The organism is Streptomyces sp. NPDC029164, from assembly GCF_055563995.1.
In genome coordinates this window covers 1-52871 of the sequence record NZ_JBVHWW010000013.1, presented here as the reverse complement: position 1 = coordinate 52871, position 52871 = coordinate 1, and the positions used below count along the sequence as shown (strand labels likewise).

The window sequence follows — 52871 nt, the reverse complement described above, 5'->3', positions numbered from 1 at the left end:
TCGACAGGAGGAAGGCCTCTCTTGTTTCTCACGGGTTTCCCCTGAGGGGGGGGGGGGGGGGGGGGGGGGGGAGGCTTGTGTTTTCCGGAGGACCCCCCCCCCCCCCCCCCCCCCCGCCGGAGTTCGGGCCGGGCCCGGTCTCGCGGGAGGGCCAGGGGTCCCGGAGGAGGGGGCCCGGAGGAGGGGGCCAGAAGGAGGGGGGTAGGGGAAGGGTCAGCGCACGCTGCGGATCGGGAGGATGGCGAGCGCGCCGATCAGGGAGAGGGCTCCGCCGACCAGGAAGAGCGGGGTGTAGCCGCCCAGCACGGTGACGACGGCCGAGGCGACGAAGGGGGCGATGATCTGCGGTCCCGCGTTCGCGATGTTGAGGACGCCCATGTCGCGGGCGGCGTCCTCGGCCCTCGGGAGCACCAGGGTGACGAGCGCTGTGTCGACGGCCATGAAGCAGCCGAAGGCGAGGCCGTTGAGCGCGCTGAAGACGAGCATGCCGGTCCAGGTCGGGCTGACCACGGGGACCACCATGACCAGCCCGGCGAGCGCGGCCGATACGCCGACGAACACCTTGCGGCGGTCCAGGCGGTCGGACAGCAGCCCGCCGAGCACGGTGGAGAGGGCCATCGCGACCATCGACACCGGGGTGAGGATGGCCATTGCGGCGGGCGGGGTGAGCCCGGCGGGCAGCGTGATGTGGTCGTCGAGGATGTACAGCTGGTACCCGACGACGGCGAAGTAGCCGAGGACCATCAGAGCGCGGCCGATGAAGGCCCAGCGGAAGTCGTGGTTGGCCAAGGCCGAGAGGAAGGCGGCCAATTGGGCGCGCTTGGGCGCGGCCGGCGCCTCGGCGGCGGGCTCGGTGCGCGGGACGTCCCGGCAGAATCCGGTGAGCAGCAGCGCGGATACGGCGACGATCGCGCCGAGGATCAGATAGCCGGTGAGCAGGTGCTCGGCGGTGTTCGACGCGACGAGCACGCCGACCGTGCCACCGATGGGCAGACCGAGCCCCACCAGCGCGGACGCGGTGCCGCGACGGGCGGCGGGGATCCGGTCCGGGACGATCGCGGTGACCGCGGCCTGGTAGATGTTCATGGTCGCCTGGATCAGGCACCAGCCGATGCCGACGAGCAGCGCGGTGTTCACGCTGCCGAGCAGGCCCAGGAAGACGAGCGAGGCCAGGCCGCCGCCCAGGATCCAGGGGTTGCGGCGGCCGCTGCGGTCGGAGAGGGCGCCGGCGATCGGGTTGAAGGCGGTGGCGAAGATCGCGCTGATGCCGCCGATCAGTCCGAGGACGGCGACCTTGTCATCGGGGGCGATCGCGGCGATCTGAGTGGGGAGCAGGACGGAGCCGACACCCATGTAGACGGCCATCAGCGCGGAGTTGGCGACCAGCAGCAGGGGCAGCAGCCCCCGCTGGCGGACGGGTTCCGGCTTCGGGGGTACGGGTGTATCTACGGCTTCGGGCGTGGCCATGACGACTCCTCGGGGGACGGAGCGGGGAGGTGGCGGTGCGTGGGGGGATAGGGCGCCCCGCGAGCGGAGGCCGGGCGGCGGTGTCACCGGGGGTGGGGCGGACGACCGCGGTTTACTTGATGTTGTTACACGTGTCACCAAGTGCGTTGGAGACTGTGTAGCACCCATTTCCGGGCACCGCCAGAGCCTGCGGTGGGTCGTTGCGCAGATCGTGACCGATGGAGGGGCCGTGGTGAGAGGACGTGTAACCATCGCGTTGAGGTCACTGTGCAGGCTGATGTGTCGAAAAACCCTCTTGTACTTGTGGCGGCCGTCACGCATAGGCAATACTCCGTGCCGCACCGCGACGACCTGGTCGCCGGAGCGGCGCGCGGCGCGCGGTTCCTGCGCCGCGAACCGTACGGCTCCCCACTCGGGCGACGTGACGATGCGGCGCGCCGACCAGGCGCGGCGGGCCGGCCGGACCCCGGGCACCCTCCGGGGCCTCCCGCGCCGATCGCGCCGCTGGTCCCGGGCTCGTGAGGCCCGGCGGAGCGCCCCTCCCCGGCCACCGCCGGGAGGCGCCCCGGCACGACCCCCGGCCGTCGACATCCCCAGCCACCGCTGGGTGCGCTCCACCGTGCCGACACCCTGGTCCGCCGCGCGATCCGCAGGACCGGCTAGGGGGGCTCCACTGCGCCGACTCCCTTGCCTGCCGTGCGTTCCGTGGCGCGGGCTGGGAGGTGCCCAACGGTGCCGGCTCTCCCTCCTGTCGTGTGGTCTGCGGGGCGGGCTGAGGGGCGCTGCGCTGTGCCGACTTCCTCGTCCGCCGTGCGTTCCGTGGGGTGGGCTGGGAGGTGCGCCACCGTGCCGGCTTCCTCGTCCGCTGTGCGTTCCGTGGGGCGGGCTGGGAGGTGCCCAACGGTGCCGGCTCTCCCGCCTGTCGTGTGGTCTGCGGGGCGGGCTGGGAGGTGCTGCGCTGTGCCGACTCCCTCGTCTGCCGTGCGTTCCGCCGGACCGGCTGGGAGGGCCGACGGGTCGGCTCCCTCGTGCGCCGCGCGATCTGTGGGACCGGCTGGGAGGTGCTCCACCGTGCCGACTCCCTTGTCTGCCGTGCGTTCTGCGGCCGGCTGGGAGGGGCCCAACGGGCCGGGTCCCTCGTTCGCCGCGCGATCCGCGGGGTAGGGCCGCTCCCTGGGTGCAGACCGGCCGGCTGGGCGCCCCTGGGGTCGCACTCCAGGCGGGGTGCGCTCGTGGTGCATCCCGCACACGGGCTCGCGTTCCCGGACTCCCGCTTTCTGGTCTCCGCTTCCCTGTTTCCCCACCCCCTCCCCTCCCGACCCGTCCCCGAGCCCCCGGCCCCCGCTCCCGGTCCTCCGGTTTCCGCTCCCGGTTCCCCCGTCTGTCCGTCCTCCCGCTCGCTCCCGTCCCCGCTTCCGTGCTGCTCTCCGTGCGCCCCCATCGCCCGGGGAGGCGGCCGTGAAAGGCTCGCCATGTACCCCTCGCCGCCCCTCTTGCCGCCGTCTCGGCCGTCCCGTCCGCCCCGTCCGTCCCCTCCGCCCCGGCACCACCTCCCCGCCGCCCCGCCGCGCCACGCGCTCGCCTTCGGGATCGGCCTGTTGCTGCTCGCGTTCCTGGTTGCGCTGCTGCTCCGGATGGACCAGCAGCCCTTCTTCCAGGAGCTCGATGACCGGTGGGCCGCCTCGGTGAACGATTCCGCCGCCGAGGGATCCGGCGGATCGGACGGGTTCGGCGGGTTCGCCCTCTTCCTCGACCGGCTCGGCGGCCCGTTCGGCCTCGTCCTGCCGCTCGCGCTGATCGGCTGTCTCTGCGTCTACGGGCGCTGGCGCTCGGGGCTGTTCGTCCTCACGACCGCCGTGATCACCAACGTCTTCCTCGTCCTGCCGCTCAAGGCGCTGGCCGACCGCCCGCGCCCGCCGCACCCGTGGGTGCTGGTCAACGACGGCTCGTACCCCTCCGGCCAGGTGTTCACCTCGGTGACGCTCGTGATCGTGGTCGCGGTGGTGGTGTTCCCGCCGCGTGCGCGACGCTGGTGGTGGGTGATCGGGGCCTCGTACGTCCTCGCCATGATGGGGAGCCGTACCTGGCTGCACGCCCAGTGGCTCAGCGACACCTTCGCCGGCGTTCTCCTCGGCGCGGGAGCCTGCCTCGTGCTGTGGCGGGTCTTCGCGCCCTTGCTGAAGGTGGAAGCGGAGCGCATGGCCTCGGACAGCCTGTGGATGTGAGGAGCGGCCCCGAGAGGCGTCTCAATATATTGCGCAGTGTTGACGGGCGTTAAATTCACGCCATAATCTCGCTGTCATCGCGCCTCCGGTGCGCCGCACTCAGGAAGGAACGGCTCATGCCCCACTCCCCAGGTCAGGACCAGACGACGGTGGTGGACCTCGCCGCAGGGCGCCTGCGCGGCGCGATCGAGCGTGGGGTCGCCGTCTTCCGGGCCGTGCCCTACGCCGCCCCTCCCGTCGGCGACCTGCGCTGGCGGCCCGCGCGGCCGCACGCCGGCTGGAGCGGCACGAGGGACGCCACCGTCGACGGCCCGAGCGCACCGCAGATGTACGTGGAAGGCGGCGACCCGGTGCTCGGCGGGCACGGGTCGCCGCCGTTCGACGAGGACTGCCTGACCCTCAACGTCTGGACGCCCGCTGCCGACGGCGCCCGCCGTCCGGTACTCGTCTGGATCCACGGCGGCGGCTTCGTGTCCGGCTCCGGCTCGCTGCCCGGCTACTCCGGCGAGACCTTCGCGCGCGACGGCGACCTCGTCGTCGTGAGCATCAACTACCGCATCGGGCCGCTGGGTTACCTCTACACCGGCGAGCAGGGGGAGGAGGGGGCGGAGGGGGAGGAGGGTGACAGTGGCAACCCCTGGCTTTCCGACCAGCTCGCCGCCCTGCAGTGGGTGAAGGAGAACATCGCCTCCTTCGGCGGCGACCCGGACCTCGTCACCGTCGCCGGCCAGTCCGGCGGGGCGGTCTCCACCGCCGCCCTCGCCGGACATCCCGAGACCCAGGGGCTGATCCGGCGGGTGATCCTGCAGAGCCCGCCCTTCGGCCTGGACCTCCCCGGCCCGGAGGCCTGTCTGGAGCGCACCGCCGCCTACCTGGAGCTGGCCGGCGCCAAGGACCCGGCCGAGCTGCGCACGCTGCCCTGGCAGCAGCTGATCGGGGCGGGCGGCGGACTCTTCGCGCAGACGATGCGGTGGGGGTACTGGCCGACGCCGTTCCTGCCGGTCATCGACGGCACCACCCTCCGGACCCACCCGGCGCAGGCGCTGCTGAACGGAGCGGCCGCCGGCATCGACGTCATGATCGGCTGGACGAGGGAGGAGGCCAACTTCGGGTTCGCCCTCGACGAGGGGTACGCCGCCGCCACCCGTGAGCAGGTCACCGACCGGATCGCGGAGACCTTCGGGAGCGAAGCCGCCGCCGAGGTGTACGCGGCGTACGAGCGCGCCCGGCCCGGGGCCCGCCCGGCCGACGTGCTGATGGACCTCATCACGGACGAGCTCTTCCGGGTCCCCGCCGTCCGGCTGGCCGAGGCCCGGGCCGCGGCGGGCAACCCCGTGTGGGCGTACCAGTTCGACCTGCCCACCCCCGCCTACGAGGGCCGGCTCGGCGCCGCGCACTGCCTCGAACTGCCCTTCGTCTTCGACAACTTCGACCAGTGGGCGCACGCGCCCTTCCTGGCCGGACTCGCTCCCGCCGTCCGCGGCGGTCTCGCTCCCGCCGTCCGCGACGGTCTCGCGTACGCCATGCACCGGGCCTGGATCTCCTTCGTCCGCACCGGTGACCCGAACCATCCGGACCTGCCGCACTGGCAGCCGTACGACACCCGCCGGCGCACGACGATGCGCTTCGATTCCGTCGTCACCGCGCTGGACGACCTGGCGGGAGCCTCCCGGCTCCTGCACGGCCCCGCGCGCACGTCTGGGCACGCCACCGCTCCCTTGATCTAACTCGTGTAACCTGAAAGGAAGGAGCAAGCAGCGCACAAGGAGCATCGAGGGACGTCATGGCGAAAGACACTCACGTCCCCGCGTCGATCACCAGCGCCGACGTGGCCCGCCTCGCCGGGGTGTCGCGTGCCACGGTCTCCTTCGTGCTCAACGACACCCAAGGCCATCGGGTCAGCGCGAGCACCCGGGCTCGGGTGCTCGACGCGGCGCGGCACCTCGGCTACGTACCGCACGCCGCCGCCCGGTCCCTGCGCGCCGGCCGCAGCAACCTCGTCCTGATGCCCGCGTCGATCTCCGCGATCGGCCGCCTCGTCAGCGACTGGGTCGACGACCTGCACAGCGAACTCGACCAGCTCGGCTACACGGCCGTGCTCCACGCGGGCCGCTTCGCCGACCCCGTCGACGCCGCCCGTGCCTGGGCCGAGCTGCGCCCCGCGGCCGTCGTCGCCCTGGACGGCGACCGCTTCACCCCCCAGGCGGCCGAGCTGCTGGGCCGTGCCGGAGTGCGCGGGCTGCTGGCCTTCGCGTCCCACCCCGTCGAGGGCGTGCACACCATCGGTTTCGACCACAGCCACATCGGCGCCGCCGCCGCCGAGCACCTCATCGAGCGCGGCCGGACCAGGATCGGCGTGGTCATGCCCCAGGAGAGGGGCCTCGGCGCCCTCGCGCAGCCGCGCCTCGCGGGCGCCGAGTCGGTTGCGGCCCGGCGCATGGCGACCGTCACCCCGGTGGAACTGGCCTATACACGGGAGTCCGGGAGGGCCCTCGCCCAGCGCTGGCCGAGCCTCGGGCTGGACGCCGTCTTCACGTACAACGACGAGTACGCGGCGCTGCTGCTCCACGCGCTCCAGGCCGAGGGCATCGTCGTACCGGACGAGGTCGCGCTCGTCGGCTGCGACGACCTCGTCCTCTCCGCACTCCAGCAGCCCGCGCTCACCACGATCCGCCTGGACATGCCGTCGGCGGCACGGATCGCGGACGCCGTGCACGAGCTGATCGAGACGGGTACGGCGACGCCCGTGCCGGCGGTGGAAGCCGTCCTGGTCCCCCGCCTGACCTCGTGAGCGAGGACGGAATTCGAGAGCGCACGCCGGGCAGCGTGCCGGACGGCAGGGAGTTGACGTGCCTCCGAGACTGAAACTGACCGCGATCACGCTCGACTGCGCCGACCCCGTGGCGCTGGCCGCGTTCTACCAGCGCGCCACGGGGCTGGAACCCCACCCCGCGTCCGACGCTGACTTCGCCGGACTCACCGGGGAGGGCGGGCTCTTCCTCGGCTTCCAGCGGGTCGAGGGTCACCGGGCGCCGACCTGGCCGGACCACACCGTCCCGCAACAGGCCCACGTCGACTTCGACGTCGACGACCTCGACGAGGCTGAGGCGCTGCTCCTGGAGCTGGGCGCGACCAAGCCGGAGCACCAGCCGGGTGGGCGACGATGGCGCGTCTTCACCGACCCGGCCGGGCACCCCTTCTGCGTGTGTCCTTCCCGGCGCGACCCGGAAGAGACGGCGTAGAGGGTCAGGCCGGCTGTTCGGACGGCGCGGTGGCGCCGGGCGCTCGGCGTACGCGTTCCCGTGCGAGGGCGGGCTGGAAGAGCCACCAGACCAGCAGGCCGGCGCCCGCGCCCGCGGCGGCGCCGGCCACGGTGTCGGTCAGCCAGTGCGCGTGCAGCCAGGTACGGCTCCACATCATGGCCAGGGTGAAGGCCGCGCCCCCGAACCACCAGGCCCGCCGCCGGGCGGCCGGGACCAGGAGCACGCCGACGGTGACGACGAGCAGCGCCGCCGTGGCCGCGTGCCCGGACGGGAAGGAGCCGTGGTCGACGCGGACCAGGGGGTTGGCCGGCCGCGGCCGGTCCACCAGGTGCTTGAGCCCTTGGATGACGAGCATGTTGCCGCCGAGGTAGCCGACGAGCAGGAAACCGGCCGACGCCCAGCGCCCGCGGACGAGCAACACGGTCAGCAGGGTGAGCGGGAGGATGGCGCCGACCGGGCCGCCGAACCAGTTCAGGGCCGTGGCGGCGGCCAGGTACAGGCCCTCGTGGGGGCCGCCCATCCAGACCAGCCAGCGTTCGTCCAGCCCCTGGAAGGGCGGATGCGTGACGTCGGAGCGGACCACGAGGGCCGGTACCACGGCGGCCGCCAGGAGCAGGAGGGCCGCGACGAGGACTCCGCGGTCGCGGCGCGGGGGTGACGCGCTTGCGGTGCGGCGGGCGGCTGCGCGGGGGCCGTCGGGTCTGTCGGGTCTGTCGTTCGGGGTGATGACCGGAGTGCCGGGCATGGCGGTGCCTCTCGCGGCCGCGGGAGTGCCCGCGGCCGTGTGTGCTCTGGAGGGAGGGAGGGAGGGAAGGAGGTGGGGAAAGGGGAGGGGCTTGGGGAACGCGGGGGATGCGGCCGGGCCGCCCCCCCGCGGTGGAACGCGTGGGCGGGACCGGCCGTCAGGCCCCCGCGCCGAGGTGCCGGGCGAGGAAGGCCACGCTCTCCTCGACGATCGGCCTGATGTCCGGAGCCCCGAGGAAGATGTGGTCGGCGCCGTCCACGGGCCGCAGGGTGACCTCGCCCCCGGCACCCCTCAGGGCCTCGGCGAGGACCTCGCTCTGGCTGTACGGGACCAGGCCGTCCCGGGTCCCGTGGACCAGCAGGAACGGCGGCGGGGTCGAGTCCGCGGCGTACGTCACCGGGCTCGCCGCCCGGGCGGCCTCCGGGTTCTCCGCCACGGAGGCGCCCAGCAGGGCCTCGTAGGGATCGGGGAACTCCATCCCGGACGCCATGGCCGGCATCGGGTGCGCGGCCAGGGCGACCAGGTCGGAGACGCCGTACCAGTCGACGACCGCGAGGACCCCGGTGTCGCCGGAGCCGACGCCGTGCGTGCCCTCCAGCGCCGCGGCCTGCGGGCTGTCGGGGCCGACGAGCCCGGCGAGCGCCGCCAGGTGGCCGCCCGCGGACTCGCCCCAGACGCCGATCCGGTCCGGGTCGATGCCGAGGGTGCCGGCGAACGTGCGGACGTAGCGGATCGCGGCCTTCACGTCGTGCAGCTGGGCCGGGAACGGCGCTTCGAGGCTGTGCCGGTAGTCGATGGAGACGATCGCGAGCCCGGCCGCCAGTACCGCCCCGTGCAGGAGGGCGGCGGGCACGGTCGGCGGCGGGTACCGGCGGTCGCCGTCCAGCCAGCCGCCGCCGTGGATCCAGACGACCGCCGGGAACGGCCCCTCGCCCGCGGGCACCTGGACGTCGAGCAGGCGGGGGCGGTAGCCGGGGGTGGTCGCGTACGTGACCCCGTCGAAGCGGCGTACCCCGTCCGCGCCCGTCACGGGCGGCACGGGGGACTGGTACGGCGGGGGCGGCCAGGTCATGTCGGCGATGTCGAACTCGGCGGGTGGGGATTGCGTCATTGCGGCCCTTCCAATGCGGCGGTCCCGGCGGGGGCGGCGTGCAGGCTTCGCGTCGAATGTCCGAAATGCTTGCGCGAGTCACCGAGGGAGGCGTAGCTTGTTACACGTGTAATCACGACTCTAGCGACGCATTTCCGCTGACTACAAGCCCAGGGGCGCCCCGACTTCTGGAGCCGTTGCGCGAGACGCGCCAGTGGACGCGCCGCCTTCCCCCTCCGGGAGCACGTCATGCTCACCACCACCGGCAGTTCCGCCCCTCCCGCGGTCCGGAGCTTCGTCCACTGGGTCGCCGACCCCGTCGCCGCGAGCGTTCCGCAGGTCAGGGCCCGGGTGCGCGCCACGCTCGACGGCTGGCGGGTCCCGTGCGGCGCGGCCGACGTCCTGTTGCTGGCGGTGAGTGAGCTCGTCGGCAACGTCGTCCGGCACGCCGGAGCCGGTCGGATGCGGGTCGGGGTGGCCGTCGGCGGGGGCTGGCTCCGGCTGGAGGTCGCGGACCGGGGTGCGGGGCTGCCGCGGCTGCCCGCTCCGCGTGCCGAGATCGACCCGGACTCCGAAGACGGGCGGGGACTGCTGATCGTGCAGCTGATGACGGCCGAGCTGGGTGGCGAACTCTCCGTGATGGTCCACGAGTTCGGGAAGTCCGTCCGCGTGCGGATACCCGCGGCCTGAGCTGCCGCGCGGATGTCCGCGACGCGGGTCGCGCTCCTCGGATATCGCGAGACATTGACGCACGCCAAATATTCGACATATCTTGCACCCGTCTCCCCGCTGCTCCCTGATTGAGGTGCCGCCCCATGGAGCTCTCCCCTTCCGCGCACGCCGATTCCTTCTGTCGTGACCGGCTGCCACCCCTCGCTCTCTGGCCCGAACTCCACTTCGACCTACCGGAGTTGGACTATCCGGACCGGCTCAACTGCGCACAGCGCCTGCTCGACGACGCCGTCGAACGGCTGGGCCCCGACCGCCCCTGTCTGCTCACCCCGACCGAGCGCTGGACCTACGGCGAACTGCAGCACCGCGCCAACCAGGTCGCCCAGGTCCTCACCGAGGACTTCGGCCTCGTCCCCGGCAACCGCGTCCTGCTGCGCGGCCCCAACAACCCGTGGCTCGTCGCCACGTGGTTCGGGATCCTGAAGGCCGGCGGGGTCGCCGTCACCACCATGCCGATGCTGCGCGCGTCCGAGCTCGCCGAGCTCACCGACATCAGCCGGCCGCTGCTCGCCGTGTGCGACCACCGCTACGCCGACGAGCTCGACCCGGCCCGCCGCCCCGGCGGGCAGGACCTGCCCGACCTGCCCGACCTGCCCGTCCTCACGTACGGCGGTCCCGGACCCACGGACCTGACCGCACTCTGCGCGGCCAAGGACGGCCGGTTCACCACCGTGGTCACCGCCGCGGACGACGTGGCGCTGATCGCCTTCACCTCCGGGACGACCGGCCGCCCGAAGGCGACCCTGCACTTCCACCGGGACGTCCTCGCGAACGCCGACACGTTCTCCCGGCACGTCCTCAAACCCCGCCCGGACGACGTCTTCACCGGCACCCCGCCGCTCGCCTTCACGTTCGGGCTCGGCGGGCTGGTGGTCTTCCCCCTCTCCGTCGGGGCCGCCACCCTGCTGATCGAGCAGGCGCCCCCGCTGCAACTGGCCGAACTCGTCGCGGCCCACGGGGTGACCGTGCTCTTCACCGCGCCCACCGCCTACCGCGCGATCATGGAGGGCGGGGCGGTGGACCGGCTGGCCGGGCTGCGCCGCTGCGTGTCCGCCGGCGAAGCGCTGCCGGCCGCGGTCTGGCACGAGTTCCACGCCGCCACCGGGCTGCGCATCATCGACGGCATCGGCGCCACCGAGATGCTGCACGTCTTCATCTCCGCGGCCGACGAGGACATCCGGCCCGGCGCCACCGGCCGCCCGGTCCCCGGCTACCGCGCCGCCGTCGTCGACGAGCAGGGCGATCCCGTCCCCGACGGGCAGCCCGGCCTGCTGGCGGTCACCGGCCCCACCGGCTGCCGCTACCTCGCGGACCCGCGCCAGGCCTCGTACGTCAGGAACGGCTGGAACATCACCGGCGACACCTACATCCGCGACGCGGAGGGCTACTTCTGGTACGTGGCCCGCAGCGACGACATGATCGTGTCCTCCGGATACAACATCGCGGGCCCCGAGGTGGAGAAGGCCCTGGCCATCCACCCCTACGTGGCGGAATGCGCGGTCGTCGGGGCCCCGGACACGCGGCGCGGCATGGTCGTCAAGGCCTACGTGGTCCTCGGCGCCGGCGTCCCGGCCGCCGAGGAGACCGTCCGCGAGCTCCAGGCCCACGTCAAGCAGACCATCGCCCCGTACAAGTACCCGCGCGCCGTGGAATTCGTCACGGAACTCCCGCGCACCGGCACCGGGAAGCTCCGCCGCGGCGCACTGCGCGAGCGCGCCCTCTCCGACACGGCGAGACCCGGCCCGTCCGCGCCGCCGTCCGCGCCGCCGTCCCCACCACCCACACCGTCGCTCCTGCCGCCCAGCGTCATCGTCGAGCGCCGCGTCGAGTGGACCGACACCGACGCCGCCGGCCACTACCACCACTCCACCGTCGTGCGCTGGGTCGAGGCGGCCGAGGCCGTCCTGCTCCACCGCCTCGGCCTGGCCCACCTGTTCGGCAGCACGCCCCGGGTGCACTTCGAGGCCGACTACCGGGCCCGGCTCTGGTTCGGCGAGGCGGTACGCACCGAGCTGACGGTCACGAAGGTCGGTACGGCCTCCCTGCACTACGCCTTCACCGTGCGCGGAGAACAGGGCGCGGAGGCGGCCACCGGCCGCATGGTCATCGCCCACTCGGCCGCCCACGCCACCGGGTCCACCCCCTGGCCCGCCGACGTACGGGAACGGCTGGACACGGCCGGGCCGCAGGAACCCGAACTGCTCACCCGCGCGGAATCCGCGCAATCACCAGGAGGTACGGCGTGCGCGTCGCAGTCATAGGAGGAGGGCCCGGCGGACTGTACTTCGCGGCCCTCACCAAGCAGCTCTCCCCGCACTGGGAGGTCACCGTCTGGGAACGCAACGCCCCCGACGACACCTTCGGCTTCGGTGTCGTCTTCTCCGACGAGACGCTCGACGGCATCGCCCAGGCCGACCGCGAGATCCACGCGGCCATGTCGGCCGAGTTCGCCCGCTGGGCCGACATCGACGTCCGCTACCGGGGCTCCACCCTCACCTCGGGCGGCCACGGCTTCGCCGCCCTCGGCCGCCGGCACCTGCTGCGGATCCTCCAGGAGCGCTGCGCCGCCCTGGAGGTGGACGTCCGCTACCGCACCCAGGCCCCGCCCGCCGCCGAACTCGCCGCGTCGTACGACCTGGTGGTGGCGTGCGACGGCGTACGGTCGGCCACCCGCGCCGCCTACGCCGACACCTTCGGCACCGACCTCGACGAACGCGCCGGCCGCTACATGTGGCTCGGCACGGACAAGGTCTTCGAAGCCTTCACCTTCATCGTCGACGAGCAGGACTTCGGCGCCCTCCAGGTACACGCGTACCCCTACGACGGCACCCGCTCCACCTTCATCGTCGAGATGGCGGAGGACGCCTGGCGGCGCGCCGGCTTCGAGGAGTTCGCCGACCGCGACCATCCGCCCGGGGCCAGCGACGAGGACAGCATCCGGCGCTGCGAGGAACTCCTCGCGGACCACCTCGACGGCCACCGCCTCATCCCCAACAACTCCAAGTGGCTGCGCTTCACCACGGTCCGCAACCGCACCTGGCGCCACGAGAACATCGTCCTCCTCGGGGACGCCGCCCACACCGCGCACTTCTCCATCGGCTCCGGCACCAAGCTCGCCATGGAGGACGCCCTCGTCCTCGCCGCCAGCCTGCACGAACACCCCGATGTGCCGACCGCGCTCGCCGCGTACGAGGACGAGCGCAAGCCGGTGGTGGAGTCCACCCAGCGCGCGGCCCAGGCCAGCCTGGAGTGGTTCGAGCACATCGACCGTTACACCGGCCAGGACCCGTACCAGTTCGCCTTCAACCTCCTGACCCGCAGCCGCCGCGTCACCTACGACAACCTGCGCGTGCGCGACGAGAAGTTCACCACCGCGGTCAACCGCTCCTCGACCGTGCCGCCGATGTTCCGGCCCTACCCGCTCGGCGGACTGCTGCTGCGCAACCGGGTCGTCGTACCGCCCACCGCCCTGCACACCGCGCGCGAAGGCGTCCCCGGCGACTTCGACCTCGTCCACCTCAGTACGCAGGCGCTCGGCGGCGCCGGCCTGGTCCTCGCCGGGATGACGGCCGTCAGCGCCGACGGCCGGGCCACCCCCGGCTGCCCCGGCCTGTGGAACGACGAACAGGAAGCGGCCTGGCGGCGCATCACCGACTTCGTCCACGGCCAGTCCGACACCTGCCTCGGCATCCAGCTCACCCACGCCGGACGCCGCGCGGCCGCGCAGGACCGGCAGCCGATCGCCGCCTCCCCGCTGGCCTGGGACGAGCGGAGCCCGGTGCCGCGCGAGGCCGACCGGGCCGATATGGAAGCCCTCGTACGGGACTTCGTGAGCGCCGCCCGGCGCGCCGACCGGGCCGGCTTCGACGTGCTGGAACTCCAGTACGGGCACGGCCACGCGCTCTCCGGGTTCCTGTCCCCGCTGACCAACCTGCGGACCGACGAGTACGGCGGCGACCTCGACGGCCGGCTGCGGCTGCCGCTCGAAGTCCTGCGCGCCGTACGGGAGGTGTGGCCGGCCGGCAAGGCGCTGCTCGTGCGGATCTCCGCCGCCGACTGGGCCGAGGGCGGCACCAGCGAGGCCGACGCGGTCGCGATCGCCCGCGCGCTCGCCGAGGCGGGCGCCGACGCCGTCGACGTCTCCACCGGCGAGGTCGTCTCCCACGAGCGGCCCCGCTACGGCCGCAGCTACCAGACCCCCTACGCCGACCTCATCCGCAACGCCACCGGCGTCCCCACGATCGCCGTCGGCGCGATCTCCACGTACGACGACGTGAACTCGATCATCCTGGCCGGCCGGGCGGACCTGTGCGGCGTCGGCCGCGCGCAGATCCACGACCCGCTGTGGACCCTGCACGCCGCCGCGGCCCAGGGCTACCAGGGCCCGGCCGCCCCCTGGGCGCGCGCCTGGCGGGCGGGCAGCGGCCGGCCACCGTCGGCCCGCACCGACCGGATCCCGCCCCGCCTCGAACTCCTGCGGCAGCCCGCCGAGTCCGCCCACCGCCGCTGGCTGCCGCGCGCCGCCGCGGCGCCCGCTCCCGTCGCCCGATAGCAGGAGGTCCCCATGCCCATGGACAGGGAGAACCTGCCCCGTTTCACCGCGGCGGCCGTCCAGGCCGCACCCGTCTACCTCGACCCCGCCGCCACCGTCGACAAGGCCGTCGCCCTGATCGCAGAGGCCGCGGCCAACGGAGCCGAACTCGTCGTCTTCCCCGAGGTGTTCGTCCCCGGCTACCCCTACTGGAACTGGACGATGAACCCGGTCCAGGGCTCGCCCTGGTTCGAGCGGCTCCAGCGGGCCTCCGTCGACATCCCCGGCCCGCACGTCGACGCCCTGCGCGCGGCGGCCCGCCAGCACGGGATCGTCCTCGTCATCGGGGTCAACGAGCGCGCCCCGCACAGCCTCGGCGTCCTCTACAACACCCTGCTGACCATCGGACCCGACGGCGCCCTCCTCGGCGTCCACCGCAAACTGGTGCCGACCTGGGCCGAGAAGCTCACCTGGACCGGCGGAGACGGCAGCTCACTCGTCGTCCACTCCACCCCCGTCGGCCCCCTCGGCGCGCTCGCCTGCGGCGAGAACACCAACACCCTGGCCCGCTTCACCCTCCTCGCGCAGGGCGAACTCGTCCACGCCTCCTGCTACATCGCCCTGCCCGTCGCCCCCGCCGACTACGACATGGCCGACGCGATCGCCGTCCGTACCGCCGCCCACAGCTTCGAGGGCAAGGTCTTCTCCGTCGTCGCCTGCTCGACCATCTCCCCGGAGATCGTCGACCTGATCGCCGGGGACGACGAGGAACTGCGCAAGCAGTTCACCCGCCCCCGCAGCGCCCTGTCCGGGATCTTCGGCCCCGACGGCCGCCCGGTCACCGAACCCCTCGTGGACGACGAGGGAATCGTCTACGGCGAGATCGACCTGGCCCGGTGCATCCAGCCCAAGCAGATGCACGACATCACCGGCCACTACAACCGCTTCGACATCTTCCGCCTCGAAGTCGACAACCGCCCCCGGCTGCCCGTGACCTTCACCGTGCCCCCGGCCCCCTTCACCGACACCGCCACCCCTGAGGAGGACGTATGACCATGGAGCAGGACGACACCATGCTCGGCCGCGCCCGGGTGTCCGAGACCCCCGAACTCACCGCGTACTACGCAGAGCTCGGCGCCCTCGACGCCGGCGCCCTGTGGACCGTGGCCAACGACATCGAGCCCTGGTACCCGCAGCCCCGGTCCGTGCCCGTGCTGTGGCGCTACGACGAACTGCGCCCCCACGTCCTCAGGGCCCTCGGCCTCGTCAAGGGCGACGACGCCGGCCGCCGTGTCGTCATGCTCGTCAACCCGGGCCGCAAGGACGTCAGCGCCGCCGCGGGACTCCTCTACACCGGCTTGCAGATCATGGGACCCGGCGAGGCCATGACCGCCCACCGGCACCAGGCCGCCGCCCTGCGCTTCGTGCACGAGGGCACCGGCGCCTGGACGATCGTCGACGGACAGAAGCTGAAGGTCGGGCCCCGCGACTTCGCCATCACCCCGAACGGCACCTGGCACGAGCACGGCAACGACTCCGACGACGCCCCCGTCATCTGGCAGGACGGACTCGACATCCCACTGGTCAACGCCCTGGACGCCGGGTTCTACGAGGTCCACCCAGACCTGTACCAGACCCCGGGGAAGGTCATCAACTCCTCGGTCCTGACCTACGGAGCGAACCTCTTGCCGTACGGGGTGGAGAAGTGGACCCGGCCCTACTCGCCGCTGCTCGCCTACCCCTGGGAGTCCACGTACGAAGCCCTGCGCGGCCTCGCCAAGGCGAGCGACGGCTCCCCGTACGACGGGGTCATCGCCGAGTACACCAACCCGGTGACGGGCGGCTCGGTCATGCCCACCATGGGCGCCCACATGCAGCTGCTGCGCCCCGGCCAGGCCACCCTCGCCCACCGCCACACCGGCTCGGTGGTCTACACGGCCGCCAAGGGCCGCGGAGTCTCGGTGATCGCCGGACAGCGCTTCGAGTGGAAGCAGGGCGACATCTTCTGCGTCCCCTCCTGGGCCTGGCACGAGCACCACAACCTGGACCAGACCGAGGACGCCTGCCTCTTCTCCTTCAACGACTTCCCCGTCATGCGCTCGCTCGGTTTCCACCGGGAAGAGGCGTACGCCGACAACGGCGGGCACCAGACCGTCACCGCCGCCTGACCCACGAGGAGCCCCCGCATGCGCTTGCTGACCTTCACCCACGGCCCCGACGACACCACCGAACGCCTGGGCGTCGAGGCCGACGGCCTCGTCCTCGACCTCGCGGTCCTGGCCGACCACGCCGGCGTCCGACTCCCGCACGACCTGCTGTCCTTCGTCCAGGCCGGCCCGGCCGCGGAGGAAGCCGCCCGGCAGCTGCTCGCCGCCGGCCCCGCCGGACCGCTCGCCGGCGCCGTCCACCGGCCGGAGGACGTGACCCTGCGCGCCCCGCTGCGCCCCGGCAAGATCATCGGTGTCGGCCTCAACTACATCGAGCACGTCGAGGAGTCCAGCCGCAGTCTCGACACCGACAAGGACCTGCCGCCGCGCCCGGTGCTCTTCGGCAAGCCCGCCACCGCCGTCACCGGCCCCGGCCAGCCGATCCTGCACAACGCCGACCTGACCACCCAGCTGGACTGGGAGTGCGAACTCGCCGTCGTCATCGGCCGCACCGCCCACCGGGTGAGCGAGGAGGAGGCGTACGACCACATCTTCGGGTTCAGCATCATCAACGACATCAGCGCCCGCGACCAGCGCCGCTCCGGCCAGTGGTTCTTCTCCAAGGGCCAGGACTCCTACGCCCCCTTCGGCCCGGTCATCGTGACGCGCGACGAGATCCGCGACCCCATGGCCCTCGACCTCTCGCTGCGCGTCAACGGCGTCACCAAGCAGAAGTCGAACACCCGCCACATGCTCTTCCCGATCGCCCGCCTCATCGCCGACATCAGCTCCGGCATGACCCTGGAACCCGGCGACGTCATCGCGACGGGCTCGCCCTCCGGTGTCGGCGCCGGCATGGTCCCGCCGGAGTTCCTCACCCCCGGTGACACGGTGGAAGCCACCGTCGAGCTGATCGGCACCCTGACCAACCCCGTCGTCGACGCCCGCTGAGGAGCACCCCGTGGCACCCCGCACCTACCGCATCGGCCAGATCGTGCCGAGCTCCAACGTCACCATGGAAACCGAGGTCCCGGCCATCCTCCGGGCCCGCCAGGCCATCGCCCCCGACGAGCGCTTCACCTTCCACTCCAGCCGGATGCGCATGACCCACGTGACCCCGGAACAGCTCAGGGCCATGGACGCCGACTCCGACCGCTGCGCCGTGGAACTGTCCGACGCCCGGGTCGACGTACTCGGCTACGCCTGCCTGGTCGCCATCATGAGCATGGGCCTCGGCTACCACCGGACCTCGGAACAGCGGCTGCACACCCGCACCGTCGAGAACGGCGCCCCGGCCCCCGTCGTCACCAGCGCCGGAGCCCTCGTCCACGGACTGCACACCATCGGGGCCAAGAAGATCGCGCTGCTGGCCCCCTACATGCGCCCGCTCACGCGGACCGTCGTGGACTACCTCACGCACGAGGGCATCGAGGTCCTCGACTACGAGGCCCTCGAAATCCCGGACAACCTCGACGTCGCCGCCCACGACCCGGCCCGGCTGCCGGGCCTCGCGCAGGCGCTGCGGTACTCGGACGCCGACGCCGTGGTGCTCTCGGCCTGCGTGCAGATGCCGTCCCTGGGCGCCATCGAGGAGGCCGAACAGCTCCTGGGCAAGCCGGTCGTCTCCGCGGCGGTCTGCACCGCCCACCAGATGCTCCGGGCCCTTGACCTGGACGCCGTGGCCCCGGGCGCGGGCCACCTGCTGTCGGGCACGTACGCGCGGACCCCCCTGCCGGGGTAGCCGACAGGGCCTGGCCGGGCGACGTACGTCGGGATCGAGGGGGCGTTCGGGGCGAACCGGGTCGGCTTCGCAGCTCAGCCGCGCGCCCCCGATCCCGGCAGGATGATCGTGACCCCGGCTCCCGCGGCCGAGCCCATCGCGGACAGCGCCGCGGGGGCCGCGTCCAGCGGGATCGTCGAGGTGACCAGCAGGTCCGGGCGCAGCGCCCCGCCCCGGACCAGCTCCATCATCGGCGGATACGCGTGCGCCGCCATTCCGTGGCTCCCGAGGACCTCCAGCTCCCAGCCGATCACCCGGTCCATCGGCAGGACCGCCACGCCGGACGCCGCCGGAAGCAGGCCCACCTGTACGTGCCGGCCCCGGCGGCGCAGGCCGCTCACCGAGGCCGCGGCCGTCGCCGGGGACCCCAGCGCGTCGAGCGAGAGGTGCGCGCCCCCGCCGGTCAACTCCCGCACCGCCTGCGCGGTGTCGGCGCACGCCGTGGCGTCCACTCCGTGCGCGGCGCCGAACTTCCGTGCCAGCTCCAGCGCCCCCGGCGCCGTGTCGACGGCGACCACCCGCGCCCCGGCCGCCGCCGCGATCATCACCGCGGAGAGACCTACCCCGCCGCAGCCGTACACGCTGACCCACTCGCCCGCCGCGACCCTGCCCTGTGCCACCACCGCCCGGAAGGCCGTCGCGAACCGGCAGCCGAGCCCGGCCGCCGTGGCGTACGAGAGTTCCTCGGGCACGGCCACCAGGTTCACGTCGGCGTGGTCCAGGGCCACGTACTCGGCGAAGGACCCCCAGTGGGTGAACCCGGGCTGGGTCTGCCGCGCGCAGACCTGGTGGTCACCCGCCGCGCACTCGGCGCAGCTTCCGCAGGCGCACACGAACGGCGCGGTGACGCGGTCGCCGACCCGCCAGTTCGACACCCCGGCCCCCACCGCCTCGACCACGCCCGCCAGTTCGTGTCCGGGGACGTGCGGCAGCACGATGTCCGGGTCGTGCCCCATCCACCCGTGCCAGTCGCTGCGGCACAGCCCGGTGGCCTCCACCCGCACCACCACACCGCCCGCCGCCGGCCGAGGCTCCGGCACGTCCCTGACCTCGGCCTGCTCGCCGTACCGCTCGAAGACCACCGCTCGCATGGATCCCGCCCTCCGCTCGACTGACCGGCACGCTACCCGTCCTCAGGGAGCGCCGTCCCCGGCCTTCGCGAGGGCCAACACCGCCGTGCAGATCAGGGCGATGCCCAGCAGCTGGGGGAGCAACCACCAGCCCGACCGCAGGTGTTCCTCGTACAGGATCACGCCCAGTGCGATGCTGATGCTCGCGTCGCCGAGGGTCAGCGCGGGCTGCGAGGCGACCAGCGGCCCGCCCTGCATGGCGTGTTCGAGCAGCAGCAGGGCGCAGATCCCGCTCGCGCCGAAGGCGTACGTCTCCCAGGAGGTCAGGAACGCGCCCAGGCCGCCGTCGTCGAGGACGTGCACCGAGGACTTCATCAGGGCGGCGGTGAGCGCGTAGCAGACGGCGGTGGCCGCGCCGAGGCAACCGGCCCGCGCGCGGCCGGGCGGGCGGCGCAGTCCGGCCACGGCCAGCAGGACCACGACGACCGCGCAGGCCGTCAGGGCCACCGCCCACCGCGCGGCCGGCACGTCCGTACGGTTGCCCTGGGGCGAGGCGGCCACCAGCGCGATCCCGAGCCCCGCCACCACGCCCGCCACGGCCAGCCACAGCGCCCCCGGCAGCCGCTGACGCGTCACCAGCGAGGCGATCAGCAGGGCCAGCGGCAGCTCCAGCACGAACAGCGGCTGTACGAGGGCCAGCGCCCCCGTGGCCAGCGCCAGGGCCTGACCGACACCGGCCGCGATCACGGCCAGGATCCCGCCCACCCACACCGGCCGCCGCAGCAGGTCGAGGACCAGGCTGAAGCGGAAGCCGTCGCTCTGCGGCACGGTGAGCGCCGCGCGCCGCTGGAGCACCGTGGCGAGCGCGTTGCTGAGCGCCGCGAACAGCGCGAAGAGGACCGGCAGGACGACGCCCATGCCCCGATCCTCACCGTGCCCCCTCCCGACCCCCGCCACGACACCGCCCCGCGCCCGTCCCACCCGGCGCATTCCCCCGTCCGGCCGCGCGCGTCCGCCCCGAACCGGAGCCGCGAGGTTCGGGGCATCGTGCGCGGTCGGACCGACCAGGCGGGCTCAACGGTGGCGGCGGTGGAGCTCCAGGGCGGTGACGACCGCCACGCCGAGGGTGATGTGCATGAGGGACAGGGCCGCGACGGTACCGCCGTCGGCACCGGACGACATGGGGCCGGCGACCGACAGCAGCGCCAGCCCACCGCCGACGAACTGCGCGATCCGCAGGAAGACGGGCTTCCACAGGGCCAGCAGGAGGGCGGCGCCCGTCCCGGCGAGCAGCGGGACGACGGAGGCGCCGATGACGCCCCCGACCGTGATCGCGTGCTCTTCGCCGCCGTCGACGACGACGAGCGAGGCATCGGCCAGCTTGGCGACGGCAAGAACGATCAGATTGACCACGACCGCGCCGACCGCGCCGGTGGCCAGTGCCTTCCACCAGGTGAGGCCGGAACGGCGGACCGAGGGGGCGGTGGGAACGGCGGAGCCGGAATTCGGAACGGCACTGCTCGACATGAGACTTCCTCCAACGTATGAAGTGCTGCGCTGCCGCACGGCCGGCGGCATACGAAGAAGCCTGCAACCTGAACCTCACTTGAGGTCAAGCCGCGCCTGTCTCTCGTTACGGTTCACCGTCACGCCGCGCACCGCCGGGCTCACACGAGCGGCCGTCGGCGGTCCGCCGCTCGGCGCAGGGTCAGGGATGCGAGGGCCGCGGGTGCTTCGGGCTGGCCCCGCACGCCGGGGAAGGCGTTGATGTCGACGATCAGCGGCGTGCCGCCGCCGGTGTCGATGATGTCCACGCCGAAGACGTCCAGCGCGAACACCGCGCCCACCTCGCGCACCAGACCGGCCCATTCGGGCGGCAGTTCCTCCGGGGACAGCGGCTGGTTGGCGCCCCGCCCGGCGGGGGAGAGCTCGGAGCGGCGCCGGGCCGCGAAGACCTGGTCCCCGATGGCCCACAGTTTGTGGTCCCAGCCGCTGTTGGGCGCGTAGTCCTGCACCACGACCGGCTCCCGGGGCCAGGCCCGCGCCAACGCGCGCAGCGCCGCGGTGTCGTCGGCGCGGGCGACGAGGTCGCCCTTGCGGTTGTGCCGGCTCTTGACCACCACCGGGGCGGCCAGGAGGGACCCGGAGGCCCACGCCGAGAAGGGGCCGACCGTACGGGTCGCGGCGAAGGGGAGTCCGGCCCGCAGGGCGAGCCCGGCCATCTCCGTCCGGTCCTGGCACAGCGCGGTGGCCGCCGCGGAGTTCAGCACGGCCGCGCCCCGCCGCTCCAGCTCCCGCGCGAGCTCCACGGCGTGCGGGGTCCCCGACTTGAGCAGGTACACATCGGCCGGCCGCCGGGGCACCGGTACGGGCGCGTCCCCGGGCGGGGTCGGATCGAGGGCTTCGACGACATGCTCCGGCGCCAGCAGCGCGGCGGCTCCCGCCAGCAGCGGATGCCCGGGGTCCGGCGTGATCAGGCCGATCCTCATATGCTCTCGCCCGCCCTCGCCGATGCCTGTACCGGAATCGACACGGGCAGCGTCGGGAACGACAGCGTCGCGGGTGCCGGTGCCGGTGCCGGTGCCGGTGCCGGTCCGGCCGTGGACGCGGGCTGCGGGGAGGCCGCCCGCGGCTGCGCCGGGCCGCCCGTCCGCGCCAGTTCCAGCACCGCCCGGGCCACCCGCGCCGCCGCGTCCGGCACCTGACGGAAGCTCGGGAAGTCGTTCACGTCGACGACCACCGGCCCGTCCGGGCCCAGCAGCACGTCCACCCCGTACAGGTCCAGCCCGTAGACCGCCCCGACCTGGGCGGCGATCGCCGCCACCTCGGCCGACAGCGGCACCCGGCGCTCCCGCACCGAGGGGTCCGGGTGCAGGGGGGAGCAGCGCTCGGTCGCGAACAGCTCGCCGCCGACCCCGTACACCTTGATGTCGGTGCCCGAGTTGGGTACGTACGGCTGGGCGATCAGCATGCCCTCGCCCGCGAGCACGGGCAGCATCGTCTCCAGCTGCTCCGGCGAGGACACCAGGCGCACGGCCCGCCCGGAGCTGCCGTCGGCCGGCTTGACGACGAGCGGGTACTCCGCCGCCGGTACCTCCCTGAGCAGTTCGGGGCAGGCCACCGCGTACGTGGTCGGCAGCGGCAGGCCGCGGCCGCGCCCGATGGCGGCGGCGAGCGCCTTGTCCCGTACGCCCCGGATCGACCGCGCGTCGTTGACGGTGGTCATCCCGGCCGCGGCGGCGGCTTCGAGCAGGGTGAGCCCCGGGCCGCCGGAGACGGTCTTGAGCACCCAGGCGTCGTGCGCCCCCGTGTCCACGGCCTCGGACATGCGCAGCAGCGACCCGCCCGGCCGCACCACGTCCACCCGGTGCCCCCACGCCGTCAGCTGCCCGATCACCTCGTTCGGCATGCCGTCGTGGCGGTAGTGCTCCTCCACCAGGAAGCAGAGCCTCATCGACCTTCCCCATTTTCCCCGGACGTCCGCCGATTCCGTCCGGCGAGTTGTGACGTCACAGGATGTCATGGACCGCAATGTGGTGATCGGTCCGGCTGTGGGCTCGCTTGCTACGCTGCCCGTTTTGGATCAACGGGGAGGGATCGGGCATGGGCGATCGGTGGAGGGGGCTCCTGCACGGGCTCGTGGGGAACGAGGCCGCGCCGGCGGACGTGTTGCTGCGGCTGCTCGGGCACGAAGACGAGTGGGTGCGACGAGCGGTTGCGCGGCGCGCCGTTCTGCCGCATGAGGTCATCGAGGCCGTCTTGGTCCACCCGGACCGCGGCGTCAGGGCGGCCTTCGCCGAGAACGCCGGCGCCGACCCCGACCAGCGTGCCCGGCTGGTCGACGACCCGGCTCCGGGGGTCCACCTCGCCCTGGCGATCGGCCCCATGACCTACCGGCAGCGCGTGGCCCCGCTGCCCGACTGGGCGTACGAGCGGCTGCTGAACCATCCCAGGGCTCTGGTGCGCCAGGAACTGGTCACGTGGGGCGGGACGCCCGCTCACGTCCTGGCCGGACTCGCGGACCACGAGGAGCCGCTGTTCCGGCAGGCGGCCTGCCGCGCCTGGTACCGGCTCGCGGACGAGGCCCGGGAGCGGCTCCTCGACGACGAGGACCCGGACGTGCGGCAGGCCGCGGCCCTGCGGGTCTGCCACGAGGACGAGGAGCGGACCACCTGGCTGGTCGACCGGCTGGGTGAAGCATGGCCGGTGGGCGAGGTCCTGGCGAAGGGCCGGCTCACCCGGGAACTCGCCGAACGCGTGGTCGCGGAGGGGGAACGGCTCGCGGCGATCGCGGGCAACCCCTCACTCCCGCGCGACCTGGTGGCGCGGCTGGCCGTCGACCCCGACCCGCTGGTCCGGCTCCAGGTCTCCGCCCGCCCCGAACTGAGCGAGTCCGAGCGCGCCGCCATCGACTTCACGGTCGGCGCCGAGGACCGGCTGCCCGTCCTCGACTGGGTGTGGGAGCGCCGCGAGGACGCCGCGTTCCTGCGGGAGTGCGCCCGGTCCCCGCACACCTGGCTGCGGCGCAGCGCCGCGGTCTGCCCCGGCCTGCCGTCCGACGCCGTCGAACTGCTCGCTCAGGACGAGGACTTCGCCGTACGCCTGCTGCTCGCCGAGTTCCACCCGGAACCGCCGCCGGAGCTGCTCCTCGACCTCTACCTGCACGGCACCCATCGCGCCGTGGGCATGCTCGTCACCCGGCCGGGCTTCCCCGCCGCCGGGCTCGCCGCGCGCTTCGGCGACTCCCCGGACCCCGTGAGCCGGCGCCTGGCCCTGCGCGATCCCGGTAGGGAGCCGGAGCTCCTGGACCGGCTCAGCCGGGATCCGGAGACCCGCGCGTACGCCGCCCGGGACCCCCGGCTCCCCGTGGCCCGGATCCGCGAACTGCTCGCCGATCCCGACCCGGAGGCCACGGCGGCCGCGCGGGCGGCCGCGGCCAACCCGGCGCTCCCCGCCGAGGACATGCGCCGCCTGCTCGACCGGGCCGGGGTATGACGCAGCCCGGGAGCCGGACAGGCTCCCGGGCTCGTTACACGCAGGCCCCGGTCAGGCCGGAACCGACCCGGCCCCGGTCAGGCCGGTACGGACACGAACGTCCGGCCGGCCTCGTTCTCCACGAGGACCGCCTTGACGTTCGCCGGGTCCACCGCCGCCGAACCGTCCAGCGACGCGCCCTTGCTCTCGCCGTTCTCCTGGCCGCCGACGACCCAGCCGCCCGCGGTGGTACGCGTCCCGTCCTTGGCGACCACGACCAGCCGGCACCGCTCGCCCTTCGGCACTCCCGTGACCGCCGCGTGCAAGCGCACCCACTTCGCCGCCGGCGTCATCTGCACGGTCATCCGCGCGCCCGTGCCCGGATCGGTCGCGGAGAGCAGCTTGGTCCCGGCGGGCGGCGGCGAGGGATCCGCCGGAGCCGTCGGGGACGGCGGCGCGGGCAGGGCGACGGAGTCGGGATCCCCGCCCAGCTGTGTTCCGGCCCAGAACACGGCGGCCAGCGAGGCCGCCACGGCCAGTCCCGCGAATCCCGCGCGCCGGCGCTGCGCACCGGCCAGTTCGCCGCGCATCTGCCGCAGGGTGCGCTGGAGCAGCAGGTCCCCGCCCTGCGGCGGTCCGTCGAGGAATGCCTCTTCGGGCACCTCGCCCAGTGCCGCTTCCATCTCGCGCAACGCGGCCACCTCCTCCCGGCACTGCACGCATCCGCTCATGTGTTCCTCGATCCGGCGGACCTCCTCGGCGTCCAGGACGCCGAGCACGTACGGGCCGAGCAGTTCCTCCTCGTGCCGCTGCCGGTTCATGCCACCACCTCACGCAGTCCGGCGGGCTGCTGGGGCGGCCTGCCCTGTCGTTTTCCGTCTCTGAAGCTGCTGTCAATCGAACGTTGGTCCCTGAAGACGTCGCGCAGGGCCTTGAGCGCGTAGTGCGCACGCGATTTGACCGTTCCCGCCGGAATGCCGAGGGTGTCGGCCGCCTCCGCGACGCTGAGCTGCCGGTAGTACAACTCCTTCAGGACGTCACGGTGTTCCGGTGACAGCTGGTCGAGGGCCCCCAGGACCGTCATGCTGTCCACCACCGCGTCGGCGTGGTCCGCCTCCACCGGCGGAGTGGCCGAGGCCCCGGAGACCTCCGGGGGCCGCGCGGCCTTGGCCCGGTAGCGGTCGGTGATGATGTTGCGGGCCACGGTGAGCAGCCAGCCGCGCACCGAACCCTTTCCGTTGACCAGGACTTCGGAATGCCGCCAGGCCCGGATGAGCGTCTCCTGGACGACGTCCTCGGCGGCGGCCCGGTCCCCGGTGAGCCGGGTGGCGTACGCGAGCAGGGCGTGACCGTGCTCCTCGTACACCGACTTGATCAGTGCCTCGTCGGTCGAGCCCCGCCGAGTGCGGGGCCACAGTGGTCCGGCCATCTCACCCTCTCCGTCTTCCTCGCTTGAGTGGTGCGGTCGGAACACGCCACCGGCGCCCGCCCGGTTCACGTGACCTGCGTCACTCAGGTCCGGCAGGTGCGGCCCTCGTTGAGGCAGCCGACGACCTGGTCCATCTGCCGGCCGGTCATCGCGTTCACGAACATGGCGTGGTCCGTCTTCGGGCTGTGCCGCTGCTCGGGGAAGGAGTCGAGGGCCACGGGGACCCCCGCGGGGACCTCGTAGGCGAGGGAGACGCGCAGTTCGGGCACCGGGAAGAAATCGGGCGGGCAGACGCCGTTCGTACCGGGGAAGCGCAGGTGCGAGCGGTGTCCGGCGCCGGCGGTGTCGATGCCGTTCCAGCAGCTGGGGAAGACCAGGGTGCGGGTGACCCGCTCGCCCTCGGGGCATCGCGGGTAGCGGGTGGTCGGCCGGTCCGGGGAGCCGGAACACCCCCAGCGGGCCCGTACGTCGGCGTCGCTGCCCGCCGTGTAGGCGACGGCGTCGCCCGTCATTGCGCGCAGGAAGCGCGGCATCGCCACCACCTTGCTCACCGGGCTGCCGCGGAACTCCACCAGGACCGAGACCTCCGGCAGGATCTCGCCCGCGTTCCCGTGCCCCGCCGAATGCTCGTGGGCGCGCGTGCCCGGCCGGTCGAGCCGCCGCAGGACGGGCCAGTAGTACGTGGACCGGTCGCCGCCCGCGCAGCTCGTGGCGGCCGCGTCCAGGGAGGCGTCGGTCGACATCGCGTCCGTGGACAGGTTCCCCACGTACGCGTGCGTGTGGTGGGCGCCGGCCCGCAGGCCCGGCGAGACCACCAGGTTGTCCTCGTTGTAGTGGCCCTGCTCGTTGCGGCCGCAGTCCACCACCACCGAGCCGGTGGATCCGTCGGCACCCGGGGCGGGAGCGGCGGCCGGGACGCGTGGAACGTCGCGCATGTCCACGTAGTCGGAGGGCGCCGGACGCCCGGCCACGGTCCCCCCGTGCGGACCGGTCGCTCGCGAGGCACCCAGCACCGCGGCGGTCAGTCCACCCCCCAGGACCAGGCAGATGACGAGTGTGAGCAGTCGGCGTTCTTTCCCCATGGCGGTCACGGTCGCCGGTGGCGCGACCGTCGTCAACCTGGCATCCGCATGACGGTCGCCGCCCGGCCCGGGACCGCCGAATCCACCTGCCCCCACCAGCCCCCCAAGCCCCTTGAAGGGGGCTCCGGTTGTCCGTGAGGGCGCTTGCCGGCCCGGGCCGCCGCCGCGCACAGTGAGCCGTATGACAGCAGCCGCGACACCCGCCGAACTCCTGCAAGCATTCGCCCGCACCCGCGCCTCGCTCGACGGCGACGAGGTCACGTTCTGGTGGACCGGTGACGTCCACGCCTGGGCCCCGGGCGAGCCCTACCGGCGCCTCTTCGGCTTCGAGGGGCTCAATGTCGCCCGCCTCGTCCCGGACGACGAGATCGGCGGCTACCAGCTGCTCTCCAGGGAGGCCGCGTTCTACCTGGACCCCCGGACCCGGGAGATCACGGAGACCTGGGAGGGCAAGCCGGTGGTCCACGTCTGGAACGATCCGGCCAACCAGCGGTGGCGGCCGTTCCCGGTGCCCGTGACCGAACTGGGCGACCAGGTCTGCTTCAGCCTGGAGATCCCGCTCGCCTACCCCTCGCCCCTGCCGGTCGAGGAGTACCCGGCCCAGTCGGCCGACGACACCTACCGGGCGCTGGAACTCTTCCAGTTCTTCACACCCCGGGCCGCGCTGGCCACCGACGCGGCGAGCGTCCCCGCGACGATGTCCTGGACGCGGATGTCCCCGTGGCTGCCCTGGATGGAACAGGGCGCGCGCCCCGGCGGCCTCACCTTCCACTGCCGCGGCCGCAAGCTCGACGCGTACGCGCAGGTGCCCGAGCGCACCCGCGCGTACATCGCGGACCATCACCCCGAATTCGCCCACGCCCCGGAGAAGTGGAGCGAACCGAACGAAACCAGCTGGACCTACTACCGCAAGCTCTTCCCGACGACCTAGCCGCCGCCTGCCCGTCGCCCCCTGCCGAGGGACCCCCGGGGGGTGCGGCAGGGGGCGGACAAGGGTTTTCCCCGTATCGAGTTCATCGCCGCGTTGCCTACTGTCTGCCCACCGGCGATCTTCCCCTGACGGGGCGGTTCACACGCCAACCCCACATGGCGTGTAGGCCCCACCGTCCGGGGAAGGGCCGGGAACGCCGTCGTCCCTGCCCCGCCGTTGCGGCCGGGACGACGTGGCGCGCGGCGGCGGCCGGGGCGAGACCGACCAACTCGCTTCCGGCCCCGCGGCCGCCGGAACCTCCCACACCGCACCGACCGGCCGCTCCGGCCTGCCCGGAAACGGCCCTCGAAGGGGAACACGTGCACGCTTCCAGACGTCGGCTCATATCCGTGGTGGCCATGTCCGTCACCCTGCTCGCCGGCTCCGCCACCGCCGCGGCCTCCGTGGCCGTGGCCGTCGAGAACCCCGGCGCGGCACCGGCCGCCACGGTCGCCGCCACGGCGCCCGTCCAGAACCTCATCGTCGGCTACAAGTCCTCGGCCACCGAGGCCAGCTCGAACACCGCGGCCGCCGACGACGCCGCCGCCAAGGGCAAGAAGGCCGGCAAGAAGGCGAAGTTCGACCGCCGCCTCGGCACCGGAGCGGCCCTGGTCAACCTCGGCGGGACCGTGGCCCCGGCCGACGCGGCCGACGTGATGGCTCAGTTCCGCGCCGACCCGGACGTCGCCTACGTCGAGCCCGACTCCCGCGCGTACGCCCAGGCCGTCACCCCGAACGACACCGAGTACGCCAAGCAGTGGGACCTCTTCGAGCCCACCGCCGGCATGAACGTTCCCGGCGCCTGGGACAAGACCACCGGCTCCGGTGTCACCGTCGCCGTGATCGACACCGGCTACGTCGCCCACTCGGACGTCGCCCCGAACATCGTCGCGGGCTACGACTTCATCTCCAGCTCCGCCGACGCCCGCGACGGCAACGGCCGCGACAACAACCCCGCCGACCAGGGTGACTGGAACGCCACCGACGGCGAGTGCGGCCTCGGCTCCAAGGCGAGCAACTCCTCCTGGCACGGCACCCACGTCGCGGGCACCATCGCCGCGGCCACGAACAACTCCAAGGGCGTCGCCGGCATCGCGTACGGCGCGAAGATCCAGCCCGTCCGCGTGCTCGGCAAGTGCGGCGGCGCCACCTCGGACATCGTCGACGCCATCACCTGGGCCTCCGGCGGCTCCGTGGCCGGTGTCCCGGCCAACGCCACCCCGGCCAAGGTCATCAACATGAGCCTCGGCGGCTCGGGCGCCTGCGGCACCAGCTACCAGAACGCCATCAACGCCGCCGTCGCCCGCGGTACGACCGTGGTCGTCGCGGCCGGCAACAGCAACGCGGACGCCGCGAACTTCTCGCCCGCCAGCTGCAACAACGTGATCAACGTCGCCTCGAGCAACCGCGCGGGCGACCGCTCGTACTACTCGAACTACGGCGCGATCATCGACGTCGCCGCCCCGGGCGGTGAGACCCGCCGCGCCACCGACACGCCCGGCACCGTCACCACTCCCGAGAACGCCATCCTCTCCACGCTGAACGCGGGCACCACCACCCCCGGCGCCGAGATCTACAAGCCCTACCAGGGCACCAGCATGGCCGCCCCGCACGTCGCGGGCCTCGCCGCCCTGCTGAAGTCGGCGAACTCCGCGCTGACCCCGGCGCAGATCGAGTCGGCGATCAAGACGAACGCCCGCCCGCTGGCCGGCACCTGCACCGGCGGCTGCGGCACCGGCCTCGCCGACGCCGCCGCGACCGTCGCCGCCGTCACCTCGACCCCGCCCACCCCGGGCTTCGAGAACGGCACGGACTTCGCCATCGGTGACAACACCACCGTGGAGAGCCCGATCACCGTCACCGGGAAGACCGGCAACGCCCCGGCCACCCTCAAGGTCGGCGTGAACGTCGTCCACACCTACATCGGTGACCTCAAGGTCGACCTCGTCGCCCCCGACGGCAGCGTCTACACGGTCCACAACCGGACCGGCGGCGGCACCGACAACATCAGCCAGGTCTTCACCGTCAACGCCTCCTCCGAGGTCGCGAACGGCACCTGGAAGCTGCGGGTCAACGACAACGCCGGCGGCGACACCGGCAAGATCGACTCCTGGAACCTCGCGTTCTGAGCGGCTTCCCCTCCACCAGGGGTCCGGAACAACTCGGCCTGACGGGCCGATAGTACGGACCAAATGAATCCCCGGGCCTGCCGATACCCCGCGTATCGGCAGGTCCGCCGGGTTTTCGTGCCACGTGACTGAATTCTGCGTCACAATCCGGGTCCACCTGCCGTCCGACCTCGTATTCTCGCCTCTCACAGGAAAGGCACAGGAGCTGGGGACCGGAAGGCTGGTGGCTGTGCGTGGTGGCGGCGACGGGGAACGCTGACACGAGTGTCGGACACGGTGAACTCATCAAGGCGGTCGGTCTTGCGCTGACGACGCACGGCCGGGCGCTGCTCACCGGACCCGCCGGCGCGGGCAAGACCGAGGTCGTGCGCGCCGTCGCGGCCGCGGCCGAATCCCGCCGCGAGAGCGTGCTCCGCCTCGCCCCCGAGGCCGCCGACCAGTGGATACCCGAAGCCTCCGCCGCCGCCCTCCTCGCCTCCGTCCCCGCCGCCGCCCTGGACCAGCTCTCCGGCCCCCAGCGCACCGCGATCGCCCTGCTGCGCCGCGAGGCCGACGCCCCCCGCGCCGGACGCGACCACATCGCGTTGCGCCTCGCCGTCGTCGAGGTGCTCCGCACCCTCGCCGCCCGCCACCCCGTCCTGCTCGTCCTCGACAACGCCCAGTGGCTCGACGCCGAGAGCACCGACCTGCTCCGTTTCGCACTGCGCCTCACCCCACCCCGCGTACGGGTCCTGGTCGCCGAATGCGTCCAGGGCGGAGCCTCCGTCGGCAAACCCCTCTGCGGACCCGACGTCCCCGCGATCCGGGTCCCCCCGCTCGGCGCCGACGAGGTCGCCGAACTCCTCGTGCGCCACTGCCTCCCCGCCCGCCTCGCCGGCCGCATCCACCAGGCCAGCGGCGGCAACCCGCGCCTCGCCCTCGCCCTCGGCCACTCCCTCGCCGAAGCCGCCGAGGCCCGCGACAGCAGCGCCCACCACGCCGACCCGCTGCCCGTCTCCGGACAGGCCCGCGAGGTGGCCCGCCGGCTCCTCGCCGGGGTCTCCGCCCAGGCCCGCCGCACCCTGCTGCTCGCCGCCCTCGCCTCCCGCCCCACCACCTCCCTCCTCCGCCGCGCAGGCCGCCCCGACGCCGAGGCCGAGCTGGCCGAGGCGGAACGGGCCGCACTGGTCAGAGTGGGGGAGGACGGGACCGTGGAGTTCACCGCAGGCGCCCTCCTCACCGCCCTCGCCGCCGACGCGGGCTGGCCCGAACGCGCCGCCGGACACGCGGCCCTGGCCGCCGCCGTCGACGACCCGGTCCAGGCCGTACGCCACCGCGCGCTGGCCGTGGACACCCCCGACCAGTGGCTCGCCGCCGAGATCACCGAGGCCGCCGCCGTCTGCCGCCGCCGCGGCCAGCGGGCCCTCGCCGCCGAACTGGGCCTGCTCGCCGCCGACCGTACGCCGTCCTGGCTGGCCGGCGAGGAACTGGCCCGGCTCGTCACGGCCGCCGAGGACGCCGGCTGGGCCGGCCGCGCCGACCTCGCGCGCCGCGCCACCCGGGCCGTCCTGGCCCGCGACGCCTCGCCCGCCGACCGGGTACGGGCCCGGCTCGCCGTGATGGACGCCGCCGGACAGGCCCTGGGCGCACTCGACGAGACCTTCGCGTACGCCATGGACGAGGCGGCCGGAGACCCCTCGCTCCAGGCCGCCGTCCAGCTGCGGATCGCCTGGAAGCACAACCTCAGCGACGGCGACCCGGTCCGCTCCCGCGACGCGGCCGCCGAGGCCGGCCGGCTCGCCGCACTCGGCGGCGACCAGACCGCCGAGGCCATGGCCCTGACCGTACGGGCCCGCATGGGCCGCATCCTCGGGGACACGGACGCCGAGGAGATCCTGGCCGAGGCACTCGCCCTGCCCGCGCCCGAGGTGCCGCTCGGCATGCGCAACGCCCCGCAGTACCTCGCCGTCCGGCACGCCCTCTTCGACGACCGCCTCGCCGACGCCCGCCACCAGCTGATGGTCCTGCTCCCGGCGGTCCAGCGCACCGGCTCCGCCGAGGACGTCTTCGAGGTCCTGCGCAGCCTCACCGAGATGGAGCTGCGCAGCGGCCGCTGCGAGGCCGCCTCCGCCCACGCCCGCCGGGCCCTGGAGCTGACGATCGAGGCGGGCCTGTCGCCCGGCCCCGCCTGGTACGTCGCCGCGATGGCCGAGGCCATGGGCGGCAGCTTCGCACGCGCCGCCGGCTACGCCCGGCGCGGCATCCAGGCCTCACAGGAGGAGCAGGACCAGGTCTTCCTCTCCCGCAGCCTGCACGCGCTCGGCCTGGTCGAACTGGCCACCGGAGAGGCGGCGAAGGCGGTCGCCACCCTGCGCCGCGTCGCCGCGCTGGAGGCCGCCCAGCAGGTGGTGGATCCCTCCGTACTGCGCTGGCACGGGGAGCTGGCCGAGGCGCTGATCGCCGCGGACGAGCCCGGCGAGGCCGCCGACCTCCTCGACCGCGTCCGTACGGTCGCCCTGAGCCTGGGACGCCCCGGGGTCGTCGCCGCCCTCGACAGGGCCCGGGGCCTGTGCCTGTCGGCCCAGGGGGAGGCCGACGCGGCCGTCCACTTGCTGGAGTCCACGGCGCGGCGCTTCGACGACCTGCAACTGCCCCTGGAGCGGGGCCGTACGCTGCTCGCCCTCGCCCGGGTGGAGCGCCGCAGACGCCGGCGGGCCCCGGCCCGCGCGGCGCTGGGGGCGGCGGCCGAGGTGTTCGGCCTGGCCGGGGCGGCTCCCTGGACGGAGCTCGCCAGGGAGCCGGCTCCCGGCGAGGGAGGCGGTGCGCAGGTGCCGGCGGCCGCGATGCTGACCGAGGCCGAGACCCGGCTCGCCCTGCTCGTCAGCCAGGGCGCCAGCAACCAGGAGGCCGCGGCGAAGCTGTTCCTCAGCGTCAAGACGGTGGAGGCCCGGCTGACCCGCATCTACCAGAAGCTCGACGTCCGCTCGCGGGCCCAGCTCGCGACCGCCCTGCGCACCCGCTGACCGCGCCGCGGATCAGCAGGGGTCAGGGCTTGAGCGGGGGCAGGAACCCCTTCTTCCGGGCCTCGGCGATCCGGCCGGCCCGCGGTCGCCTCCCACCGTGCCCACCGCGGATCGGCGGATCAGCAGCCGAGGTTGTTCCCGGGGGTCACCCCCAGCAGCTGGGTGAAGCTCTGGTACTTCGAGATGCGGCTCTGGACCTGGGCGGGGTTCCCGCCGTTGCACTCCAGGGACCCGTTGATGGAGCGGATGGTCTCGCCGAAGCCCGCGCCGTTCACCATGGCGGCGTGCGCGGTCATGGTGCCCGGGCCGTTCTGGGTGTTCCAGTACCAGAGCGCCGTCTTCATGGCGACGGCCGGATCCTGCTCCACGAGGTACGGGTTGGCGAGGAGGTTGATGCCCAGCGCGTCACCGGCCGCCTTGTAGTTGAAGTTCCAGCTGAGTTGGATGGGGCCGCGGCCGTAGTACGCCGCCTGCCCCGCCGGACAGCCGTACGGCTGGCTCGTGTCGCAGTAGTGGGGATAGTTGGCGGTGTTCTGCTCGACGATGTACACGAGTCCGCCCGTCTCGTGCGAGACGTTCGCGAGGAAGGCCGCGGCCTCGCGCCGCTTCACGGTGTCGTCCCCGGTGTTGGCGAATCCGGGGTAGGCGGACAGCGCCGCGACCAGGCCGTTGTACGTGTAGAAGGGGTTCCGGTTCGGGAACATCTGGTTGAACTGGGCCTCGGAGACCACGAATCCGGACGGATTGCCGGGGTCGGGGTCCTGGCCACCGCCGCCACCGCAGGCGCCCTGGTCCGACCAGACGCCCCACTGCCCGGTGGTGCCGGGCGTCTCGCCCTGGGTCCACCACTTGGCCTGCCAGTTGTGCCCGGCGTACGAGGCGCTCATGCCGTTCGTGTAGACGGCGGACGAGGTCCAGGCGCCGGCGCAGGGGGCCGCCGCGGAGGCGGGGGAGGAGGGGAGGGCGATGGCGAGGCCGACCGTGACGGCCGCGGCGGCGGCCAGCGAGAGGGCACGGCGGCGAAGCGTACGTATCACGCAACTGCTCCTTCAATGGGGGGAATTGCCGTGGGGGGCAACTGCGCCCACTGAAGCGAAGGTGGTCTGTACCTGTCAAGGTCTAGACCAAATGAAACGCGCCGGTGTCACGCGTGACGCGTGACACCGGCGCGATGTCGGTCGATCAGCTGCCGGCGGAGAGGTTGCCGGAGAGGACCGGGATGTTGCTGAGGATGTGCGAGGCCGTCTCGTCACCCTTGGCCTGGGTGGAGTTCTCGGCGCACTGCTGGTTCTGCGGGTTCGACGCGACGTTGATGTCCTGGACGCCGATGTTGGCGATGATCGCGAACAGGGACTGGGCGTTGACCTTGGCCGGCAGGCCGATGCAGAGCTTGTTGAGGGAGCCCTGGACGGCGCTGAGCTGCGGGCTCATCTTGCCGTGGGTCTCCTGGTTGCCGTAGATCTGCGCGGCGCCGTTGCCGTTGACGGTGGTGACGCCCTCGTCGTTGCCGATGGCCATGGCCGGGGAGGCGACTGCGGCACCCGCGCCGAGCACGGAGGCGGTGACGGCGGCGGTGGCCATGAACTTCTTGAACATGTGGGGGATCCTTCTGTCGCACTGTCGCATGAGATAGCTGCCCTCGGCGGGACGAGCTGATCAACTGTCGGCAGTGCCAGGAGTTATGCTCCCTCACCCGAGTGGCCCAATGCGGGGACGGAGTCGCCCGGTCCCGCCGCCGCGGCGGCGAGACTGAGCTCCTCGGGTCCGAGGGTCAGCCGGTCTTGCGGCGGACCTTCTTGTTCTTGCCGCCGGGGCCGCTGCTGGCACCCTGGACCTTCGCCCGGCTCTGGTGCGCCTGCTGGGACTGGGCGTTCGCCGCGTTGCGCTCGAGGGCCTCGCGGAACTTGCGCTTCGCCGCATCGGCCGGGGATTCGTCCTCGGCGGCCTGCGGGGTGTCTGTTTCGTCAGCCATTCGTCCTCCTGGGGTGATCAAGCCGTTTCAGTCTGTCAGGTGGCGTGCCCACTGACCAGCGAGTTCACCTCGCCCCCAAGGGTAGCTTGGAGGGGTCATAAGATTTGGTTATGGGGTCATAAAGCGAGACCGGGTGCTGGGTTAGGCTTACCTTCGTTTAGGGTTCCCCTTGATCCACCCTGCCGTCGCTCGAAGGGAACCCCTGCCATGCCTCGCCCTCTGCGGGTAGCAATCGTCGGTGCCGGCCCCGCCGGAATCTACGCCGCCGACGCGCTGCTGAAGTCCGAGGCCGCCGTCGAGCCCGGTGTGTCCATCGACCTCTTCGAGCGGATGCCGGCGCCCTTCGGCCTGATCCGGTACGGCGTCGCCCCCGACCACCCGCGCATCAAGGGCATCATCACCGCTCTGCACCAGGTGCTCGACAAGCCGCAGGTCCGCCTCTTCGGCAACGTCGACTACCCGAACGACATCAGCCTCGACGAGCTGCAGTCCTTCTACGACGCCGTGATCTTCTCCACCGGTGCCACGGCCGACCGCGCGCTCACCATCCCGGGCGTCGAGCTCGACGGTTCCTACGGCGCCGCCGACTTCGTCTCCTGGTACGACGGCCACCCGGACGTCCCGCGCACCTGGCCGCTGGAGGCCGAGAAGGTCGCCGTGCTCGGCGTCGGCAACGTCGCCCTCGACGTCGCGCGCATCCTGGCGAAGACGGCCGACGAGCTGCTGCCGACCGAGATCCCGGCGAACGTCTACGCCGGCCTCAAGGCCAACAAGGCGCTCGAGGTGCACGTCTTCGGGCGTCGAGGTCCCGCCCAGGCCAAGTTCAGCCCGATGGAGCTCCGGGAACTGGACCACTCGCCCAACATCGAGGTCATCGTCAACCCCGAGGACATCGACTACGACGAGGGCTCCATAGCCACCCGCCGCGCCAACAAGCAGGCCGACATGGTCGCCAAGACCCTGGAGAACTGGGCGATCCGGGACATCGGCGAGCGCCCGCACAAGCTGTTCCTGCACTTCTTCGAGTCGCCCGCGGAGGTGCTCGGCGAGGACGGCCGCGTGGTCGGCCTGCGCACCGAGCGCACCGAGCTCGACGGCACCGGCAACGTCAAGGGCACCGGCCGGTTCACCGACTGGGACGTCCAGTCCGTCTACCGGGCCGTCGGCTACCTCTCCGATGAGCTGCCCAAGCTCCCGTGGGACGTCGACTCCGGCACCGTCCCGGACGAGGGCGGCCGTGTGATCGAAGCCGGCACCCACCTGCAGTCGACGTACGTCACGGGCTGGATCCGGCGCGGCCCGGTCGGCCTGATCGGCCACACCAAGGGCGACGCGAACGAGACCGTCGCGAACCTGCTCGCCGACCACGCGGAGGGCCGCCTCGGCGAGCCGGCCACGCCCGCGCCGGCGGCCGTCGAGGCCTTCCTCGCCGAGCGCAGCGTCCGTTTCACCACGTGGGAGGGCTGGCACCGGCTGGACGCGGCCGAGAAGGCCCTCGGCGAGCCCCAGGGCCGCGAGCGCGTGAAGATCGTCGAGCGTGAGGACATGCTCGACGCGAGCGGGGCGTGACGAGAGGGGCCGTGACCCGGGCGGGTTCCGGCCCCACCGCGTGGAGCGGTTCCGCCGGCGGCCGTGGCCGTACGAGGCGCTGTCCGGGCAACGGGACGGCCCCCGGCCGGGGCGGGGCGGGTTCTCAGGAGCCCTGGGTCCGCTCCAGCACGCCGCGGACGAAGGCGGCCTGCCCGGCGTGCTGCAGGTCGTCGGACAGTACGCTGACCAGCCGCACCCCGAGGGTGACCGGCGGGTCCCAGCGCTCGTCGACCACCCGGTCCAGATCGGCGGCGGCGAGTCCCCGGACGAAGCCCAGGCTCCGCTCGTGCACCGCGTCGTAGTACCCCAGCAACAGCTCGCCCGAGTCCACCCGGACCGTGCCCGCCTGGCGCGCCGAGTGACCGTACCCGGTGGCCCCGGCGGGCAGCGGCAGGGCGAACCGGTCCGCCCAGCCCCCGGCCTGCCACAGCTGCTCCAGGCCGGCCGCGTCGGCGATGTGGTCGTCCTGGATGCGGGTCAGGTGCCAGATCAGCCAGGTGATCGAGTTCGCCGCCGGGTCTACGCGCGCGTTGAGCAGCTCCGCCGGGACCCCGTCCACGACCTCGTGCACGATCTCCCGGATGCGTCCGAAACCGTCGGCGATGACGTCCGTAGCCTTCATGCACCCACCATGCAAGGCCCGGCGGTCGCCCCGCCGCGAACGACACGCGGCAGGGGGACCGCCGGGCCGGCGGTGCGGGTCGGTCAGCGGGCGGCTTCCACGGCTTCGGACTGCCGGGCCGCCTCGGCCTTTCCGGCCCTCTCCGCCGTCTCGGCCTGCTCGTTCTGCTCGGCTGCCCCGGGCCGCGCGGACGCCGCCACCGTGCGGTGTCCTCCCCGCAGGCCGATCCAGCTGATCACCGCGACCAGGGCGAAGGCCACGGCCCCGATCCCGAAGGTGAGGGTGAAGCCGGACTCGGCGGGCAGCGGGGGCACGCCCGCGGGCAGGTGCTCGATGGTCTTCGAGGCCAGGATCGTGGTGACGACGGCGCTGCCGATCGCACTGCCCGTGGAGCGGGAGATCGAGTTGATGCCGTTGGCGATGCCGCTCTGGTGGTGCGGGACGCTGGACATGATCACGGCGGGCATGGCCGCGTAGCCGAAGCTGACGGCCGCGCCGACGACCAGTCCGGCGCCGATCACCGAGAGGCTGTGCCGGTGGTCCAGGACGAGCCAGGCGAAGCCGGCGGCGCCGAGCGCGGCGGCCAGTCCCAGCGCCGCGCGCGGACCGCGGTGGCGCACGATCTGGCCGCCGACGGGCGAGGCGAGCAGCGAGACGATGGCGCCGGGCAGCAGGAACTGCACGGAGGCGCGCAGGATCGACGCGTCGAAGCCGTAGCCGGTCAGTGCCTCGGGCATCTGGACGAGGTAGGAGACGCCCAGGAAGTTCGCGAACATGCCGAAGCCGACGAGGACGCCGGCCAGGTTGGCCATGAGGACCGGGCGGTGGACGAACATCCTCATGTCGACGAGCGGCTCGCTGACCTTGCGCTCGACGAGCACCCAGACGGCGGCCATCACGGCGGCGCCGGCGAAGCTGCCCAGCGTACGGCCGGAGGTCCAGCCCCACTCGTGGCCCTGGGAGATCGGCAGCAGGAGGAGCAGCAGGGCGAGGCCGAGGGTCAGCGCGCCGAGGAAGTCGGTGCGCCCGCCGGTCTTGTGCCGGGTCGCGGGGACCAGGAAGACGACCGCGAGCAGGGCGAGCAGGGCGAAGCCGGTGGCCATCCAGAAGGCGTTGCGGTAGTCCGCGTCCGACCCGGAGGTGAGCAGCCCGGTCGCGACGAGCGCGAGGCCGCTGCCGAACGCGAGCGTGCCGCTGACCAGCGCCATCGCTCCCGGCAGCTTCTGCGGCCGGACCTCTTCGCGCAGGACCGAGAGGGCCAGCGGGAAGATCGCGGTGGCGGCACCCTGGAGCACCCGGCCCAGGATCAGCAGGGGCAGCGAGGACGCCAGCGCCGCGATGACGGAGCCGACGACCATGACGCCGAGCACGGCCACCAGGGTGGGCTTCTTGCCGTGCTGGTCGCCGAACCGGCCCAGGAGCGGGGTGAAGACCGCCGCCGACAGCAGGGTCGCGGTGGTTACCCAGCTCACGTTCGCGGTCGAGGTGCCGAGGTCGTCGCGGATGAGTCCCAGGATCGGGACCGGCAGGGTCTGCATCATCGACACGACCATGGCGGCGAGGCTCAGGGCGAAGACGATGACCGTCTCGTTCCGGGCCCCGGAGGCCGGGGTGGCGGGGGAGGGGGTGCTCATGGCTGGGGGGACCTTCTTCGTGTTTCGGAGCTGAAGAGCTTCGGAACGCAGATGTTTGACTTCCTCAAGTAACTCGACTGACGGTAGACCTCGATAGTTAAGGTGGTCAAGTAAACAATTGATAATGTCAAACATCCTGAGTACGCTCCAGGTATGAGCGACACCGCCACGCACACCCCCACCAAGCTCCAGCTGCTGGAACTGCTCGCGGCCATCGGCACCGCCCAATGGCGCGAGTTCGCGGCCGCCGCCGCCCAGCACGGCCTCACCTCCACCCAGGCGAGGGTCCTCGCCCAGCTCGACGGCCCCGTGCCGATGCGCGGCCTCGCCACCCTGCTGGTGTGCGACGCCTCGAACGTGACCGGCATCGTCGACCGCCTGGAGGCCCGCGAGCTGGTGCGCCGGGAACCGGACCCCGCCGACCGCCGCGTCAAGAACGTCGTGGCCACGGTCGCCGGCCGCGAGGTCATCCGCCGGGTCCGCGAGGAGATGCAGGACATGCACGGCGCGCTCGACACGCTCGACGAGACCGAGAGCGCGACGCTCTACGCCCTGCTGGGCCGCTTGCGCCCCTCGACGGAGAAGGACGCCTGAACCGCGTCGCCTGAACGCGTCGACGCCGTCGGCGTCCCGAACTAGCCTCGACCTCCATGAGCACCCTGCAGACGATCAATGACGTACCCGTCCTGATGTGCGCGGCCGAGGGCGAGGTCATCGCCGGCGAACGCGATGCCCTCGACTGCATCGGCGACGCCTCCTACCAGGGCGCCCAGTGGGTCGTCATCCCCGCCGAACGGTTCGACGACGGGTTCTTCCGGCTGAGCACCCGGGTCGCCGGGGAGATCATCCAGAAGTTCGCCCAGTACCGGGTCGGCATCGTCGTCCTCGGCGACATCTCCCACCACATGGCATCCAGTTCGGCGCTGCGCGACTTCGTCCGCGAGTGCAACCGCGGGCGTCAGGCGTGGTTCCTCGCCGACGCCGGGGAACTGACCGCGCGGCTGACCGGGCCGACCGCGTGAGCGGCGGCGACGGGCTGCGCCTCCTGCGGGCGGCCGACCGCGGTGCGACCCCGTGGAAGAACGGCGGGGGAGTCACCCGCGAGATCGCCGCCCGGCCCGAGGGCGCCGGCACCGGGGACTTCGCCTGGCGGGTGAGCCTCGCGGAGGTCGCCGCCGACGGGCCCTTCTCCTCCTTCCCCGGGGTCGACCGCACCCTCACCCTGGCCGAGGGCGCGGGCATGGACCTCGCGGTGGCCGGCGTCCGCCACCTCGTGGACGAGCGGTTCGCGCCGCGTGACTTCGCCGGGGACGAGCCGACGGACTGCCGCCTCCTCGACGGTCCGGTGGTCAACTTCAACGTGATGTACCGGCGGAGCGAGACCCGGGCGGAGACCGCCGTCGTACGGGGCGTGCTCGCGCTCGCCGTGCCGCCCGGGGAGACCCTGCTGATCGTGGCCCTGGACGGGCCGGCCGCGCTGCACCGGCCCGGTCCCGGTCCCGGTCCCGGCGGTGTCGAGGAGCTGGCTCCCTACGACGCCGCCCTGCTGACGGGCGGGCCCGGCCTGGTCCTGCGTACGGCCGGGCGCGCGGCGGTGGTCCGCTTCGGGCCGGCTCCGGCGGTGGACGGCACCGTCACCGCGTAGTCTCCGGCGCCTCGGCCCGCGCCCGCCCCGGAGCCCCCGGGTGCGGGCGCGGTGCCGTCGGGCGCCCCAGCAGCACCCCGGTCAGCGCGAGCGCCAGGCCGCAGAGCTGGAGCGGCCCGAGGGACTCCCCGGAGACGGCCGTGCCGAGCAGGACGCCCGTCACCGGATTGAGCAGACCGAGCAGCCCGACGGTCCCGGCGGGCAGGTGCCGCAGACCCGCGAACCAGGCGGCGAAGGCCACCGCGGTCGCCACCACGGTCACGTAGCCGAAGCCGGCCAGCGCGGGGCCGTCCAGTCGCGGCGGGGCCCCCTCCACGGCGACCGCGAGGGGGAGCAGGAGCAGCCCGCCGCCCAGCAGCTGCCAGGCCGTCGACGAGAGCACGTCCACCCCGGCGCCCCACCGCTTGGCCAGTACGTAGCCGAGCGAGGCCATCCCCATGGCGGCGGCCGACGCGAGCACGCCGAGGAGGTCGACGGGTGCGCCCGGGGTCAGCAGCATCAGGCAGACGCCGCCGACCCCGACGCCCGCACCCGCCAGGTGTCGCAGGCCCGGCCGCTCGGCCAGCAGCGCCCAGGCGAACATCATCATCACCAGCGGAGCCGTCGCCATGACGGTCGAGGCCACGCTCGTCGGCAGCCGCTGCGCGGCCAGGTACACCAGCGCGAAGAAGCCGCCCATGTTGAGGACGCCGAGCAGGGGCGCCCGCCACCACCAGCTGCCGCTCGGCAGCCGCCGGCCCGCCGCGAGCAGCAGCAGCCCGGCCGGCAGGGCCCGGATGACGCCCCCGTAGAGCGGGTGGCCGTCGGGCAGGAACGCCCGGGTGACGAAGTAGGTCGTGCCCCACGCCAACGGGGCCATCGCCGTGACCAGTGACCACCGCAGATTGTCTTCCATGGAAGATACAATACCTTCCGTGGAAGCTAACGCTATGCTGTTCCCGTGAAACCCCAGCCCAAGGACCACGTGGCCCGCATCCAGGACGAGTGGGCCCGTGAACGGCCCGACGTCGACGTCAGTCCCCAGGGCGTGATCGGGCGGCTGCACCGGCTCGGCCTGCTCCTGACCGACCGCCTCGCCCTCGTCTACCGCAAGTACGGCCTCGGCGAGGGGGAGTTCGACGTACTGGCCACCCTGCGCCGGGCGGGGGAGCCGTTCGAGCGGGCACCCGGAGAGCTCGCCGCGCACACCATGGTGACGACGGGTGCCATGAGCAAGCGGATCGACCGGCTCGAACGCGACGGGCTGGTCACCCGCCGCCGCTCGGCCGTCGACGGCCGGGGCCGGGTGGTCGCGCTCACACCGGCCGGACGGGACCTGATCGACCAGGCCTTCGCCGAGCACATGCGCAACGAGCGGAGCCTGCTGGACGGCCTGACGCCGCTGGAGGCCGCGCAGCTGGAGCGGCTCCTCGCCACCTGGCTGGCGAAGGTCGAACCGCCGCTGCCGGGGACGTAGCCGCACCGCGGCCCCGGCCGTGAGTGCTCAGCGCGACCGCGGGCGGACGCCCAGCTTCACCCACTTCGCCGCGCTGGGCACGCCCTTCGCGTCGAGCAGGAAGAGCATGTAGTACCCGGGCGGGGCGTCGGCCGCGCTCGGCGGGGTCCGGAGACCGAGCGAGGAGCCGTGCACGCCGGTGATCCGCAGGTCCAGGTGGCGCTGGCTGGTGTTGACCGAGTGCGTGACGGTGGTCGGCGCCAGCAGCACGGCGCGCTTGACGTCCTTCGCCGTCGAGCTCGTGACCTGGAAGGCCGTGTCATGGCCGAGCTCGCCCGCCGGCGCCCGGTCGAGCGCCGGGCGCGCGCCCCGGTGCAGGTAGGCGGGCTCGTACAGCTCGATGCTGCCGTCCATCCCGTCCTTGATGTCGGGGTCGTTGGCAATCTGCTGGAGCTCGTCGCCGGTGACCATCATCCGCCCGTCCGGCAGGACCAGGGCGTTGGAGTGGTAGCCGCGGGGCAGCCGCTGGGCCGGACCCAGCTTCCAGTGGCCGCGCCCGTCGCGCAGTTCGATCTGCCGGTACTTCAGGTCGGCCTTCGGGTTGAAGGGTCCGTTGCCATAGTCCCGGGTGTCCAGGGCGCCGTTCACGGTGAGCAGGGTGCCGTCCGGCAGGATCAGGGTGCCGTCCTGGGTGCGGCCGAAGGCCCTCGGCTCCTCGATGCTCCAGCGGCCGCCGGACAGCCGGTACGTGTGCGGGTCGCGCGGGTCGCCGCCGAGCACCAGGACGGAGTCCGGGCCGCGGAAGCCGGCCGGCAGCGGCACGGCCGAACCGTAGCCCCGGAAGTCGGCGGGCCGCCGGGGCAGGTCGGTGCGCACGTCCTTGACCGGATCGAACAGCCACTGCTGGTCGGCGTCGCGGCCGAGTCCGTAGACCTTGCCGTCCCGCAGTGAGAACAGGTGCGGATAGTCGTTGCGGAAGGGGGCCTCGGAGCGGAGCCGCTCCGCGGGAACGTTCACCGGGATGTCGAACGGACGCCAGGGCACGGGGCGCCCCAGCGCGGGGAAGCGCTCCACGACCGGAGTGGGCGTTCCCGTACCGCGCTCGGACTGTCCGGACATGATGATCTGGCGGCCGTCCGCCCCGGTCACCACGGAGGGGTACCAGCGGCCGACGGCCATGTCGCGGTTGCGGAACCAGGTCTCGGTCCACGGGTCGAACACGAAGGACAGCTTGGCGCCGCTGCCGCCCTTGCCGCCGACGTTGCCGCCGAAGACCCCGACCATGCCGTTGGGGAGGTAGGAGTGCCCGGCGCAGAAGAACGGCGCCGGGCGCGGGGCGTAGGTGCCGTCGGGCATCAGCACCACCGGCGGCGGTACGTTCTTGAAGGCCCGGGCGCCGGTGCCCTTGGCGGGGTCCCAGAGGTAGGCCCGGCCGGCGTTCGTCCGCCCCACCGTGTTCGTGGGGCCGGTCTCCTTGGTGGGATCGGCCTCCACCCGCTCGAAGGAGAAGAGCAGCACCTTGCCCGTCGGCAGCAGGGCCACGTGGACGCCGAAGTCGGGCGAGGGGAAGAACTCCGTGAAGCGGCCGAACCGCGCCGCGTCGAAGCCGGCGTTGGCCTTGCGCTGGGACTCCTCCAGTGAGACCAGGCTCGCCGTGCGCTTCGACTGCGGGTAGCCCTGGGTTCCCTTGGCCGCCCGGCGCAGTCGCGCGTGCGCGCGGGCGTGCTCCTCGCCGAGCACGGCGGCCTCGTCGCCGGTGTGGTGGACCGTGGCGAACGCGGGTGCGTGTCCCGTCGCCGTGACGGCCAGGACGGTGGCGAGCGCCAGCGCCGCCAGGGCGGCGGACCGTCGTACGCGGGACATGGGACTCCTCACCGCAGGGCCTGAAGGATCTCGCCGATATTAGGACAAGCGAGACTTTATGGTCGGTGCGACTCGGTGCTCCGCGTCGCCTGCGGCCGTTCGGCGGACCGCTATGGGCCGGTTGATCGTTTCTGCGGTGAATCGTTTCGGCCATCGAGGTGAGACCGCGTACCCGTCGGCCGTCCGGTACCGCCGCCGACGGCTATCCATGACGGTGTGATCAAGTCGCTCCGTACCGGATTCACCGCAGCCGCCGTGACAGCAACGCTCGTCACGCTGACCCCCACGGCCGGGGCCTCCCCCTCGGCGCCCACCGACCAGGTGACCGTGGACGTCGCCTCCGTCAACGGATCGGGCTGCCGCCCAGGCAGCGCCGCCGTCGCGGTGGCGCCGGACAACTCGGCCTTCACCGTCACCTACAGCGAGTACCTGGCCCAGGCCGGCGGCGGCGCCCCCGCCACCGAAGGCCGCAAGAACTGTCTCCTCTCCCTCCAGGTCCACGTCCCCCAGGGCTACACCTACGCCGTGGCGAAGGTCGACTACCGGGGCTTCGGCAGCCTGCAGGAAGGCGCGATCGGCACCCAGAAGGCCAGTTACTACTTCCAGGGCATGAGCCAGACCGCCCAGCGCACCCACAAGTTCAACGGCCGCTACGAGGACAACTGGCAGGCGACCGACACCACGGGCATCGAAGCCCTGGTGTTCGCACCCTGCGGCGAGCAGCGCAACTTCAACATCAACACCGAACTGCGCGCCGAAGTGGGCACCTCCGACCCGTCGCAGACCAGCTTCATGGCCCTCGACTCGACGGACGGCGGCATCAACAGCATCTACCACTTCTCCTGGAAGCAGTGCCCCGTGCGCCGCTGATCCCCGACGTCCCTCCGCCCGGCCCGGCCGCCCGGACCCGCTGTCACGCGGGCCCGGGCGGCCGTGTCGTGGGGGCCGTCCCCGGCGAGCCGCGTCAGGCCGACGCGCGCCGGACCAGCGACGTCGCGGTGATCACCGGACCGACCGCGGCCCGCTCCTGCGGACTCCCGTCCAGGGTGCGCATCAACAGCTGCGCCATCATGCGCCCCATCCCCTCGACGTCCTGCCGCACGGTGGTCAGCGGCGGGTCGGCGCCCTCCGCCACGGACTCGGCGTCGTCGAACCCCACCAGCGCCACGTCTCCCGGAACCGTCCGGCCCCGCTCCCGCAGCACCCGTAGCGCGCCCGTGGCCATCAGGTCGTTCCCGGCGAAGACGGCGTCGATCCCCGGGGCGCGGTCCAGCAGCTCGGCCATCGCGCGGGCCCCGCCCGCCGGGGTGAAGTCCCCTTCGGCGAACAGGTCGGGGGCGTCGCCCGGGAGCACGTCCCGGTAGCCGCTCAGCCGGTCGGCCGCGGAGGTCTGGTCGAGCGGACCGGCGATGTGCGCGATCCGCCGCCGGCCCTGCGCCAGCAGGTACCGTACGGCGTCCCGCGCGCCCCCGCGGTTGTCCGCGTCGACGTAGGCCACGCCCTCGTTCTCGCCGGGCCCGGAGGTCCAGCCGGGGCGGCCGCCGTAGACGGTGGGCATGCCGATGCGCCGGGTGATGGCGGGCAGCGGATCGTCGGTGTGCAGGGAGAAGGCGAGGGCCCCGTCGACGTGGCCGCCGGCCAGGTAGCGCTCGATGCGGTCGTAGTCGCCCCGGTCCTCCACCAGCAGCAGGACCAGCTGGGTGTCGTGAGCGGTCAACTCCTTGCTGATGCCGCGGATCTGGTGGGAGAAGAAGGGGTCCGAGAATATCCGGACCTCCGGCTCGGCGATGATCACCGCGACGGCTCCGGTCCGGCGGGTGACCAGGGTGCGGGCCGCGGGGTTGGGGACGTACCCCAGGTCGCGGATCGCCTCGCGCACCCTTTCCACCAGATGCGCGCGGACGCCGTCTCCGCCGTTGACCACGCGGGAGGCGGTGGCCCGGGACACCCCGGCGAGCGCCGCGACGGCCTCCAGGGTGGGACGGTTCCCGGGATGCGGTTCGGGCACGGGTGTTCCTCCAAGGTGATCACGAACGGTGCACAGCAGGGTAACCGCTACGCCCGACGGCCCGAACGCCCTCGCGGCCCCACCGGCCGCAACCGCGATGACAGCTGGAGGAAGCCCGCGGTTCACCGCCAGACCTGCATGAGACGCCCTGCGCGCCGGATTCGAGGTCATCCCGTCCGCCGACCCCACGCCGGGGGCTGTCCCGCCTTCTTCGACCGCGCCCGTCCCCTTCCAAGGTGTCCGAGGCGCCGGCGCGGGCGGCATTGGCCCGCAGGCGGGGCCGGGACCGTCAGGTCTGGCGATCCGTCCGCTCGGAGGGCAGCAGGTCCTTGGTCAGGCGTCGAAGCGGCGGCGCGAGGCCTCGATGTGCCCGAAGTACCGGTGGGTCCAGTCGCACAGCCCGTCGATCGTCGCCCGCAGGGCCTGACCGGGCTCGGTGAGGGTGTACTCGACCCGCGGCGGCACGGTGGGGTACACGGTCCGCTCGAGCAGCCCGTACCGCTCCAGCATGCGCAGGTTCTGGGTCAGCATCTTGTGACTGATGCCCTCGACCTCGTCACGCAACGTGCTGAAGCGCAGCGTGCGCTCCCCCAGGGCTTCGATGATCAGGAGCGCCCATTTGTTGGCGACGTCGGAGAAGATCTCCCGCCCCAGCGAGTCCGCCCGCCGCAGGTCCGCTTCGTCGGGCAAGCCCGTGAGCTGCTTGGTCACCATGAGGTTCCCCAGTCACTGAAAAGTGCGTTCTTCCATGTCAGGGTTCACTCTCCTACGGTTCCTGAGTAACCACAAGAGAGCGGGTGTGTGGGTGCTCGACGGAATCGAGCTCACGCGCGCCCATGCCAATGGAGGCGGACAGCATGGCCATCACCCTGGTGAACCCCAAGGGACTGCCGGAGATCGACGCGTACCGGCAGGTGTCGATCGCGACCGGGTCGAAGCTCGTCTTCATCGCCGGACAGGTCGCCTGGCACGCCGACGGCGTCACGGTCGGTGAAGGCGACCTCGCCGCTCAGGTCGAGCAGTGCTACCTCAACGTCGCCATCGCCCTGGCCGAGGTCGGCGCCTCCTTCGACGACGTGGCGAAGCTGACCGTCTACGTCGTCGACTGGACGCCCGACAAGATGCCGCTGCTGATGGAGGGGATCGCCCGGGCGGCCGCGAAGCTGGGTGCCGCACCGGTCCCGCCGGCCTCGCTGCTGGGCGTGGCGGCACTGGACGTACCCGAGCACCTGGTCGAAATCGAGGCAACCGCCGTCATCGACTGACCATCGACCCAGCTCAGAGAAGCGATCAAGAAGGCGGTCCCCGACACCCGGGTCCACCTCCCCACCGGTGGCGAAGGGGCCTCGCACCTGGTCCTCGACATCAGCCGCCTCCAGGAGGACACCGGCTACCGGGCCGAGTACGACACCGAGCGAGCGGCCGCCGATTACATCGCGTGGCTACGCGCCGGCAACAAGAGCTGAGGCGATGGCCCAGCCGGGGCCGGCCCGGGCCGGCCGGTGTTCGGCACGGCGCCCCGCGTCGTCGTCGGTCATCAGACAGTAGGGTTGCCCAGGTGGATACTCCTTCGCTCCCGCGTTCCTTCCGGCTGCTCGTGACAGGCGGGGGGACCGGCGGTCACACCTATCCGGCCCTCACGGCGGTCCGTACCCTGCAGGGCCGCCTCGCGGCGACGGGCGGCACGCTGGACGTCCTGTGGATCGGTACGGCGGACGGCCTTGAGGCGCGGGTCGCTCCGGCGGAGGGAATCGCGTTCAAGACGGTGGCGACGGGGAAGATCCGCCGTTCGTCGAATCCCCTCAAGATGCTGTCCGCCGCGAACGTGAAGGACATGGCGCGGGTGCCGCTCGGTGTGGCGCAGGCGCGGTCGATCGTGTCCGAGTTCGAGCCGGATGTCGTGCTCGCGACGGGCGGGTACGTCGCGGTGCCGGCCGGGCTGGCCGCACGGCTGTGCAGGCGTCCGCTGGTCCTGCACGAGCAGACGGTCCGGCTGGGGCTGGCCAACCGGAAGCTGGCGAGTTCGGCGACGCGGATCGCCGTGTCCTCCGAGTCGTCGTTGGCCCTGCTGCCCGCCGAGGTACGGGACCGGGCGGTCGTCACGGGGAACCCGGTGCGGCCGGAGGTGCTGACCGGTCACCCGGACAAGGCGGTTCAGGCGCTGGCCCTGTACGGGTTCGACAGGCGGTTGCCGACCGTCTACGTCACCGGCGGCGCGCAGGGCGCGCAGCAGATCAACGGGGTCGTCCGGGATGTGCTGCCCTGGCTGCTGAGCCACGCGAACGTGATCCACCAGTGCGGCCCGGCGAACGTGAACGAACTCCGCGACGCCGCCGCCGGCCTGGACCCCGTCCTCGCCGGGCGGTATCACCTGACCGGATTCGTCGGGCCGGAGCTGCCCGACGTGCTCGCGCTGGCCGATGTGGTGCTGTCGCGCAGCGGGGCCGGGACGATGGCGGAGCTGACCGCGCTCGGGAAGCCGGCCGTGTTCGTACCGCTCGCCACGTCGGCGGGGAACGAACAGGCGCACAACGCCCGGCACCTGGCCGACGCGGGAGCGGCCGTCGCCCTGCTCGGCGACGTCACGGCGCAGGCCCTCGGCGACGCGCTCGGCCCGCTTCTGACCGATCCCGGACGGCGGGCGGCGATGGCGGAGCGGGCCAGGGCGTACGGAAGGCCGGACGCCGCGGACCGCCTCGTGGACGTCATCCTGTCCGCGGCGGCCGGCTGATCCTCCCCCCGCGGGGCCGCCAGGCCCCGCCGAGCAGGCGGGGCGTCGCGGACATGCCGGCCGCGGCGCAGACGCCCTTCCGGAGCTGGTCGGCGAGGTCCTGGACGTCATCAAGGACCTCGCCCGCGCCTTCCTCTCCAAGGTCCTCTGACGCGGGTCAGGACCTGTCCCGGCCGCTTCGGCCGAGCCGCCAGGACAGGTGGGCCCCGAGCAGTTCGGCACGCTCCTCGGGTGCGGTGTCACGCAGGACCATACGCAGCGTCAGAACATCGCGCAGGCCGCGGAAGAGGTCGGCCCGCGGCTGTCGCCGGCCGCGGACGAGGCGGCCCAGCAGTGCGAGGACCACGGGTGCGCCGACAGCGGCGGCCAGCAGGTGGTCGTGGTCAGTGATGGTCACGGCAGTTCTCCTCGGGATCATGGCCGATCGGATCCGGGAAAGGTCCGGCTGGGTCTGTCGGGCCATGGGAACCTGTGCGGTGGGTGTTCATCCCGGGGCGTGAACAAGGATGAACGGCAAAATCCGTGGGGGGAGCGATGGCCGACGGAGAAGCACTGACTCCGCAACAGGCACTGGCACGAGGGCGTCTCGGCACCCTGCTCGGGGACGCCCGGCAAGCCCGCAGGTGGTCGGTCAAGGAACTTGCGTCGCGGGCGGGGATCGCCACGGGAGCGATCAGTAACGCCGAGAATGGCAGGACCACGCCGACCTTCGTCACGCTGGACGCGCTCCTCACCGCTCTGGGCATCGAGGGACGGGAACGCGCGGAGCTGGAGAGCCTGCGGGACCAGGTCGCCCCCCACACCCGCCTGGTGAGGGCCCGGGCCGAGTCGCAGAACCGCCTGCTCCACGACTACGTCGCCGCGGCCCGGGAGGTCGCCCGACACCATCCCCACCCCTTCTTCCTGCCCGGCGCCGCACCGTCTCTGACGGACGTCCACTGGGGTCAGCAAGCAGTCCCGGTGGATCCGAACAGCCCCGATGACGGAAACCCGGCAGCACTGCCCGGTGCCGGACAGAGGCCGCTGCCCACCACCGAGGCCCTGGCCGAGCAGCAGGTGTGTGTGATCACCGCCGGGCCGGGCGGCGGGAAATCCAGTCTGCTGCGCATCTGGCTGGACCAGGGGCTCAACCGCTGGACTGATGCCCAAGCGGAGGAAATGCCCGTCCTGGTGCCGGCGGAGTCTCTGGTCAAGCACACGTTCGGCAAGGCTCTCGCCACGGCTGTGAACGAGCACCTCAGGCCGCACGGCCTGCTGGACGATGTGCCCGCGGAGCTCTTCACCCGCCCGCCGCGGGCCGGGGCGCGCTGGCTCGTACTGGTCGACGGCTTGGACGAGGTCACCAGCGCGACGGCACGCCGCGACATCGTGGGCGCCCTGGCCGCTCTGACCAAGAGTCACAACGCCCACTTGTTCCGCTTCGTCATCGCCGCCCGCCCCCTGGCCACCCGCGAGTTCCGGGCTCTCGGCCCGGAGGTGGCCTGGTACCGCCTGCTGCCCTTCAGCCCCGAGGACGTCGAGCAGGTGGCCTGCCGCTGGTTCGGTGCCCTCGGGCTGCCCGAGCCGGAGGCGGCAGCCGAGCGCTTCACGCAGGATCCGGCGTTCCGGCGGATCGCCGACCTCGCCCGCACGCCCCTGATGGCCGCGATGCTCTGCCAACTTCACGTCGACTCCCCCGACAGGGAGTTGCCCGCCAGCCGCGGCCAGATCTATCGGCAGTTCACCGACCGGCTCCACGAGCGCCAATGCGCCGCCTCGTCACCGGACACCCGTCAGCGCTACGCCGGCCTGGAAAGGCACGGACCCGCCGTCCTCGACCGGGCCGAGCACACCCTGGAGAGGCTTCCCGGGCTCATCGGCCTGCTGGCCGCCGAACGCCGCCGGGACGAGACGGTGTCGGCGGTCAGCCTCCTGGAGTCACAGCCCGCTGCCCAACGCCCCGCCACGGTGCCCCCGGGCGAATGGCGAGCGTTCCTTGAGGCGAGCCTGCTGCGCAGCGGGCTGTTGACCGTGAGGGCAGGAAGGATCGTCTTCCTCCACCAGACGCTGCTCGAATACTGCGCCGCCCGCCACGCGAGCCCGCAGGCCCGTGCGGCGGAACTGGCCCGCCTGCTCGTGAAGGGCTGGTCCCGGCACTGGGTGTTGCCTGAGGCGGATGCCAGCCGGCGACTGCTGGGGCTCCGGTACTGGAACCCACCGGGCCGGGAGGAGGAGTCCTACTTCGGCTTCCTTCTCGACGACGGTGAGCACGACGCCACCGCGGTGATCAAAGAGCTGGAGCGCCTCGCGAACCGGGGCGGACTGGACGGATGCGTATTCCTGGCCGCTCAGCACAGGTTGGGCACGGAGCTGCCGCCATCCGTCACCCGCGCCGTGACCGACGCCCTGCTGAGGATGTGCCGCATCGGCCGTTTCGAGCTCTGGCGGGCCAAGGTGGCGCGAGGCCGGTGGATCACCGACGTCTCAGATCCCGACATCGAGCGCATGTTCGCCCGGATCCTGTCCAGCTTCGTGATCGACGACCGGGTGCAGGCCGCCAGTACGCTGCTGCTTCTGAAGGACAGGCGCGGACTGGAGATTCTGACCGAACTGGCCCGCTCGCCCTGCCTCTCCGGCGTGTGCGGGCCGCCGGTCGCCGCACGGCTGGCCAAGCTCGGCGACAAGAACGGCGGCGAGATCCTGGCCGCTCAGGCCCAGGACACCGGCCTCAAGGCGGGGAAACGGCTCAAGGCCGCCGGATTCCTCGCGGAACTGGGCGACGACCGCGGGGTGGAACTGCTCACCCGGCTCGCGCACGACGATGACGTGACCCACCGCCAGCGAGCCGAGGCGGCCCTCTGGCTCGCAGATCTCCATCACCACGCCGTCGAGAAGCCGGCTCCCCCGAAGGGCGACCACTCGCCCGCGGCCCCCCTCGACGCCGTCGGGCAGGACCTGCTGGTCGCCTTCGCGTACGACCGTACCTGGCGCGGTTCCTCCCGGCTCAGGGCTGTCCAGCTCCTGGCCGGCGTTGACGACGGGCGTGCCCGTGAGGTGTACGCGGAGCTGTCGCACGACGCCACCTTGCGATGGTGGCACCGCCTGAGAGCGCGCCGCGCCGCGGCCAGGCGTACGCTCGACCACGGCCGGCTGGGAGTCATCGGCCAGGCCCCGTCCGACTTAGGTGTCCAGGGGTCTTCCGCTGCCGGTTGAAGGGAAGCCGGCCGAGAACGACCGCCATGCCGCAGGTGTTGGTGAGGGCGGAGAAGACCAGGCCGGCCGCGATTCCCGCGGACAGCAACTGGAAGGCCGGGTGGACGAGGAAGGCGAGGGCCAGACCGAGGAGTACGACGGAGCCCGCGGTGAAGCGGACTTGGCGCTCCATGGCCCAGACGTTCCGCGGACGGCCTTCCGGGTACTGGAGCCGGTGGCCTTCGGCCGCCCAGGCGGTGGTGCCGCCGGTGAGGCTCGACGCGTCGATGCCGTGGGAGGCCAGGGTGGCGACGGCGTTCTCCGCCCGGGCGCCCGAGGCGCACACCACCAGCAGGGGCTTGTGCTCGGCGGCCTTGCGGAGATCCGTCAGCGCCCGCCCGATGCGGTCGAGGGGGATGTTGAGGGCGTCCGGCAGGTGGCCGGACGCGAACTCGCCCGGGGTGCGGACATCGACGACGGTCAGCTCGTGGTGGCGGGGGAACGCCTCGGTCACGCTCAGGGCTGCGGAAACACTCATGGCGGATCGTGGTCCTTGGCAGAGGGGACGGTGGTGTCAGCCCGGCGGACGCGGGCTGTCCGCGGCCACGCGGAAGCCGATGTTGCCGGGGGAGCTGTCGGGCGGGTTGGAGCTGCGGGCCGCGACGCGATGGCGGTTGCCGTACGAGTCGTGGCAGAGGTGGGAGCCGCCGCGCATCACGCGGCTGGTGCCGGGTGCGAACCACTCGGCGCACCATTCCCACACCCTGCCGACGACGTTGTGGAGGCCGAAGCCGTTGAGGTGGAAGGACCGCGCGTCGCCCCACGGGTAGCGGCGCTGCCGGAAACCGCCGCGGGCCTCGTACTCCCACTCGGCCTCCGAGGGGAGCCGGGTGCCCGACCAGGCGCAGTACGCCTGGGCGTCGTTCCAGGAGACATGGACGACGGGGTGGTTCAGGCGCGCGGTGACGGACGAGCCCGCCCTCTCGCACCGTCGTCGGCGCGATGCGGAACGGGTCGACGCCGACCTCGCGTACGGGCCCTTCGCCGTCGGCCGGGAAGGAGTCCGGGTCATCGGTACCCATGAGCAAGCGCCCGCCCGGCAGGTCGATCAGCCGCCCGGCGGCCCGTTCCGCGGGGGTGACAGGTGGCCGCGGTGCCGGGGAAAGCGCGAGGGTCGTGACGTCACCGGGGCCGGGAGTGCAGCAGGAACTCATGACGGCTCCGTCGGCACCCGGGGTTCCCAGGAGGGTGACGGGCTCTGCGGGAGTCATGCCCGTCACCCCCCTACGGGGTTACTTGGCGCCGAGGCCGGCGTCGGAGACCTCGGGCTTGCCGGCGGCCTTGAGGACCTTGTTCAGGAGTGTCAGGTCGTAGATGCCGGCCAGGTCGGGCTGCTCGATGAGCTTGGCCTTGACGGCCCAGTCCGACTGGGTCTTCAGCGTCGCGGCCAGCGGGTCGTCCGTGACCGTGATGCTCGGCCAGGCGGGGTCGATGACCTTCGCGTCGAGCGGCTTGCCGCTCTCCGCCTCCAGCTTGGCGTTGGCGGAGGCCTTGGCCTTGTCCT

The 52871-nt window shown here is 72.9% G+C and carries 46 protein-coding genes and 3 pseudogenes; 25 read left to right on the top strand and 24 right to left on the bottom strand.

Annotation, left to right across the window (positions count from 1 at the left end; translation table 11 throughout):
- Positions 1-213: 213 nt before the first annotated feature.
- Positions 214-1467, bottom strand: a complete 1254-nt coding sequence (locus tag ACZ4VT_RS14680; RefSeq protein WP_467949562.1) for an MFS transporter — start codon at positions 1465-1467, stop codon at positions 214-216.
- Between the two features lie 1598 nt (positions 1468-3065).
- Between ACZ4VT_RS14680 and ACZ4VT_RS14675 the strand changes: the two genes are divergently transcribed.
- The 4 genes from ACZ4VT_RS14675 to ACZ4VT_RS14660 all read left to right on the top strand — a co-directional run bounded on the left by ACZ4VT_RS14675 (position 3066) and on the right by ACZ4VT_RS14660 (position 6934).
- Positions 3066-3692: a phosphatase PAP2 family protein gene (locus tag ACZ4VT_RS14675; RefSeq protein WP_467949560.1), complete on the top strand. Its 627-nt coding sequence runs from the start codon at positions 3066-3068 to the stop codon at positions 3690-3692.
- 116 nt (positions 3693-3808) lie between these two features.
- Positions 3809-5419: a carboxylesterase/lipase family protein gene (locus ACZ4VT_RS14670; RefSeq protein ID WP_467949558.1), complete on the top strand. Its 1611-nt coding sequence runs from the start codon at positions 3809-3811 to the stop codon at positions 5417-5419.
- Positions 5420-5475: 56 nt separating this feature from the next.
- Positions 5476-6483: a LacI family DNA-binding transcriptional regulator gene (locus ACZ4VT_RS14665; RefSeq protein WP_467949556.1), complete on the top strand. Its 1008-nt coding sequence runs from the start codon at positions 5476-5478 to the stop codon at positions 6481-6483.
- Positions 6484-6541: 58 nt separating this feature from the next.
- A complete protein-coding gene (locus ACZ4VT_RS14660) occupies positions 6542-6934 on the top strand; it encodes a VOC family protein (protein ID WP_467949554.1) in 393 nt (130 codons plus the stop codon).
- 4 nt (positions 6935-6938) lie between these two features.
- Here ACZ4VT_RS14660 and ACZ4VT_RS14655 read toward each other — a convergent pair whose 3' ends face one another.
- Both ACZ4VT_RS14655 and ACZ4VT_RS14650 read right to left on the bottom strand, forming a co-directional pair.
- Complete coding sequence (locus tag ACZ4VT_RS14655) at positions 6939-7700, bottom strand: phosphatase PAP2 family protein (RefSeq protein WP_467949552.1); 762 nt, start codon at positions 7698-7700, stop codon at positions 6939-6941.
- 157 nt (positions 7701-7857) lie between these two features.
- Complete coding sequence (locus ACZ4VT_RS14650) at positions 7858-8811, bottom strand: alpha/beta hydrolase fold domain-containing protein (protein ID WP_467949550.1); 954 nt, start codon at positions 8809-8811, stop codon at positions 7858-7860.
- 228 nt (positions 8812-9039) lie between these two features.
- Here ACZ4VT_RS14650 and ACZ4VT_RS14645 point away from each other — a divergent pair, with 228 nt between their 5' ends.
- The 8 genes and pseudogenes from ACZ4VT_RS14645 to ACZ4VT_RS14610 all read left to right on the top strand — a co-directional run bounded on the left by ACZ4VT_RS14645 (position 9040) and on the right by ACZ4VT_RS14610 (position 17941).
- Positions 9040-9480 (top strand): ATP-binding protein, encoded by a 441-nt coding sequence (locus ACZ4VT_RS14645; protein ID WP_467949548.1) that lies wholly within the window; start codon positions 9040-9042, stop codon positions 9478-9480.
- A 125-nt stretch (positions 9481-9605) separates the two neighbouring features.
- Positions 9606-11234, top strand: a pseudogene (locus ACZ4VT_RS14640) (AMP-binding protein); the annotation flags it as partial.
- A 162-nt stretch (positions 11235-11396) separates the two neighbouring features.
- Complete coding sequence (locus ACZ4VT_RS14635; RefSeq protein WP_467949803.1) at positions 11397-11783, top strand: acyl-CoA thioesterase; 387 nt, start codon at positions 11397-11399, stop codon at positions 11781-11783.
- Positions 11765-14074 (top strand): oxidoreductase, encoded by a 2310-nt coding sequence (locus ACZ4VT_RS14630; RefSeq protein WP_467949545.1) that lies wholly within the window; start codon positions 11765-11767, stop codon positions 14072-14074. The genes ACZ4VT_RS14635 and ACZ4VT_RS14630 overlap by 19 nt, the downstream gene beginning before the upstream one ends.
- Positions 14075-14086: 12 nt before the next feature.
- Positions 14087-15106, top strand: a complete 1020-nt coding sequence (locus tag ACZ4VT_RS14625) for a carbon-nitrogen hydrolase family protein (protein WP_362809367.1) — start codon at positions 14087-14089, stop codon at positions 15104-15106.
- Entirely contained in the window at positions 15103-16221 is a 1119-nt protein-coding gene (locus tag ACZ4VT_RS14620) for a cupin domain-containing protein (protein ID WP_467949541.1), read from the top strand. The genes ACZ4VT_RS14625 and ACZ4VT_RS14620 overlap by 4 nt, the downstream gene beginning before the upstream one ends.
- 18 nt (positions 16222-16239) lie before the next feature.
- Positions 16240-17151 carry a fumarylacetoacetate hydrolase family protein gene (locus ACZ4VT_RS14615; protein ID WP_467949539.1) on the top strand — a complete coding sequence of 304 codons (912 nt, stop codon included), beginning with the start codon at positions 16240-16242 and terminating at the stop codon, positions 17149-17151.
- Between the two features lie 64 nt (positions 17152-17215).
- Positions 17216-17941, top strand: a complete 726-nt coding sequence (locus ACZ4VT_RS14610) for a maleate cis-trans isomerase family protein (RefSeq protein ID WP_467949802.1) — start codon at positions 17216-17218, stop codon at positions 17939-17941.
- Between the two features lie 74 nt (positions 17942-18015).
- On the opposite strand, the gene ACZ4VT_RS14605 is transcribed toward ACZ4VT_RS14610, so the two are convergent.
- The 5 genes from ACZ4VT_RS14605 to ACZ4VT_RS14585 form a co-directional block, all read right to left on the bottom strand.
- Entirely contained in the window at positions 18016-19071 is a 1056-nt protein-coding gene (locus tag ACZ4VT_RS14605) for a zinc-dependent alcohol dehydrogenase family protein (protein WP_467949538.1), read from the bottom strand.
- Positions 19072-19113: 42 nt separating this feature from the next.
- A complete protein-coding gene (locus ACZ4VT_RS14600; RefSeq protein ID WP_467949536.1) occupies positions 19114-19968 on the bottom strand; it encodes a DMT family transporter in 855 nt (284 codons plus the stop codon).
- Between the two features lie 156 nt (positions 19969-20124).
- Positions 20125-20577 (bottom strand): DUF6069 family protein, encoded by a 453-nt coding sequence (locus ACZ4VT_RS14595; RefSeq protein ID WP_467949534.1) that lies wholly within the window; start codon positions 20575-20577, stop codon positions 20125-20127.
- Between the two features lie 140 nt (positions 20578-20717).
- The gene (locus ACZ4VT_RS14590; protein WP_467949532.1) at positions 20718-21539 is read right to left on the bottom strand and encodes an ATP-grasp domain-containing protein; all 822 of its coding nucleotides are present in this window, start codon (positions 21537-21539) and stop codon (positions 20718-20720) included.
- The gene (locus ACZ4VT_RS14585; protein ID WP_467949530.1) at positions 21536-22504 is read right to left on the bottom strand and encodes an ATP-grasp domain-containing protein; all 969 of its coding nucleotides are present in this window, start codon (positions 22502-22504) and stop codon (positions 21536-21538) included. The genes ACZ4VT_RS14590 and ACZ4VT_RS14585 overlap by 4 nt, the downstream gene beginning before the upstream one ends.
- 149 nt (positions 22505-22653) lie before the next feature.
- Here ACZ4VT_RS14585 and ACZ4VT_RS14580 point away from each other — a divergent pair, with 149 nt between their 5' ends.
- Positions 22654-24045 carry a hypothetical protein gene (locus ACZ4VT_RS14580; RefSeq protein ID WP_467949528.1) on the top strand — a complete coding sequence of 464 codons (1392 nt, stop codon included), beginning with the start codon at positions 22654-22656 and terminating at the stop codon, positions 24043-24045.
- Between the two features lie 77 nt (positions 24046-24122).
- Here the strand turns inward: ACZ4VT_RS14580 and ACZ4VT_RS14575 are convergent, their stop codons facing one another.
- The 3 genes from ACZ4VT_RS14575 to ACZ4VT_RS14565 all read right to left on the bottom strand — a co-directional run bounded on the left by ACZ4VT_RS14575 (position 24123) and on the right by ACZ4VT_RS14565 (position 26535).
- Positions 24123-24845: an anti-sigma factor family protein gene (locus ACZ4VT_RS14575; protein WP_362809396.1), complete on the bottom strand. Its 723-nt coding sequence runs from the start codon at positions 24843-24845 to the stop codon at positions 24123-24125.
- On the bottom strand, positions 24842-25453 hold the full coding sequence (locus ACZ4VT_RS14570) for a sigma-70 family RNA polymerase sigma factor (protein WP_467949525.1): 612 nt from the start codon (positions 25451-25453) through the stop codon (positions 24842-24844). Before ACZ4VT_RS14570 ends, ACZ4VT_RS14575 begins: the two co-directional genes overlap by 4 nt.
- Positions 25454-25536: 83 nt before the next feature.
- The gene (locus ACZ4VT_RS14565; RefSeq protein ID WP_467949524.1) at positions 25537-26535 is read right to left on the bottom strand and encodes a DUF1996 domain-containing protein; all 999 of its coding nucleotides are present in this window, start codon (positions 26533-26535) and stop codon (positions 25537-25539) included.
- Between the two features lie 181 nt (positions 26536-26716).
- Between ACZ4VT_RS14565 and ACZ4VT_RS14560 the strand changes: the two genes are divergently transcribed.
- The 3 genes from ACZ4VT_RS14560 (at position 26717) to ACZ4VT_RS14550 (ending at position 32636) form a co-directional block, all read left to right on the top strand.
- On the top strand, positions 26717-27466 hold the full coding sequence (locus ACZ4VT_RS14560) for a DUF1838 family protein (RefSeq protein ID WP_467949522.1): 750 nt from the start codon (positions 26717-26719) through the stop codon (positions 27464-27466).
- Between the two features lie 398 nt (positions 27467-27864).
- Positions 27865-29634, top strand: coding sequence for a S8 family peptidase (locus ACZ4VT_RS14555; protein ID WP_467949800.1), 1770 nt, complete (start codon positions 27865-27867; stop codon positions 29632-29634).
- A 233-nt stretch (positions 29635-29867) separates the two neighbouring features.
- On the top strand, positions 29868-32636 hold the full coding sequence (locus tag ACZ4VT_RS14550) for a helix-turn-helix transcriptional regulator (RefSeq protein WP_467949520.1): 2769 nt from the start codon (positions 29868-29870) through the stop codon (positions 32634-32636).
- Between the two features lie 119 nt (positions 32637-32755).
- Here the strand turns inward: ACZ4VT_RS14550 and ACZ4VT_RS14545 are convergent, their stop codons facing one another.
- The 3 genes from ACZ4VT_RS14545 to ACZ4VT_RS14535 form a co-directional block, all read right to left on the bottom strand.
- Positions 32756-33673, bottom strand: coding sequence for a glycoside hydrolase family 19 protein (locus ACZ4VT_RS14545; RefSeq protein WP_467949519.1), 918 nt, complete (start codon positions 33671-33673; stop codon positions 32756-32758).
- 145 nt (positions 33674-33818) lie between these two features.
- On the bottom strand, positions 33819-34232 hold the full coding sequence (locus tag ACZ4VT_RS14540; RefSeq protein WP_467949517.1) for a rodlin: 414 nt from the start codon (positions 34230-34232) through the stop codon (positions 33819-33821).
- Positions 34233-34407: 175 nt separating this feature from the next.
- Positions 34408-34608, bottom strand: a complete 201-nt coding sequence (locus tag ACZ4VT_RS14535; protein ID WP_467949515.1) for a DUF5302 domain-containing protein — start codon at positions 34606-34608, stop codon at positions 34408-34410.
- Between the two features lie 207 nt (positions 34609-34815).
- Between ACZ4VT_RS14535 and ACZ4VT_RS14530 the strand changes: the two genes are divergently transcribed.
- Entirely contained in the window at positions 34816-36177 is a 1362-nt protein-coding gene (locus ACZ4VT_RS14530; protein WP_467949513.1) for an FAD-dependent oxidoreductase, read from the top strand.
- Positions 36178-36301: 124 nt separating this feature from the next.
- Here ACZ4VT_RS14530 and ACZ4VT_RS14525 read toward each other — a convergent pair whose 3' ends face one another.
- Both ACZ4VT_RS14525 and ACZ4VT_RS14520 read right to left on the bottom strand, forming a co-directional pair.
- Positions 36302-36820 (bottom strand): mycothiol transferase, encoded by a 519-nt coding sequence (locus ACZ4VT_RS14525; RefSeq protein ID WP_467949511.1) that lies wholly within the window; start codon positions 36818-36820, stop codon positions 36302-36304.
- A gap of 83 nt (positions 36821-36903) precedes the next feature.
- The gene (locus tag ACZ4VT_RS14520; RefSeq protein ID WP_467949509.1) at positions 36904-38454 is read right to left on the bottom strand and encodes an MFS transporter; all 1551 of its coding nucleotides are present in this window, start codon (positions 38452-38454) and stop codon (positions 36904-36906) included.
- Positions 38455-38607: 153 nt separating this feature from the next.
- Here ACZ4VT_RS14520 and ACZ4VT_RS14515 point away from each other — a divergent pair, with 153 nt between their 5' ends.
- Genes ACZ4VT_RS14515 through ACZ4VT_RS14505 form a run of 3 tightly spaced genes read left to right on the top strand, consistent with a single transcriptional unit; the run spans position 38608 to position 40099 of the window.
- The gene (locus ACZ4VT_RS14515; RefSeq protein WP_467949507.1) at positions 38608-39048 is read left to right on the top strand and encodes a MarR family winged helix-turn-helix transcriptional regulator; all 441 of its coding nucleotides are present in this window, start codon (positions 38608-38610) and stop codon (positions 39046-39048) included.
- A 56-nt stretch (positions 39049-39104) separates the two neighbouring features.
- Positions 39105-39476 carry a DUF4180 domain-containing protein gene (locus tag ACZ4VT_RS14510; protein WP_467949505.1) on the top strand — a complete coding sequence of 124 codons (372 nt, stop codon included), beginning with the start codon at positions 39105-39107 and terminating at the stop codon, positions 39474-39476.
- Positions 39473-40099, top strand: a complete 627-nt coding sequence (locus ACZ4VT_RS14505) for a HutD/Ves family protein (protein WP_467949503.1) — start codon at positions 39473-39475, stop codon at positions 40097-40099. The genes ACZ4VT_RS14510 and ACZ4VT_RS14505 overlap by 4 nt, the downstream gene beginning before the upstream one ends.
- Here the strand turns inward: ACZ4VT_RS14505 and ACZ4VT_RS14500 are convergent.
- Positions 40089-40994, bottom strand: coding sequence for a DMT family transporter (locus tag ACZ4VT_RS14500; RefSeq protein ID WP_467949502.1), 906 nt, complete (start codon positions 40992-40994; stop codon positions 40089-40091). The two genes, ACZ4VT_RS14505 and ACZ4VT_RS14500, sit on opposite strands and share 11 nt — an antisense overlap.
- A gap of 69 nt (positions 40995-41063) precedes the next feature.
- Between ACZ4VT_RS14500 and ACZ4VT_RS14495 the strand changes: the two genes are divergently transcribed.
- The gene (locus ACZ4VT_RS14495) at positions 41064-41555 is read left to right on the top strand and encodes a MarR family winged helix-turn-helix transcriptional regulator (RefSeq protein ID WP_467949798.1); all 492 of its coding nucleotides are present in this window, start codon (positions 41064-41066) and stop codon (positions 41553-41555) included.
- Between the two features lie 27 nt (positions 41556-41582).
- On the opposite strand, the gene ACZ4VT_RS14490 is transcribed toward ACZ4VT_RS14495, so the two are convergent.
- Positions 41583-43397 carry a galactose oxidase-like domain-containing protein gene (locus tag ACZ4VT_RS14490; RefSeq protein ID WP_467949500.1) on the bottom strand — a complete coding sequence of 605 codons (1815 nt, stop codon included), beginning with the start codon at positions 43395-43397 and terminating at the stop codon, positions 41583-41585.
- A gap of 216 nt (positions 43398-43613) precedes the next feature.
- On the opposite strand from ACZ4VT_RS14490, the gene ACZ4VT_RS14485 reads away from it, so the two are divergent.
- A complete protein-coding gene (locus tag ACZ4VT_RS14485; protein WP_467949499.1) occupies positions 43614-44267 on the top strand; it encodes a DUF4360 domain-containing protein in 654 nt (217 codons plus the stop codon).
- 94 nt (positions 44268-44361) lie between these two features.
- On the opposite strand, the gene ACZ4VT_RS14480 is transcribed toward ACZ4VT_RS14485, so the two are convergent.
- Positions 44362-45405: a LacI family DNA-binding transcriptional regulator gene (locus ACZ4VT_RS14480; RefSeq protein WP_467949497.1), complete on the bottom strand. Its 1044-nt coding sequence runs from the start codon at positions 45403-45405 to the stop codon at positions 44362-44364.
- Positions 45406-45738: 333 nt separating this feature from the next.
- On the bottom strand, positions 45739-46119 hold the full coding sequence (locus ACZ4VT_RS14475) for a winged helix-turn-helix transcriptional regulator (protein WP_467949496.1): 381 nt from the start codon (positions 46117-46119) through the stop codon (positions 45739-45741).
- A gap of 143 nt (positions 46120-46262) precedes the next feature.
- Here ACZ4VT_RS14475 and ACZ4VT_RS14470 point away from each other — a divergent pair, with 143 nt between their 5' ends.
- Positions 46263-46670, top strand: coding sequence for a RidA family protein (locus ACZ4VT_RS14470; RefSeq protein ID WP_362802298.1), 408 nt, complete (start codon positions 46263-46265; stop codon positions 46668-46670).
- 293 nt (positions 46671-46963) lie between these two features.
- Positions 46964-48136, top strand: coding sequence for a UDP-N-acetylglucosamine--N-acetylmuramyl-(pentapeptide) pyrophosphoryl-undecaprenol N-acetylglucosamine transferase (locus ACZ4VT_RS14465; protein WP_467949494.1), 1173 nt, complete (start codon positions 46964-46966; stop codon positions 48134-48136).
- Between the two features lie 157 nt (positions 48137-48293).
- Here ACZ4VT_RS14465 and ACZ4VT_RS14460 read toward each other — a convergent pair whose 3' ends face one another.
- Positions 48294-48533, bottom strand: a complete 240-nt coding sequence (locus ACZ4VT_RS14460; RefSeq protein ID WP_467949492.1) for a hypothetical protein — start codon at positions 48531-48533, stop codon at positions 48294-48296.
- A 137-nt stretch (positions 48534-48670) separates the two neighbouring features.
- Here ACZ4VT_RS14460 and ACZ4VT_RS14455 point away from each other — a divergent pair, with 137 nt between their 5' ends.
- Positions 48671-51328, top strand: a complete 2658-nt coding sequence (locus ACZ4VT_RS14455; RefSeq protein WP_467949490.1) for an NACHT domain-containing protein — start codon at positions 48671-48673, stop codon at positions 51326-51328.
- Here ACZ4VT_RS14455 and ACZ4VT_RS14450 read toward each other — a convergent pair.
- The 3 genes and pseudogenes from ACZ4VT_RS14450 to ACZ4VT_RS14440 all read right to left on the bottom strand — a co-directional run.
- Positions 51273-51845 carry a rhodanese-like domain-containing protein gene (locus tag ACZ4VT_RS14450; RefSeq protein WP_467949488.1) on the bottom strand — a complete coding sequence of 191 codons (573 nt, stop codon included), beginning with the start codon at positions 51843-51845 and terminating at the stop codon, positions 51273-51275. The two genes, ACZ4VT_RS14455 and ACZ4VT_RS14450, sit on opposite strands and share 56 nt — an antisense overlap.
- A 36-nt stretch (positions 51846-51881) precedes the next feature.
- Positions 51882-52521, bottom strand: a pseudogene (locus ACZ4VT_RS14445) (formylglycine-generating enzyme family protein).
- Positions 52522-52599: 78 nt separating this feature from the next.
- A pseudogene (locus ACZ4VT_RS14440) lies at positions 52600-52871 on the bottom strand (sulfate ABC transporter substrate-binding protein); the annotation flags it as partial.

Bases quoted from the DNA above. Each gene is read 5' to 3' on its own strand.
- ACZ4VT_RS14600 (WP_467949536.1), bottom strand. From the start codon at position 19,968: ATGGGCGTCGTCCTGCCGGTCCTCTTCGCGCTGTTCGCGGCGCTCAGC.
- ACZ4VT_RS14450 (WP_467949488.1), bottom strand. From the start codon at position 51,845: ATGAGTGTTTCCGCAGCCCTGAGCGTGACCGAGGCGTTCCCCCGCCAC.
- ACZ4VT_RS14620 (WP_467949541.1), top strand. From the start codon at position 15,103: ATGACCATGGAGCAGGACGACACCATGCTCGGCCGCGCCCGGGTGTCC.
- ACZ4VT_RS14520 (WP_467949509.1), bottom strand. From the start codon at position 38,454: ATGAGCACCCCCTCCCCCGCCACCCCGGCCTCCGGGGCCCGGAACGAG.
- ACZ4VT_RS14530 (WP_467949513.1), top strand. From the start codon at position 34,816: ATGCCTCGCCCTCTGCGGGTAGCAATCGTCGGTGCCGGCCCCGCCGGA.
- ACZ4VT_RS14595 (WP_467949534.1), bottom strand. From the start codon at position 20,577: ATGTCGAGCAGTGCCGTTCCGAATTCCGGCTCCGCCGTTCCCACCGCC.
- ACZ4VT_RS14455 (WP_467949490.1), top strand. From the start codon at position 48,671: ATGGCCGACGGAGAAGCACTGACTCCGCAACAGGCACTGGCACGAGGG.
- ACZ4VT_RS14570 (WP_467949525.1), bottom strand. From the start codon at position 25,453: ATGGCCGGACCACTGTGGCCCCGCACTCGGCGGGGCTCGACCGACGAG.
- ACZ4VT_RS14585 (WP_467949530.1), bottom strand. From the start codon at position 22,504: ATGAGGCTCTGCTTCCTGGTGGAGGAGCACTACCGCCACGACGGCATG.
- ACZ4VT_RS14610 (WP_467949802.1), top strand. From the start codon at position 17,216: ATGGAAACCGAGGTCCCGGCCATCCTCCGGGCCCGCCAGGCCATCGCC.
- ACZ4VT_RS14650 (WP_467949550.1), bottom strand. From the start codon at position 8,811: ATGACGCAATCCCCACCCGCCGAGTTCGACATCGCCGACATGACCTGG.
- ACZ4VT_RS14555 (WP_467949800.1), top strand. From the start codon at position 27,865: ATGTCCGTCACCCTGCTCGCCGGCTCCGCCACCGCCGCGGCCTCCGTG.
- ACZ4VT_RS14510 (WP_467949505.1), top strand. From the start codon at position 39,105: ATGAGCACCCTGCAGACGATCAATGACGTACCCGTCCTGATGTGCGCG.
- ACZ4VT_RS14540 (WP_467949517.1), bottom strand. From the start codon at position 34,232: ATGTTCAAGAAGTTCATGGCCACCGCCGCCGTCACCGCCTCCGTGCTC.
- ACZ4VT_RS14490 (WP_467949500.1), bottom strand. From the start codon at position 43,397: ATGTCCCGCGTACGACGGTCCGCCGCCCTGGCGGCGCTGGCGCTCGCC.
- ACZ4VT_RS14500 (WP_467949502.1), bottom strand. From the start codon at position 40,994: ATGGAAGACAATCTGCGGTGGTCACTGGTCACGGCGATGGCCCCGTTG.
- ACZ4VT_RS14590 (WP_467949532.1), bottom strand. From the start codon at position 21,539: ATGAGGATCGGCCTGATCACGCCGGACCCCGGGCATCCGCTGCTGGCG.
- ACZ4VT_RS14615 (WP_467949539.1), top strand. From the start codon at position 16,240: ATGCGCTTGCTGACCTTCACCCACGGCCCCGACGACACCACCGAACGC.
- ACZ4VT_RS14625 (WP_362809367.1), top strand. From the start codon at position 14,087: ATGCCCATGGACAGGGAGAACCTGCCCCGTTTCACCGCGGCGGCCGTC.
- ACZ4VT_RS14565 (WP_467949524.1), bottom strand. From the start codon at position 26,535: ATGGGGAAAGAACGCCGACTGCTCACACTCGTCATCTGCCTGGTCCTG.
- ACZ4VT_RS14515 (WP_467949507.1), top strand. From the start codon at position 38,608: ATGAGCGACACCGCCACGCACACCCCCACCAAGCTCCAGCTGCTGGAA.
- ACZ4VT_RS14645 (WP_467949548.1), top strand. From the start codon at position 9,040: ATGCTCACCACCACCGGCAGTTCCGCCCCTCCCGCGGTCCGGAGCTTC.
- ACZ4VT_RS14670 (WP_467949558.1), top strand. From the start codon at position 3,809: ATGCCCCACTCCCCAGGTCAGGACCAGACGACGGTGGTGGACCTCGCC.
- ACZ4VT_RS14535 (WP_467949515.1), bottom strand. From the start codon at position 34,608: ATGGCTGACGAAACAGACACCCCGCAGGCCGCCGAGGACGAATCCCCG.
- ACZ4VT_RS14680 (WP_467949562.1), bottom strand. From the start codon at position 1,467: ATGGCCACGCCCGAAGCCGTAGATACACCCGTACCCCCGAAGCCGGAA.
- ACZ4VT_RS14475 (WP_467949496.1), bottom strand. From the start codon at position 46,119: ATGGTGACCAAGCAGCTCACGGGCTTGCCCGACGAAGCGGACCTGCGG.
- ACZ4VT_RS14575 (WP_362809396.1), bottom strand. From the start codon at position 24,845: ATGAACCGGCAGCGGCACGAGGAGGAACTGCTCGGCCCGTACGTGCTC.
- ACZ4VT_RS14655 (WP_467949552.1), bottom strand. From the start codon at position 7,700: ATGCCCGGCACTCCGGTCATCACCCCGAACGACAGACCCGACAGACCC.
- ACZ4VT_RS14665 (WP_467949556.1), top strand. From the start codon at position 5,476: ATGGCGAAAGACACTCACGTCCCCGCGTCGATCACCAGCGCCGACGTG.
- ACZ4VT_RS14580 (WP_467949528.1), top strand. From the start codon at position 22,654: ATGGGCGATCGGTGGAGGGGGCTCCTGCACGGGCTCGTGGGGAACGAG.
- ACZ4VT_RS14560 (WP_467949522.1), top strand. From the start codon at position 26,717: ATGACAGCAGCCGCGACACCCGCCGAACTCCTGCAAGCATTCGCCCGC.
- ACZ4VT_RS14525 (WP_467949511.1), bottom strand. From the start codon at position 36,820: ATGAAGGCTACGGACGTCATCGCCGACGGTTTCGGACGCATCCGGGAG.
- ACZ4VT_RS14605 (WP_467949538.1), bottom strand. From the start codon at position 19,071: ATGCGAGCGGTGGTCTTCGAGCGGTACGGCGAGCAGGCCGAGGTCAGG.
- ACZ4VT_RS14470 (WP_362802298.1), top strand. From the start codon at position 46,263: ATGGCCATCACCCTGGTGAACCCCAAGGGACTGCCGGAGATCGACGCG.